Consider the following 57,530-nt stretch of genomic DNA (forward strand, 5'->3'; position numbering starts at 1 on the left):
AATGTCTACCGACCCGGCCGAAAATTCGACCGGGTCACAAAGGCAAAACCGCAACGTTACCCAGAACGCCGTCTTAGAAAACCACTAACTTAACGGCATTAGGGTCAGAGTCAAGTTTCGCGATAAAGCCTGCGAAAGTTGACTGACCCTATTTAACTAGTTGTCTTGTAGTGCGTAGCGTGCGCAGTATTCGTCCGTGATTAAGCCCGACCACCAACCCCCACGCAATACCGCCCGAATCGCTTCAGCCTTCTTGACACCACCGGCCATGCCAATCACCGGCCGTGTCGGCGGCGAAGTCAGCGGCAAACTGGTGACGCGTTCTTCCAGCGGCGATGCAATCAGGCGGCCGTCGCCGGCAATCGCATGCCCGATCATCTCCCCCACCGCCCCGTATCCCTGCAACTGCCTAACCTCATCAGCCGTAATAAAACCATCCTCATGCATCGGGCAACCAAGCGCAATCGTACCGACCCCGATAAAGGTCACATCCGCCTGCTGCGCCAGATCCGCAACGATCCGATACACCCGATGGTTACACCACTGCCGCATATCCTCAGCACTGTCAGCCACCAGCGGCGCCGGCAAGAAAAAGAAACGCGCCTGGATTTTATCGGCAGCCGTAAGCGCCACGTCATAACGGTTCGACGAACCATCGGCAGCAATCGCCCCCACCATCGAAACGATCCGATGCTGCGGCCGCTCCATTTCGGTAACCGCCTCCAGCACCGCCTTCAAGGTCCGCCCCGAACCGACATTCACCACCAGCGGCGTCTCCTGCTGCAGATAGCGTTCCATCACCTCGGCCCCGACCACCGCCAGCATCTGCTGCACCCCGGCCTCGTCGACCACGTTGCCGCCCGCGCCTTCGCTCGGCACCACATGGCATTGCTCGAGGCCGTAGCGCTGCTGCAATGCCGCCGCCAGTTCCAGGCAAGTCGACACCGGATGTTCAACCCGCACCTTGACCAGCCCGGATTCGCGCGCATAGGCCACCAGCCGCTGCGCCATCTGGCGCGAAATGCCAAGGTGATCGGCGATTTCGTTTTGCGTATTGCCAGCCACGTAATACATCCACGCCGCACGCGCGGCGAGATCCAGTTTTTCATTTCTTGATGCCATCTGATTTCCTTTTTTGCGGCATGGATCGCTCTGCACGCGCCTCCACAACATGCATCGCCAGCGTCGCAACTATCCTGTTTTTTTGGCATTCGACCCTAGAATTGTCCCAGATAGTGCAGCGCAGCAGAACAAAATCTTGACACGCATTGAATCATGGATGATTATTTGCTCAACTAAAAGTCTTTTGCTCAATATTTGAATCAAGCATACAAAAATACAAATCAAAAGACAACGTTAAATAATTTTCCCGATGGCAACCGAGCGTTAATTGCCATCTGTGAAAGCGATAACGCGAAGCCGCGCAAGTCGGCATGGCGTATTGATCATTCCAACCATGGAGACAAACATGAAACGTCGCAGCATTCGTGCCAGTTCGCTTTCAGCCGTCCTGGCGCCGTTCAGCCTTATCTCGATAGCGATGCTCTGCAGCAGCGCCTGGGCAGCACCGACTACCGTCAACATCGCAACGATCAACAATCCGGACATGATCGAACTGCAAAAACTCTCATCGAATTTCGAAGCAGCCAACCCCGACATCAAATTACGCTGGGTGGTACTGGAAGAAAACGTGCTGCGGCAGCGGGTTACCACCGACATCGCCACCGGCAGCGGCCAGTTCGACCTGATGACTATCGGCGCATATGAAGCGCCGATCTGGGCCAAGAAAGGCTGGCTGGCGCCGATGGAAGGCTTGCCTGCCAGCTACGACGAAGCCGACCTGATCAAGACAGTACGCGAAGGGCTGACCGAAGGCGGCAAGTTGTACGCGTTGCCGTTCTATGCCGAAAGCTCGATGACCTATTACCGCAAAGACCTGTTTGCGGAAAAGGGCTTGAAAATGCCTGAGCATCCGACGTTCCAGGATATCGCCGGTTTCGCTGAAAAGCTGACCGACAAGCAAAACGGCATCGCCGGTATCTGCTTGCGTGGCCGCGCCGGATGGGGCGAGAACATGGCGCTGGTCGGCACCATGGTGAACACTTTCGGCGCCCGCTGGTTCGATGAAAAATGGCAGCCGCAACTCAATTCTCCCGAGTGGAAAAATGCGGTCACCACCTATGTCGACCTGCTGCGCAAATACGGTCCCGCTGGCGCCACCTCCAACGGCTTCAACGAAAACCTAGTGCTGTTCTCCAGCGGAAAATGCAGCATGTGGATCGACGCTACGGTGGCAGCCGGCATGATCTACAGCAGCAAGGAATCGAAGGTAGTCGGCAAGGTCGCGTTTGCGCCATCACCGGTGGCAGTCACGCCTAAAGGCTCGCACTGGTTGTGGATCTGGTCGCTAGCGATTCCGAAATCGTCGAAATCGCAGGACGCCGCCAAGAAATTTGCCGCCTGGGCGACTTCCAAGGAATACGTGCAGCTGGTAGCCAAGGAAAAAGACTGGGGCCTGGTACCTCCTGGCACCCGCATGTCGACTTATGCCTCGCCCGAATACAAAAAGGCGGCGCCGTATTCCGACTTCGTGCTGAACGCGATCCAGTCGGCCGACACCAAAGATGCGACCTTGCAAAAAGTGCCTTACACCGGCATCCAGTTCGTGACGATTCCCGAGTTCCAATCGCTGGGCACGGTAGTCGGCCAGGCAATTGCCGGCGCACTGGCGGGCAAGTCGACCGTCGAAGCCGCATTGCAGACATCGCAGGCGCAAGCAGACCGGGTGATGCGTCAAGGACGCTACATCAAGTAATACGCTGTTGGTAATGCTCCGTAGGGTGGGCACCTTGTGTCCACCCTGGCCATCCGTCTATCGGCGCGCAAAACGTAAAAGGTAATTCATCATGTCGACTCCTTCCGCCCAGATCGCAAACGCGGCCGTACCGGTGCGGCCAAACGCCAGCAAATTCAAGCCGGTACGGCTGCTGCAAACGCCTTCGGTTTTCTTGTTGCTGCTGTGGATGATAGTGCCGCTGGCAATGACACTGTACTTCTCTGTCATCCGCTATAACTTGATGATGCCGGATGTAACCGGTTTTGTCGGGCTGGACAATTATGCCTTCCTGCTAAACGATCCGGCGTTCTGGCCGTCGATCCTGAATACAATGGTGCTGATCGGCTCGGTGCTGGTCATCAGCGTAGTCTCGGGCACGCTGCTGGCGGTACTGTTCGACCAGCCGTTTTTCGGCCGCGGCATCGCCCGCCTGCTGGTGATCGGGCCGTTCTTCGTGATGCCTACCGTTGCCGCCCTGATCTGGAAAAACATGATCCTGCACCCGGTGTACGGCCTGTTGGCGTGGGCCATGCGCCTGCTCGGCCTGGAGCCGATCGACTGGCTGGCCGAATATCCGATGCTGTCGGTGATCATGATCGTCGCCTGGCAATGGATTCCATTCGCCTTCCTGATCCTGCTGACGGCGCTGCAATCGCTGGATATGGAACAGAAAGAAGCGGCGCAACTGGATGGCGCCGGACCGATCCGGGTGTTCTGGTATGTGGTGCTGCCCCATCTCAAGCGGGCGATCACCGTTGTCATCATGATCGAAACCATTTTCCTGTTATCGATCTTCGCCGAAATTTTCACTACCACCGCCGGCGGTCCTGGCACTGCGACCACTAACCTGGCTTACCTGGTGTATTCGATCGGCTTGCAGCAGTTCGACATCGGCATCGCTTCGGCCGGCGGCATCATCGCCGTGATACTGGCCAATATTGTGTCGTTCTTCCTGGTACGGATGATGGCCAAGAACCTGAAAGGAGCGAACGAAAAATGAACGCCAAAAATAAAAACCGGCTGTGGCTGGGACTGGTAGCGTGGGCTTGCGCCATCATCCTGTTTTTTCCAATCTTCTGGGTTGCGATCACCGCCTTCAAGACCGAACACCAAGCCTACGTGCCGACCTTGATTTTCTGGCCGACGCTGGAAAGCTTCCATGAAGTGATGGCGCGCAGTAACTACATGGACTTTGTCGTGAATTCACTGATCGTCTCGCTGGGTTCTACCGCGCTGGCATTGCTGATCGCGGTGCCGGCGGCGTATGCGATGGCATTTTTCCCCACCGCCCGTACCCAGAAACTGTTGCTGTGGATGCTGTCGACCAAGATGATGCCTGCGGTTGGCGTGCTGATCCCGATTTATCTGCTAGCCAAGAATACCGGCCTGCTCGATACGGTAACCGGGTTGACCATCATCTACACTTTGATCAACTTGCCGATTGCGGTCTGGATGGCGTTCACCTACTTCAACGACGTACCAAAGGAAATCCTCGAAGCGGCACGAATCGATGGCGCCAACGCCTGGCAGGAAATGGCGTACCTGCTGCTGCCGACCTCCATGCCGGGACTGGTCTCGACTGGCCTGCTGCTGATTATCCTGTCATGGAACGAGGCATTCTGGAGCATCAACCTGACCAGCGTCAGCGGTGCGCCGCTTACCGTATTCATCGCCTCTTACTCGAATCCGGAGGGTCTGTTCTGGGCCAAGCTGTCAGCCGCTTCGCTGCTGGCGATCGCACCGATCATGGTGCTCGGCTGGCTGGCGCAAAAGCAACTGGTGCGCGGCCTTACCTTTGGCGCGGTGAAATGACGGATTCAATGGATAAAGCGATGACTACCCATATCAGCCACCTCATCTGCGATTGCGACGGCGTTTTGCTGGATAGCGAAAGCATCGCCCTCAGTGTGTTGCATCGCCAGCTGACGCCGTATTTGTCGTCTTCGCCATCAATGCAGCATGCCGGCCCCGCATTGCATAGCGCAATTGCAGAACGGCTGGGAATGATGACCGATCAGTTGCTGGATGAAGTCAATCGCGAGTTCAAGTTAGAGCTGGCGCCGGCGGACTATAGCGCGATCAACCTGTTTGTCAGCCGTGCGTGCAGCGAGGAAGTCAATCCTGTGCCCGGTGTCAGGCAGGCGCTGGCAGCAATCCCGTTGCCCAAGGCGGTGGCCAGCAACAGTAGCCTGGATCGTATCCGCGCGGGCTTGCATCACTGTGATTTGCTGGAGCAATTCGAAGGCCACATCCATAGCGGCCATGAAATCGGCAGTCCCAAACCGGCGCCCGATGTCTACCTGGCCGCAGCTGCCGGCTTTGGCGTATCGCCACAACAATGCATCGCGATTGACGACAGCGTCACCGGCGTCCGTTCCGCAGTAGCCGCCGGCATCCGCGTCATCGGTTTCATCGGTGTAGCGCACGATCGCAAACGCGCCGGCGCAAGATTGCTGGCAGCCGGCGCCGAACGGATATTCGACGACATGCAACAGCTGGCGGAACTGCTCGGCAGACAGACGGCGTAGTTCCACGCATTTACATTGAATCGCCGCCATCCGTAATCCAAGGCGGCGATCTACGAAGAAAACAGAAGGAGACCATCATGGCAGGCGTAACGATCAGAAATCTCATCAAGAGCTACGACGATAATGAAGTCATGCGCGACATCAATCTCGACATCGAAGACGGCGAATTCGTCGTCTTCGTCGGTCCCAGCGGCTGTGGTAAATCCACTTTACTGCGCATGATCGCCGGCCTGGAAGATATCAGCAGCGGCGACCTGTTCATCGGCGACGCCCGCATGAACGATGTGCCGCCAGCCAAGCGCGGCATTGCGATGGTGTTCCAGTCTTATGCCCTGTATCCGCACATGACGCTGTATGACAACATGGCTTTCGGCCTCAAGATCGCCGGCAAGTCGAAGCAAGAGATCGACACCGCAGTGCAACGTGCGGCCAAGACATTGCACATCGATCATTTGCTGGATCGCAAGCCGAAGGCTTTGTCAGGCGGCCAGCGCCAGCGGGTGGCAATCGGCCGCGCCATTACGCGCGAGCCGAGCGTGTTCTTGTTCGACGAGCCTTTGTCGAACCTGGATTCCGCCCTGCGGGTCAAGATGCGCCTTGAATTTTCACGGTTGCACGACCAGCTCAAGACCACCATGATCTACGTCACTCACGACCAGATCGAAGCCATGACGCTAGCCGACAAGATCGTAGTGCTGTCAGCTGGCCGGGTCGAGCAAGTCGGTTCGCCGCAGCAGCTCTATCATCATCCGGCGAATCGGTTTGTGGCAGGTTTCATCGGCTCGCCAAAAATGAATTTCATCGATGGCAAAGTAGCTGCCATCGCCAATAACGGTGTGCTGGTTGAACTGGCCAGCGGCGGCAGGCAATCGGTTGCGGTCGACGGCAGCAGCTTGCAGATCGGCGCCCCTGTCAGCATCGGCGTGCGCGCGGAGCACCTGATGCTTGATCCGCACAATCCGATGCTGAAGGCAAAATTCACGGTGCTGGAAGCACTCGGCGATTTTTCCTATCTGTACGCCGACTCCGCACTGTCCGAAGAACCACTGGTGCTGCGTGTGGCCGATACTGTGAGCATGCAGCGCGGCAGCGAAATCGGCGTGTCTGCCGATCCGCAGCGCTGCCACCTGTTCGATCAAAGCGGCCGCGCCCTGCGCCGGCTGGATTCGACGGTCTCCGCTCCGCACGCGGCGACGGACCAGGCACAACAAGCTGCTTCGCAGACGGCATAAAATTTTATTTATTCAGGACACACCATGCAAGTCACTTCCTCCGCTTCCGTTGCTGAGCCTTCCGACAACATCTGGCTGCACATCGGTGCAGGTTCTTTCCACCGCGCGCATCAGGCCGTCTATCTGCATCATCTGATGGAAGCCGGAGACACCGGCTGGTCACTCGCACTGGCCAATATCCGCGATGACATGACACCGTTGCTGGACGCACTGGAGCGCCAGGGCGGCGTATATACGCTAGAAACCGTGACGCCGGGCGGTGTCCGTAATTACGAAACGATCCGATCTATCAAGACCATCGTCCCCTGGGATGCAGCACTGCTTGAATTGACAAGCTGCGGCGCAAAAAGCGCCACCAGAATAATTTCATTCACCGTCACCGAAGGTGGCTATTATCTTGATCACCATCACCGCCTGGACAGCAGCAATCCCGATCTTGCCGCCGACCTGCAAGGCGAACTGAATACGATCTATGGCGCGCTGACGGCCATCCTGCGCGCGCGCGCCGCTGCCAACGGCGGTCCGGTCACCCTGCTCAACTGCGACAACCTGCGTCACAACGGCGAACGCTTTCACGACGGCTTGTTGCAATTTCTGGCATTACGCGGAGAGACCGCTCTGCAGCAATGGGTGGCAGAACACATCAGCAGCCCCAATTCCATGGTCGATCGCATCACGCCGCGCCCCACTGAAGAAGTCCGGACGCGCGTGGCGCAAGCCTGCGGCCAGGCCGACCCCTGCGCGCTGATGGCCGAGTCATTTATCCAATGGGTGATTGAAGACAATTTTGTCGCCGGACGTCCGCCTCTGGAAAAAGTCGGCGTCGAAATGGTGCAGTCGGTGCTGCCTTATGAAGAAGCCAAGATCCGCATACTCAACGCCACTCACAGTTGCATCGCGTGGGCCGGCACGTTGGTCGGACTAAACTATATCCATGAAGGTTGCGCGCGGGCTGACATCCGCAAAATGGCTTACGACTATGTCACGCAAGACGTCATTCCGTGCCTGACGCCGAGCCCGCTCAACCTGGCGGAGTATCGCGACGTTGTGCTGGAACGCTTTGGCAATCCGAATATCCAGGACAGTAATCAGCGGGTTGCCGCCGACGGCTTCTCGAAGATTCCCGGCTTCATCGTGCCGACTCTACAAGAATGTATTGAGCGTGGCGTCGTGCCGCATGCCACCCTCGTCCTGCCGGCGCTATTCTTCCTGTTCTTGCAACGCTGGGCCAAGGATGAATTACCCTATGTCTATCAGGATGGCGTCTTCGACGAAACAGCCACCCGCACCATGCTAAACAGCGCCGATCCGGTCCGCGCCTATTGCGCCGATCCCGCCTTATGGGGCACACTAGCTGGCAGCTTGCAACTTGAAGTGCCACTGCATGAAGCACTGGTCCATGTACAGAATTGGCTCGCCCTGCAGACCTGACGGCATGCCGGACTTGCAACATCTGTTACCGCAACAACCATGCATAAAAATACAATAGGATGGAGATATGTATCTCGGCATCGACTTGGGCACTTCGGAAGTCAAGATAGTTTTGATGGATCAGGCTGGCAATTTGCTGGCCGATGCCGGCACCGCATTAACCGTGTCCCGCCCGCAACCACGCTGGTCGGAACAAGACCCTGAACAATGGTGGCAGGCTACCTGTGAAGCCATCGCTAAACTACGCGCAAAAGCACCGGCGCAGTTTCGCGCTGTGCGCGCCATCGGCCTGTCTGGCCAGATGCACGGTGCTGTGCTGCTCGGCGCACAAGATCGCGTCTTGCGTCCGGCGATCCTTTGGAACGACTTGCGCAGCATCAGCGAATGCGCCGAACTGACCGAACTGGCGCCGCAATTGCATCAGATCGCCGGCAACCTGGCCATGCCAGGTTTTACCGCTCCCAAACTGCTATGGCTGGCGCGTCACGAACCGGAAATATTTGCCGCCATGCAGATGGTACTGCTGCCGAAAGACTGGCTGCGCCTGAAAATGACCGGCAACAAGGTATCCGAACCATCCGATGCCGCCGGCACCCTGTGGCTCGATGTCGCCAAACGCGACTGGTCGGATGCATTGCTGGCAGCGACCGGCATGCGCCGCTCGCACATGCCGCGCCTGGTGGAAGGTGGAGAATCATCCGGCACGTTGTTGCCTGAAGTGGCAGATGCCTGGGGCTTATCGCCAGAAGTCATCGTGGCCGGCGGTGGCGGCGACGGCGCCGCCAGTGCGGTAGGTATCGGCGCGGTGAACCCCGGCGATGGTTTTGTCTCGCTCGGCACCTCCGGCGTACTGTTCGTCGTCAATGACCGCTTCCGCCCCAATCCAGCCCAGGCCGTGCACGCCTTCTGCCACGCCCTGCCCGGCCGCTGGCACCAGATGAGCGTGATGCTGTCGGCCGCCAGCTGCCTGCGCTGGTTCTGCCGACTGGTCAGTGTCGACGAGGCCACATTGCTGAGCGAAATCACCGAGCTTGATTCAGCCGCGCTGGAAAACGCACCGCTATTCCTGCCCTACTTGTCCGGCGAACGCACGCCTCACAACGATCCCTATGCACAAGGCGTATTCCATGGCCTGTCGCACGCGCACGGCCGCGCCGCGCTCGGTTATGCCGTGATCGAAGGCGTCACCTTCGGCATGGCCGACGGCCTCGCCGCCCTGCACACTGCCGGCACTGAAGTCACCGAATTATCACTGGTTGGCGGCGGTTCACGTAGCCCGTACTGGGCGCAACTTATTGCTGATGCGCTGAATGTACGCATGGTGACCCACGTCGGCAGCGAAACCGGCGGTGCACTGGGCGCGGCTCGCCTGGCGTGGCTGGCCGCTAACGACCAGCCGGGCAAGGAAGCCGTCATCTGCGCAAAACCGCCATTACGGGAGGCATTTACTCCAAACCCGCAACGCCATGCAGCGCTGCAGCCGCGGCTGGCGGCGTTCCGTGAGATTTACCGGTGTCGTCCTGAACGGAGCGTAGATGCCAGCCATACTGGACATTGAATAGCTTTAATTTGTCGATTAATTGCTGCTAGAATCTATTCGTGTTCTTGTTTGTTTTTTTGCAAAAGCAATGCCGATGTAGCTCAGTTGGTAGAGCAACGCACTCGTAACGCGTAGGTCACCAGTTCGATTCCGGTCATCGGCACCAATTTAAGATAGCCTCCCTAGAGGGAGCTGCGACATTCGCTACGTGCGTTTTGGCTCTTCCTCTACCGCGGCATTGCTTTCATTGTCCGGGACAAAAGGACCTTGCATCCGCATCTTGGCATGCCTTTCCCCGTTTTCGCCGCCGTACGCTTTGATATAGAAGTAGATGCCGAGCGCCGGAGCGCCGATCACCACGATGAGAGTAACGATCGAGTGCCAGTCTTCCATTTTTATCTTCCTCGTTCAAGGCTTGCCAACTACAGTCAGATCCCTCGATATCAGTCGACTTTCTCCAGGCCACGAGGGAAATAGTACTCTTCCTGGCTGCCATATGCATTAGCAGGGCTCACAAGCCAATCCCGCACCTGTTCCGCCACCCAATGCCCCGCATCCAGTGTGAGGTCATGACCGGCGGTGGCGTTGGTCGCCAGGGATGCCTGCCATTGATGCGCCAGTTGCTGTGAGCAGCGTGGATCAATCAGCCGGTCTGCACCGCCGGCGAGAATCAACAGCGGCGGCTTCGGCGCCTGCGCGGGCGCGCGATAACGGATTGCCGCGCATAACTGCCGCAGGGCGTTCTGATATGTGACGGGATGGCCGTGTTGATAACTGATCCAGTCAGCCAGCACATCGGCTTGTTGCGCGTGCTGATTGCTGGTCAAGCGTAACAGGAGGCTTTCTTGTCGCTCCACATTGCGGTTAACCAGACTTGATAAGCCAAGAGCCAGCAGTGCCGGATAATTGCGTGGCCTCAGGCGCCGATAGAATGGATTGAGAGGGCGTAAGCTGGTATTGAGCAGAACACAGCCAGCTATTTCATCTGGATAACGCATAGCCCAATCGGTCGCGACCATTCCCCCCAAGGATAAGGCAAATAAATTATGGGGAGGTGCGATGTTCCTGCTTAAGAGCTGTCTCCGGCACGAGTCGGTCATCTCCTCTACTCGCATAGGGCTTCTGAGCGTATGCAGGCTGCCATTACCGGGTAAATCGAGAAGTGTGATGTCGGCCTCCGGCACCATCGAACGGAACAGGTCTGGAAATTCTCCCCAGTGCCGCGTCTCCCGCATCAGCCCCCGCAGAAACACCCATTTACTCATGATGCATCCCGTGTTCCTGTTGCGCTTGCTGCCCGAGACTGCCTGGCATCCAGTACTGATGAGCACCGGCGGCCCGGGTAAGGAAATCGAGCCACACCAGGTGACTACGCAGCACGCGATGCAAACGCCCGGGTGATTTGGGATTAAACATGCCCAAACGGGAAAATAACTGGCGCGGATTTTCTTTTACCCAACGCCAGGATCCCATCTCCAGCGTTAGCGGGAGAAACACACGGTCACTGCTGGCCGGCACCTGCAGGTAAAGGTAGTCCCACAAATCGCCATGGGTCAGATACTGGCAGTTTTGCGCCTCGAACAAATAATTGTGTTCACGATAGGTTTGATTAAACAGATCCTTGAGAGCCAGAACTTGCGGCAAGTGCCGGATTGGCGTCCTGCTGTGCGCGTAAGGAAACCAGATCCGGTCCTTCAATCCGAAGCCCGAGTGGCAATCCAGCGCGATACTGAATTCACGACTCAGCAGCTCTTGCTGCACAACGCCGCACAGTGCCTGGGCTTCGGCTTCCATCGGCGCGTCGCTTACCCCTCGGTACCAAGGCAAACGAGAGCTGATACGTTGCCCGCCGAGCAGGAAAAGGACTTTTTCGCTGGCATTTATGGGCGCATTGCGCATCAGGTCCACGCCTCTCGGATTGCAGCGGGTACTGTCCCACATCCCTGCAGGATTTACCAAAGGCATGAAAATCAAGCGTACCGACGCCAGCTGGTGATGCAATGCCGCATCCCATTTCAGGCGCGCCAGCAAGCTGCGCAAAAAGGCCAGGAGAACTCGGGTGCCGATGCGCTCAAGACCATGAACGCCGCCGAAGAAACCGACCGCCGGCGCCGCTGGATCTTTGCTGCCGATAGACAGGACATAAACCGGGAAATGATGGCCCTTCAATTCGATTTCACACACGGACCGGCCTTCCAGGTAAGGGTGCCCCTCCTGAATGATGCGTTCCAGTTCAGTCAATTCCGGTAAATTGAAGTCCATTTCCGCGCCTCCGCTGCCCCGCTTACAGGATGAATCGAAATCGGATCGGGGCAAGGAAACTTTTGCTCCTTGTTTGAGGCATTGTCAAGGGGATATCTAAAAACTGTGCCCTCATCGTGGCCAGTCTGGCGCAATCAATTTACCTGCTAAAATTTCCACCTTGTCAGAACAGCAGGTTTTCCATGTCCACTTACGCCTTCCGTATCCTCAACGTCTTTGCCGAATCCACTTTCGGCGGCAATCAGCTATGCGTGTTTGAAGACGCGCGTGGCATGGATGACGCCACCATGCAAGCCCTGGCGCTGCAGTTCAATCTGTCGGAAACCACATTCATCCTGCCCTCCGAGCGTGCCAACGCCCGTGTGCGCATCTTTACTCCTGGTTATGAAATGCGGTTTGCCGGCCACCCTACGTTGGGCACGGCGCATGTGGTGCGTGACCTTGCCAATACCGGCGACGCACTCTCGTTGAACGCACTTTCGTTAGAGTTTACGGCTGGGGTCGTTCCGGTATTAGCCGAAGGCGACGTCTGGACTTTCACTGCACCTCAGCCTGGCGGGCTAAAGACGGCCGCGGCAAATATGACGCGGGCCGGGATGGCTGCATTACTCAGCTTGAAGGAAGACAATTTGCTGGCCGCGCCTTTGTGGGTCGACACCGGCACCGATCAGTTGCTGGTCGCGCTGCGCAGCACAGACGCGGTGCGCCGCGCCCGTCCAGATAGCGCGCAGATCGATGTTTGGCCTGAAAGCAGCCTGGAACGCAAGACTGTGTATGTGTTTGCTTTCGATCCGGAGCGCCCCGGCCGGGTCCTGTCCCGCTACTTCTTTGCCAAGCAAGGCGGCGGTGTAGTTGAAGATCCCGGCACCGGATCGGCTTGCGCCAATCTTGGCGGCTGGCTGATCGCCAATGGCCATGCGCTGCCTGCCGAATATAACGTCGAACAAGGCGAGGCGGTGCAACGCCCTTGCCTGTTGCGACTCAAAGTGACGGCTGACTCCGCGATCCAGGTGGGCGGCAAGGTCATCGAAATCGGCCGCGGCAAGATCAGTCTGTAGCCCTAACCTGAACGATCAGGCACGCGCCTGCGACCAGCGCCGATAACGCCGCGTCAGGCGCCAGGTGCGCGTCTGGTCGATGATCAAGGTCAGCAGTGCTGAATGATTGCGGGTTGCTACACGGCTGGCGCCAAGCAAGCGCAAGCGGCGTTTGACCAGGGCCATGCGCGCCACTGCTGCCATGACCTGATCTTTCCACTCGACTTGTTGACTACGGGCAGTCTGGTCGCCGCCGGCCAGCCATTGTGCTGGCAAGTCAGGCACTATCGCCAGCGCCGTAGCCATGCCTGCCACCGCCACCCCGCTGGCCAGCACCTGCTCGGCCACTGCTTTGCGGCTGATGCCTCCGGTGGTCATTACTGGCATATGTGCAACGGCGGCCAGCTCCTTGGCAAACTCCAGGAAATACGCTTCGCGCGCCAGGGTACGGCCATCTGCGGTGCGCCCTTGCATCGCGGGACTTTCGTAGCTGCCGCCGGACAGCTCGACCAGATCCACTTGCAATTCGTTCAGCCACAGGATGACTTGCCTAGCGTCGGCCTCACTAAAACCGCCGCGCTGAAAATCGGCGGAGTTGAGTTTCACCGCAACGCAAAATCCTGCCGAGACCGTGTCCCGCACAGCGCGTACCACTTCCAACAGCAAGCGCGCCCGGTTTGGCAAACTGCCGCCCCAGTCGTCCTGGCGTTGATTGCTCAAAGGCGACAGGAATTGTGAAATCAGGTAACCGTGTGCGGCGTGGATTTCTACTCCGGTAAATCCTGCCCGCTCGGCAGCAGCGGCGCTGGCGGCGAAGCGCGCGATGATTTCCTGGATTTCAGCATCATTCATGGCTTTGGGCTGTACGAAGAGCTTGCTATGTTTACCCATGTCCAACGCCAGCGCTGACGGCGCCCAAGCGGTGCCGCCCATGGCGGCCATCACCTGGCGGCCAGGATGATTGAGCTGCATCCACACCTGTGCACCCTTGTGCTTTGCCGCCTCGGCCCATTGCGTAAAGGGCGCCAATGGCGTCTCGGCTTCCAGCACGATGCCGCCCGGGCCGGTCAGCGCCCGTCCGTCGATCATGACATTGCCGGTAATGATCAAACCCGCGCCACCGTCGGCCCAGGCGCGGTAAAGTCGACGAATGGCGGGGCCTGGCAACTGGCCGCTATCGGCCATGTTTTCCTCCATCGCGGCTTTGGCGAGGCGGTTGGGCAAGACGCTGCCGTTCGGCAGTTGCAAAGATGAAAACATGGTTGAAGTCATGGCGGGTCCGCTTGCAAAGGGTGGAAATACTGTATCCTAAGCTTGAAGTCAACTTGAAGGTCAAGCACTATGAAGATTGGTGAACTGGCGGACAAAACCGGCATGGCTTCCTCAGCCATCCGCTATTACGAGCAAAGCGGCTTGCTGCCTAAAGCTGAACGCGGCGCCAACGGCTATCGCGATTACTCCGAGGCGGCCGTGGAACGCCTGCGCCGGATCCAGATGGCGCAAAGCCTGGGGTTTTCGCTGGATGCTATCCGCAGCGTATTTGCCAGCCACGAGGAATTATCGAAAGACGATCTGCTGCGCAAGCTGGATGGGCGGCTGCAAGAGATAGAACAGCTCATGGATACGCTGCGCGAACAGCAACAACATTTGCGCGCCCTGCGCACCACGCTGCGCGAAACCTGGGCTGAAGGAGAATGTCTGAACACCGCGTCCTTGATCAATGGCAAGCTTGCGGTGAAAGAAAAGCACTAAGAGCTTGAGCGATTAGCGCGACGTAGTGATCTGGGGTCGGAGTCAACTTTCGCAGGCTTTATCGCGAAACTTGACTCCGACCCCAGATCACGGCCACGGAGTAAGGCAGTTCACTTATCCCCGGTTTGTTTGTTTCTGTTTTTACCACCTCTACTCCGTGGTCCACTAAGCGGGGTCAGAGTGAAGTTTCGGCGGTGAAACATGCCGAAAGTTCACTCTGACCCCGCTTAGTTCTGGCTTCCCGTTGCATTCGGATTCCAGTGGCTGCTGCTATTCGTCCTCATATTCCGAGTACTTGCGCGCATCGCCACGTACTTTATCTGCAGGATATTTAAGCCGGTTCAGGACCATTTTTTCTGATACGGCGGCGCTGAGATCGACATCGAGTTTGTCGGCCAGGCGAATCAGGTAGACCAGCACATCAGCCATTTCATGCCGGACCTGCTGCAACTTGGCTGGATTGAGCTCATCGCCGTTGCCGGTTGGCAGCCATTGAAAATGTTCAAGAAGCTCGGCCGCTTCGACGCACAGTGCTGAGGACAGGTTTTTAGGGGTATGAAATTGATCCCAATCGCGTTCGGCGACGAATTGGCGAATTTCTTCGCGTAAACGGGAGAATTCACCTTTTTCAGATTGATCGGCCATGACAACGCTCCGTTTTAAGTTTTCACCATCATATAGGCAGTCGGTGCTCTATATCCATATCACCGATCTGTTCCAGATAGCTCCACGGATAAATCCCACGGTTGTGGCCATCTTCAAAAAATAACCTTATCCCGTAACTGCCGACAGCTTCAACCGCCTGTACCTTGAATGCCGGCTCAGCGTCCACCGGCGGCAAATCCTGTTGACGATCGCTACTGCAATCCCCGCACCTGCATGCCATGCGCAGTTTCCTACCCTTGATCTGCAGGCAGCTGCCATCAAGCCAGATAATCTCAAGCAGATTGCTGTTGCGCAGATAACTTAGCGTGTCGACCTGTTTCATTAAATTGACGTAGTGTTAATCTGCTGTATTGCCAGGCGTACGGATTTTCTGACTTCCGGATCCGGATCGGCTTGATGTTTTTCCAATTCGTCCAGCGCCAAGCCGGAGCCGATTTCCCCCAGCGCCAGCGCTGCTTCCTTGCGCAAGTTGCTGATCTGGTGCGACAGCAGCGTTAGCAACGCAGCTACCGCTGATGGATTACGTAATCGTCCAAGGCTACGTGCGGCACGCAGGCGAACTTGCCAGTAGGAGTCCTGCAGGCTGTCGATCAGCGGGTCGATCGCCGCCGCCAGACGCAGCTTGCCTATCGTGGTTGCGGCTTCTTCGCGAACTTGCCATGCCTCGTCGTGCAATCCCTTCAATAACGCAGGCAAACCATTTTCATCGCTGGCGTAACCCAGTGCTCCCACTGCCGCTCGACGCACCTCGGCATCGCTGTCGCTGTATAACAAAGTCTGCAACGACGACAATGCCTGCGGATGTTTCAAATAACCGAGCACGGCTACCGCTTCACGCCGGACCATCGCGTCCTGATCCGACAGTGCGGCAATTGCAGGTTGATAGCTAGCCATCACTCGTAAAGGTTTGAGCGCACGCAGCGCGGATGCCCGCACCTGCGGCAACGGGTGCGAAACAGCAGGCAGAAGATATTTCGCGGACGAAGTCAGTTTCAAGTCGCTCAGGCTATCCGATGCGGTATTGTGGACTTGGGCATCTTCGTCGCCAAGCAGGTTCACCAAGGCGGCCACGCCCTGCTCGCATTCAAAGGCCTGCAGCGCAGCCGCAGCTTCACGACGCACCGGCGGCGATGCATCGTTCAGGGCGCTGACAAACAAGTAGACATGCTCGTCGCCGGCAAGATCGGTCAGATCGAGGATGGCGATGCGCCGGATTTCACTGTCCGGCGATTGCAGCCTTGCACTGATGACTTGCAGCTCAGGTGTTGCGTCGGCGGGATGGCTCAAAAGTAGTTCCTTCATGAATATGTGGCCGTGGTTCATATCGCGAATCGTAATTGCCTCGCGTGGATCACCCCGAGCGGACTGAGCCGTTCCAGGGACAGCATGTCGCGCTGCGGATGCAACAGTGCCAGGCAACGCGCCTTGAGCGCGACGAAATCGGCAGAGGTCACCAGCTGGTGGCTGCGCGGCCGCGCGAAATCGATATCAAGTTCTTCGATAATGCGACCGGGATGCGCACTCATCACGAATAGCCGGTCTGCCAGAAACAATGCCTCATCGATATCGTGGGTAATGAAAATGATCGAGGTGCGGATCGACGACCATACCTGCAACAACAGCTGCTGCATCATCAGCCGCGTTTGTGCGTCGAGTGCGCCAAACGGTTCATCCATCAGCAATACCTTGGGACGATTGATCAGCACCCGCGCAATTTCCACCTGCTGTTGCATGCCGCCCGACAGCTGCGCCGGATACGAACGCTCGAAACCCGCCAGGCCAACCAGTTCCAGCAAATCCTGCGCACGCCGGTTGCGCTCGGCACGCTTGACGCCTTGCATCTTGAGTCCGAAGGCGACGTTGTCGAGCACGTTCTTCCACGGGAACAACGTATGATGCTGGAATACCAGGCCGCGGTCCGGATGCGGTCCGTTGATCGTATCGCCATCCAGCCGGATGCTGCCGGCGGCGCTGCTCAGATGGCCTGCGATGGCACCCAGCAAAGTCGACTTTCCGCAACCGGACGGGCCCAGCAGGCACACCAGCTGGCCCGGCTCAACCGTGAACGAGATATCGCGGACGGCATCGAACGCACGTTCGCCGCGCCCCAGCCGGATATGCAGCTGGTCGATGGCTAGCTTGCCGCTTGTTACAGAATTCATTACCGGATTCACTGCAGGATTCGTCATTTTCTCTTCTTCTGCAGATACCAGGGCATCAAGGCCGTACCCAGCCGGCGGATCAGGGCGCTGCTGCCCATTCCCATCAAGCCGATGAATAACATGCCAACCACGATCTCCGGATAATTTTGTACGGTATAAGAGGCCCAGGTGAAATAGCCGATACCGTATTGGCCGGAAATCATTTCTGCAGTCACCAGGCAAAACCAGGCGGTCCCCATGCCGATCGACAAACCGGTGACGATGCTTGGCGCGGCCGCCGGAAAAATCACTTCTGAAAATATGGCGCGCTTGCCGCAACCCAAACTCTTGGCGGAAGCTATCAGCCGCGCATCGATCCCGTCCACGCCGTGGATCGTATTGAGCAGGATCGGAAACAACGCCCCGAGGAAAGTGATAAAAACCATCGACATTTCAGACGACGGAAACATCAGGATCGCCAGCGGAATCCACGCCACGGCGGGTATCGGCCGCAACACTTCCAGCGGCGGTAACAAGCTGTCTTCCAGCAGCAGCGAACGCCCGATCAACAGCCCGAGGGCTATACCGGCTACCGCAGCAATGCCGAATCCTGCAAACACGCGCAGCAGGCTGCTGCCCACATGCTGTAGCAGTTTCGGTGAATGCAGAAACTCCCACGCCGCCGCAGCTACTTCGAGCGGCGTCGGTACATTGCTGAAGGTGATCAGGCCCAGATCAAGGTGATGCCCGGCTGTCCATTGCCAGGCCAGCACGCAAACGATGAGCGACACCAGTTTCAACAACGGCCGCACGATAGCCAGACGTCCGATTGGCAATCGCCATGCGGAGCGCAAAATGAAGACAGTCATAGGATCGTCTTCAGACTGCGGCCCGGGCAGCGGCATAGTCGACGATCTTGCCGCCGTGCTGCTTGACCCACGCTTCGGCCGCCTCTTTCAACAGGAATGCATTGATCTCTTTTCCATTGACGACGTACCAGCCATCGCTGGCAAACAGCTTCAATCCATTGCTGCGATCCGTGCCGTAGATCACGCGAATTTTCTTGCCGCTCTGCTCCAGCCCGGAGAGATCGAGGAATGCCGACTCCGGCGACGCATAGTTGCGCACGCGTGCCTCTCCCTGGACCCAGATCTGGGCAGCGCGCTGTGTGTCCTCGATGGCCTTGCCGGTGCGCGCATCTTTTGCCGTCAATGGCTGTTTCGCATAGTTTTTCAGTTGCGTTTCGTAATTCAGGCTGGCTTGCTGAAAGGCGGTGCGCACGTAGCGATCATCGATAAAAGCATTAACGTCGAGGTCACTGTCGACGCGCTTAAGCAAACGCAAGGTTTCTATCGCCGTCTTCAGCGCCTGGCGATATTCCGGCTTCCAGCTCAGATCCCGGGTCTGCAAACCCTGCGGCCCGTGAAACAGGTAAATCACTTCGGCATCGATACCGGTATTCTTGGCCACCAGCTCGCTGTATTTTTCGGGCTCGGCCGCAAACAAGCGGTCGGCTTCGATCGCGGCACGTTCGAATGCGACGACAATTTCCGGATATTTACGCGCATATTCGGCATCCGCCAAAGTGCCGTGGAAAGTGGCGGCATTGGCTTGTGAGCCGTCGTAAATCTTACGTGCGTACCCGCGGTACGGGAACAGCTCGGCAAACGGCACAAAGTCGGCGTGGGCGTCGATCTTGTTGGCTTGCAATGCCGGCCCCGCAATTTCAGGCGCCTGGGTGACGATGGTGATGTCCTTTTCCGGATCCCAGCCTTGCGCCTTCGCCGCGCGCAACAGCAAACCGTGCGCGGTGGAGGCGAACGGCACGGAAATGGTCTTACCTTTCAAATCCGCCAGCGATTGCACCGACGATGTCTTGGGGACTACGATGCCGTTGCCGCTGCCGATGGTGCTGCCGGATAAGACGTTGATGAAAACACTCTTCCTGCCGGCTTTTTGAAACGTGGCGCCGTTCAATGCACCGGGAAAATCGGCCATCGATCCGATATCAAGTTTTCCGGCTACCATTTCACTGGTCAGCGGCGCACCGGAAGTAAAATTTTTCCATTCGATCTGATAATTTACATCCTTGTACTTGCCATCATGCGGCAGGTATTTTTCCAGCAATTTCAGTTCGCGTATCAATACGCCGCCGGTGGCGCAATTGATGGTTGTATCCTGGGTGCCGATTGCCACGCGAATGGTTTCCGCCCGGGCCGCTCCGGCTGCCAACACGAACAAGACCGACAGCGCGCTCATGGATCGATTCAAATGCATATTCGTTTCTCCCTATATGGCTTGGTGTAAAAATTCTAGACGGCAATGACTTGCGCTGGCATCAGCGCAACAGGTATGGAATATCGACATGCACGGCACCAGTCGGACAATCCTGTTCACATGGCATGCAGTACCAGCATTCGTCGAATTTCATGTAGGCCTTGCCCTTGATCATGTCGATGGCCAGCACATCGAGCGGGCAAACGTCGACGCAGACTGTGCAGCCTTTATGGGCGATGCATTTATCTGCATCGACCGTGACCGGTACGCTGGATGGGCTGAAAGCTAGCGGCATGGTTGTCTCCTAAATGACTATTGACGGTTCTGGCTTTGATTCGGCTTCGACCTTGACCCGCAGGTGCCGGTAGGCGTCTTTTTCCTGCTCGTCCAGTGCGACGATGTATGGCTCGATCGAACGTTTGAAGCAAGTCATGCGACCGTTTTCCAGCTTCACCTGGACATGGACAAACCAATCCTTGTCGTTGCGCTCCGGGTAATCGACCCGATCGTGATACAAACCCCACCGGCTTTCGGTGCGATACAGCGAGGCGCGCGCCGCCATCTCGGCGCAATCGCGGATCGCATGCACTTCCATCGCCCGCATCAGCTCATGCGGATTGCTGGCAGAAAGGCGTTCCAGATCCGCGCTGATGGCTTCGAAGCGGCTCAGCCCGATCTCCATCTTGCGCGTCACCTTCGGCGGTTGCAGGTAATCGTTGACCATGCGCCGCAGCTTGTATTCGACCTGCGCCGGCGGCAAGCCGTCAGTACGCGACAGCGGCGCCCAGACGCGATTTCTCTCTGTTTCGACCTGTTGCTCGTCGAGCTCGGCCAGCTCGTGCCCGGCGCAGCGCCGCGCCGCGCTTTCTCCGGCCAGCTTGCCGTAGACGAAGGCGCCTAGCATGTAGTTGTGCGGAACACATGCCAGGTCGCCGGCGGCATACAGGCCGGCTACCGTAGTTTCCGCATGTTCATTGACCCACACCCCGGATGCCGAATGGCCGCTGCACAGGCCGATTTCTGAAATATGCATTTCCACCATCTGTTCCCGATAGTCGGTTCCACGCCCGGCATGGAAGCGGCCGCGGCTCGGGCGTTCGTTGGTATGCAAGATGGTTTCTATGGTGCTGATGGTTTCTTCCGCCAGGTGATTCAACTTGAGGAATACCGGCCCGTTACCGCCTTGCAGTTCGCGATAGAACTCCATCATCATCTGGCCGCTCCAATAATCGCATTCGATGAAACGTTCGCCCTTGCTGTTGGTGGTATAGCCACCGAACGGCCCGGTGACATACGCGCACGCAGGACCGTTGTAATCCTTGATCAGGGGATTGATCTGGAAGCACTCAATACCGCTGAGCTCGGCGCCGGCGTGATAAGCCATGCTGTAGCCGTCGCCGGCATTGGTCGGATTTTCGTAGGTGCCGAACAAGTAGCCGGAGGAAGGCAAACCCAGGCGCCCTGCCGCACCGGTGCTGAGGACCACCGTCTTGGCGCGCACCACGTGAAAATCTGCGGTGCGGCAATCGAATGCCATCGCTCCGGCGATGCTGCCGTCCTGCGCCAGCAATAACCGGGTGACTACCAGCCGATTGGAAATCTCGACCCGGGTGCGCTTGAGGCGGCGATACAGCACTTTCTTGATGTCGTGGCCTTCCGGCATCGGCAGTACATAACTGCCCATGTGATGCACCTTGCGCATCGCATAGTCACCGGTTTCATCCTTTTCAAATTTGATGCCCCAGCGATCCAGTTCTTCTATCATCGAAAAACTGTTTTCGGCATACGCCATTACCGTCTTTTGATTGACGATGCCGTCGTTGGCGATCGTGATTTCCTTCACATATTGGGTTGGCGTAGCGTGGCCCGGAACCACTGCATTGTTCAAGCCATCCATCCCCATCGAAATCGCGCCGCTGCGTTTGACATTGGCCTTTTCAAGCAGCAGCACGCGCAGCGCGGGATTGGCTTCCTTGGCTTTGACTGCGGCCATCGGCCCGGCGGTGCCGCCGCCAATAACCAGCACGTCTACGGTTTGTATATGTGTTTGCATGGTGTTCCCGGTTATTCGGAGGCGGTGCTGCGCGTCTTGTTGTCAAGCTTGCGCGCAGGCGATGGTGAAGCTGTGGCATCAGCTGCTTTGCGCTCGATCTGTAAGCGGTATTGGAAGGCGTCGCCGCGGAAGTATAGGTATTCGAAGTCCAGCGGCGTGCGGTCGGCGCGATGCGTCAAGCGCTGTAGACGTAGCAACGCCGTACCTTCCGGCACGCGCAGCGCATGCGCCAGGGTGACATCGGCCAGCAAGGCGTCGATTTGCAAATCGGCATGGCCCAGTGCGATGCCGTAGTCATTCTCCAGGATCAGAAAGATATCCCGTGTCGCCAAGTCTTCCTTGCGCAAACGTTCACCGATTTCCTGCGGCAAATAAGTAATCTCAAGGGAAACCGGCTCGCGATTCAGAAAACGGATGCGCTTGATTTCGGTGATCGGTACGCCTGCGCTCAACCCGAATTGCTGCGCCACCTTGGGCGGCGCATTGATGATTTTGTGGCTGATTACCTGATTGTAGATTTCATAACCCATGCGCGACATCGCTTCTGCAAAACCTTCCAGCTGCGTCAATTGCTGGAAAGCTTTCGGCTTCGATACGAAGCTGCCCTTACCGGGAATCTTGAAGATCACGCCTTCCTTCTGGAGATCGCTCAATGCCTGGCGGATAGTGATGCGACTAACGCCGAAAATCGCGCTCATCTCACTTTCCGCAGGCAGTTGGGCATGCGGCGCATAACTGCCGTCCAGTATGCGTTCCCGCAAATTCTCCTTGACCTGGGTATACAAGGGAACCGGCGACAGCTCCAGCGTACGAAAATTTTTCATGATGCATTCCCGCCTGTTATGACAGGTTATGTCGATAGCACTGGATGCTACGGAGAATGCCGTATGGCGTGAACGAATCTATTTACAGATGCTTATGCGAAATTCCAGCTACAGCTACTTATGCGCGGAGCGATAGCAGAATTTGTCACGGGCTGAAAAGATGCCAATCTTGCAAGCACTTTCATCGCCACGACCTACGTGATATAAGTTAATTGCTGCCTTGCTTGCCGGAATTTGTTTTCGACTGTAAATTTATGAACTGATGTGTCGCCGCTAACTAACGGAGACGACCGAACCATCATCACGGTTGAGGATGCATATGGACATGAGCGCAACAATCGGCGTGCGGCCAGAGCCAATCCGCCGGGTGACCAAAATTTATACGGCTTTCTTGCTTGCCGTCTTCGCACTATCTCCCGCTGCCTTGATTGCCTACCTGTATTTCTTCCAGGATCCGACGCTTAAGTTCGACAATCACCTCTTCCATGAAATTGCCATTGCTGCGGCCACCCTTGAAGGTCTTTTTATTACCTATGTGAGTTGGCGCTGCTATCGGTCGTCCGGCGAACCGATGCTGCGCTGGCTGACCTTGGGTTTTCTCGGTTTTACCCTGATCTATGCCCCGCACGGCGTGTTTACCGGCATGGCGCATCACAATATCTGGCTATTCCTGCTGTATGGTCCGGCATCCCGTTTTGCAATGGCGATATTGCTGCTGATTGGTTTGTTGTCATTCAACCTGGAACCAGATACGCCAGAACAGCGCGTCAATCCACGCTCATGGCTGCTATGGGTAGCAGTGTTCTTGCTGATCGACATCGCGGTTGCGATTGTCGCTTACTCGCCAATTGCCGGAAGTCCGGCGGTGCGCCTGACGATGGAAGGCGGTGCGCTGTTCTTTTCCGCCCTCAACATCACTATCATGTTGGCCGGCCGCATCCGCTCGCCGCTGATGACGATTTTCGGCATTTCGATCGCTTTGTTCGGCTTGTCATCGTTAGCCTTCATTCTTGGCCGCCCGTGGAATCACATGTGGTGGCTGGCGCATGCCATTTTTGCCGGCGGCTTTTTCTTCCTCAGCTACGGCATCATCCAGGCATTCCACACTACCCGTTCATTCTCCAATATCTACAATCAGGAAGAAATGGTGAATTGCCTGGCGATGTCGATGGTGAGGACTGAAAACGCATTGCAAGAATTGAAGCATAGCAACCAGATGCTGGAGCACCTGGCATCCACCGATCCGTTGACCGGCGCTTCCAACCGGCGTCATTTTATTGAACTTGTAGACGCTGAAATCGCCAGGGCAAAACGGGACAATCTATCGTTTTCCCTGTTGGCTCTCGACCTGGATAATTTCAAGGCCATCAACGACCATTACGGCCATCAGGTAGGCGACGAAGTGTTACAGGGGTTCGTGCAGAAATGCATGGAAGAGATCCGCCCTTATGACGGTGTGGCGCGCATGGGTGGCGAGGAGTTCATGATCTTACTGCCGCTGGCAACGCTCGAAGTGGCAATGGCGATTGGCGAACGCATCCGGTCGGCCACGGAAAGCACCGCGTTTACCAGCGTCGCTGTGCCGAAAGTGATACTCACGGTGAGTATTGGCGTTTCGCAGTTCGGCCACGATGGCAATACCATCGATACGATTTTCCGTGCCGCGGACGAGCGGCTTTACCGTGCAAAAAATCATGGCCGTAACTGCGTGGTTACGACATGAGATGTTACTAGTTCAGGCTTGACCTGATATTTGCTGTATGTGGTTTTGCCACTGATGAAAACCCGGAAAGCCTCAGACCAGTCGAGATAGGAGGCTTCCAACGTATTCATTTTTTTTGCACTGCCCAGTTTCCCTCAGCCGTCTTGCAAGCAGGTATCGACAAAGTCTGATCCTGGCCTTTTGCATGAAGCGCAATATGTATTCTGCGACAGATCCTGGCATCTGTCTTGACTGTGTCCGCAGCACTCAACTCAGCCTGAATAGCCACAGAATTACCCAGACCGTCATTGGTCCATTGCTGCGTCTCGCCATCCCCTTTATTGGTCAGAACACTATCGACAGCTGCGACGAGCGATGTCTTGTCTTTCGGTTTCAGATAGGTCATCGGCGTGTCATTCAAAAACCGCAGGTTTGCCGCATGAGAGGCGGTAATTAAACAACTAACCAAAACGACACTCACTAAAAACGGCAGTTGCTTACGCATTTGAGTTTCTCCATATAGCATATTTAACAATGAATTATTACATATAATTCATCATGGCGATAACAATCAAAAATTTGCCTGCACCCGCAATCCTGAGTTCTTCCGTGTGACGCTCGTCGCTCATGACACTGCCTATAAATCGTAATTTATCGGCCCAAAAGTGCCTGGTAAAGGCAGAGCGATTCAGTAGTGACTGAACTTGTACAGATCAACCGGCTCCGGTGTTGCGATATTTGCCTATGCCTATTCCGAAAATGCTGGTTTGATGAGTCTTGCTCTTCACTACCCGCAGCTTTTTGCTGGGATCCAATAACGTAAACCGCTCTCTGATGTCAGCTTCGCTTGGCAGTGAATTTGCGCGCCACCTGATGATATCGATGCCGGCCTTTTTCAGCGCTTTGTACTTTTGCTCATCCTCTTTGCTGAGGGTCTTGTTGTTATGATTCTTGGTATCGATTTCAATTACCGCAACCACGTCACTGGCTTTGTCGCAAATCACGAAATCCAGATTCTTCGATGTCAGGGTATCCAGGCCGCCGCTATCTTTAGTGCCAAGGCAACGGCTCAAACCGACTTGCGCCAGCACCATGTAATCAGGCAGCGCACCGACCAGTCGCCAGTACATGACTTGCTCGTTGTTCGACAAAGGCTTTTTCTTGATGTATTCACGGCGCTTCTGCTGGATCGCCTGCTTCTCCCGAGTTAGCACGGCGATAACTGCCATGACAATGATCGTGAGCACCGTCAGTGCAATGATTGCTTTCATTATTATGTCCCCCTGGTTGAACGCAGCGGCCATTATATTTCCTTATGGAAATATAATGAAGCCAAAAATGCGGTGTTACCGACAGGTTTGCTCTAGTCGCAGACACAAGCCTGGTATTGACGTGCCGGATCAGAAGGGAGAACTTAAAGGAATCGCAAGTGGCTGCAGGACGCAAGCACGAGTGGACACGAACGGGCATGCCTTGGGGACAGGCGGAGGAAGGGAAAGCGGAAGGTGTCGACCTCCCCCCTTTTAACCCTGTCAGCCCGCTGAACCGAGCTGACAGTATCAGGCTGAACTGTTACTCGCTTAAACCGAAAATCGCGTCGTAGCCGTTCTTGGCGCGATCGGCTTCGTCCAACTCATTGCTCAAGCCCAGGTCTTCCAGCTCTTCCGATGCATTGATGAACTGCTTGCTGCTGGAAGCGCCGATAACGCGGTAGATTTCTTGCTTTGCATTGCGGATGCCGAGCAATATCTGCTCTTGCCGGACAACGTTCAACTCTACCGTCTTGATCAGCAGGTTGGTCATGATATCGTGATCGAATTCGGGGATATCCTTATCTCCGACTAGTGCTGTTTTCAATCTGTTCCTCTTGTATTCATTGATTAATATTTCTGCAAATGCGATTGCTGCAGGTGTGCGATTTTACTAGGTCTGGCGTTTTGCCGTCATCGCACTCCGCGAAGCGCCTGATCTACTTCTGACCAGGCCTCGCAGAGAGGGTTCCTGCTTTTTCCGGCCTATTCCTGATGGTAGCGCGTCACCAGTTCGACTTCGCTCCTGGAACCGAGAAACACCGGCACACGCTGGTGTAATTTCTCAGGCTGGATATCCAGGATCGCCTGCTTGCCGTCAGTGGCTGCGCCGCCGGCTTGCTCGACGATGAAGGCCATCGGGTTGGCTTCGTACATCAGGCGCAGCTTGCCTGGCTTGTCCGGTTCACGCGCATCAGCCGGGTACATGAAGATGCCGCCGCGGTTCAGGATACGGTGGACGTCAGCGACCATCGATGCAATCCAGCGCATGTTGAAGTCTTTTTGACGCGGACCGGTGCTGCCGGCCAGCATTTCGTTGACGTAACGCGTGACCGGCGGATGCCAGTGGCGAGCGTTAGACGCGTTAATTGCAAATTCCTTGGTCTCTGCCGGGATCTGCATGTCGCGCTGGGTCAATACCCACGAACCCATCTCACGATCCAGGGTAAAGCAGTGCACGCCGTTACCGGTAGTCAGCACCAGCATGGTTTGCGGGCCGTACACAGCGTAGCCGGCAGCAACCTGCTTGCGGCCTGACTGCATGAAATCCTGTTCGGTCGGCGAACTCATGCCATCCGGTGCTTTCAGCACCGAGAAAATAGTGCCGATGGAAACATTGACGTCGATATTGCTGGAGCCGTCGAGCGGGTCGAACAAAAGCAAGTATTCGCCTTGCGGATAGCGGTTTGGAATCGGATGGATGGATTCCATTTCTTCCGAAGCCATGGCGGCCAGGTGACCACCCCACTCATTGGCTTCCAGCAGGATTTCATTGGAAATGATATCCAGTTTTTTCTGAACTTCGCCTTGCACGTTCTCGCTACCGGCGCTGCCCAGCACTTCACCCAGCGCACCTTTGCCGACAGCGTGGCTGATGGTTTTGCAGGCGCGGCCGACTACTTCGATCAGCAGGCGCAGTTCTGCCGGAATGCTGTTGTGCAGACGTTGCTGCTCTATCAAATGCTGGGTAAGACTGATACGTTTCATATTACTCTTTCTTTATTGTGGCTCTTCACTGTCTTGTCACTGTCAGCCGCGGGAAAACCCGCGACTAAAAATAAAACTTGCAGTGAAATCAAAAACTAATTGGCTAGCGCTTTGCCGATGACTTCAAGTACATCCTTCGATAAGTTCGGTGCTGCTGCGACGCGTTGCAAAGCGGTGCGCATTTTTTCCTGCAGCGCCGGCGCGTATTTGCGCCAGCGATCCAGGCTGCGCGCCAGCCGTGCCGCAACTTGCGGGTTAACACCGTTGAGTGCGATCACCTGGTCTGCCCAGAATTCATAACCGCTGCCGTCGACCGCATGGAAATTGACCGGATTGCCGCTGCAGAAACTAAAAATCAAGCTGCGCGCACGGTTCGGGTTTTTCAGCGTGAAGGCTGGATGTTCCGACAAAGTGCGGATAGCCGCAACATCGGCAGTGTAAGCCGTAGCTTGCAAGGCGAACCACTTGTCGATGACCAGCGCTTCCTGTTCGAAATCCTTATAGAATTTTTCCAGGGCAGCGGCCTTCCCTGGCGCGCTGCTGTTGGTCAGCGCGACCAGTGCGGCCAGGCGGTCGGTCATGTTGTTGGCGTTATCGTATTGTTGCTGTGCCAGCGTATGCGCATCGGCATCGTCGGCCTGGATCAGATACGCCAGCGCTACGTTCTTCAACGCGCGCTTGCCGGAAGCTTCTGCATCAGGGCTGTAAGCGCCTGGTGTCTGGTTGGCGTGATAAGCGGTCAACAGATCATCCTTGAGCGCCAGGCCTAGCTTGCCGCGCAGGTATTGACGCGACCGGTGGATCGCTTGCGGGTCGATCACTTCGGTCTGCTCTGCCAGCAGCGCTTCCGACGGCAGCGTCAAGGCTAGCTCGCGGAAAGCAGCGTCAAGCGTTGCATCGTTAAGTATCAAGCCGAATGCCGTCCCCAAGGCGCCGCTATTCGAGGCTGCGTTGTTCAAGACGTCTTGCAGCGCAACTACATGGCCGGCTAACGAGGCCCCCTGGACTGCTGCGGTCAACGCCAGCAAGCTACGTGTAGCCAGGCGCTGGCCGGCTTCCCAGCGATTGAATGGATCGCTGTCGTGCGCCAACAGGAAGGCCAGCTCGGCATCGCTGTATTCGACATCCAGCACCACCGGCGCGGAAAAATTACGCAAGATCGACGGCACCGGTGCTTCGGCCACATCGACGAAACGGAAAATCTGCTGCGCTTTGGTCAGCTCAAGCACGCGCGTGGTTTCATCGGCGGCGCTACCTTTGCCGTCTGTGCTCAGGCGCAACGCCATGTCCTTGCCGTTAGCGTCGAGCAGGCCGACCGCAACCGGAATATGGAATGGCAATTTCTTGGACTGGCCAGGAGTCGCGGCGCAGGTCTGCGACAGTGTCAGCTCGTAGGTTTTCTTGGCGGCGTCGTACTTGCTTTGCACCTGCACCCGCGGTGTGCCGGCCTGGCTGTACCAGCGTTCGAACTGGCTCAGATCGCGGCCGTTGGCATCTACCATCGCGGCACGGAAATCGTCGCACTCTACTGCCTGGCCGTCGTGGCGTTCGAAGTACAGGTCCATACCCTTGCGGAAGCCGTCGCGGCCAAACAAAGTCTGGTACATGCGCACTACTTCGGCGCCCTTTTCATAAATCGTGACAGTGTAGAAATTATTGATCTCAACGTAGGAGTCAGGCCGCACCGAGTGCGCCATCGGGCCTGCGTCTTCAGGGAACTGCGCCTGGCGCAAGACGCGCACATCATCGATCCGCTTGACGGCGCGGCCGCTGTCGGTGCCGACCATGTCCGCTGAAAATTCCTGGTCGCGGAATACGGTCAAGCCTTCTTTCAAGGACAGCTGGAACCAGTCGCGGCAAGTGACGCGGTTACCAGTCCAGTTATGGAAATATTCATGGCCGACTACGGCTTCGATATTAGCGTAGTCGACATCGGTGGCGATACGCGAATTGGCCAGAACATATTTGGTATTGAAAATGTTCAGGCCCTTGTTTTCCATCGCGCCCATGTTGAAGTCGCCGACGGCAACGATCATGAAGCGATCGAGGTCAAGCTCCAGGCCGAAGCGCTCTTCATCCCAGCGAATGCTATTGATCAGCGAATCCATTGCGTGCTGGGTCTTGTCGAGGTTGCCGTCTTCTACCCAGACCTGCAGCAAGACTTCGCGGCCGGATTTCAATGTGTATTTTTGCTCCTGGCAAACCAGGTTGCCGGCCACCAGCGCAAACAGATAGGACGGTTTCTTGAACGGGTCTTCCCATTTGGCGTAGTGACGGCCATCGGCCAGGTCGCCCTCTTCGATCAGATTGCCGTTCGACAGCAGCACCGGATATTTCTTCTTGTCTGCGCGCAGCATGACGGTGTACTTGGCCATCACATCGGGACGGTCCGGAAAATAGGTAATCTTGCGGAAGCCTTCAGCTTCGCACTGGGTGAAGAAATTGCCGTTGGACACATACAAACCCATCAACGACGTATTCTTTTCCGGGCTGGTCAGCGTTTCAATTTCCAGCACGACCTTGGCCGGCGCCGATGCGATACGCAATTTTCCGGCTTCCAGCTGGTACTGGCCAGGTTTCAATTGCTTGCCGTTGAGGCGCAATTGCACCAGTTCCAGTTCTTCGCCGAATAGGACGATTTCCTTGCTGCTGCTGGCCGGATTGCGGCGCATCGTGATGCGGGTGGCAATACGGGTCGCTGCGGGATCGAGATCGAAACCCATGTCGACGGTGTCGACCAGGAAGGCGGGAACGGTGTAATCCTTACGAAGGATAGTGAGTGGTGTAGCGGAAGTATCTGTGCGCATGGGAAGTAGTCTGGTTACGGTTAATTTTGATAACTGCGATTGATAACTACGGTTGATAACTATGGCTGGTAACTACAGTCGGCAACTAAGTGGGTCAGCTAAGGATCGCTCAGTGACTTGCTCAGTAACTAGGTTAATAACGTGGCCGATAAGGTGGCCGGTTAGTCTCAATAATTCGGGCAGACTGTGATTCTACCAATCAAAACGTAAAGCTTCATGTGATTTGCGACGAGTTTGCAACCCTATCGGCGATCTGACGCTATCAAACTGCAAATATGGCCTTGGCGTGCAAATTCATTAAAATTGTCATAAAATCATTTATTTGTTTCTATCAAGTTGTGAGCTGGTCGCTCAGGTTACAGAGCGTGACAAAGCGATAGAGCAACACTATGAGGACTTGGCTAAAATACGCATAGTCCGGCCATCTCCGCCAGCCCGACGGAATTGACGCTGCCAACACCAGAGCCGCCTATCAGGCAAGCCATGGAACGGGTCTGCACATCCCCCACGAAGAGGAAATACATGAAACGCATCATTAGTCTCGGTTTAGCTGCACTTACCCTGCTGCTGAGCGGCTGTGCCACCGTCATCAGCAGCGACGTTACCGCCTTTAACGAATGGCCCGCCGATTTGCCGAATAAATCCTATGTATTCGCGCATACGCCGGCACAGGACAACGACCTGGAATACCGGAATTACGAAAATCTGGTGGCTGCAGAACTACAACGCCTGGGATTCGTGCCTGCCGGCAACTCCACTCCAGAATTGAAAGTCGCCCTTCACTACGACATCGCCGGGCGCGAGGTCCGCGTGGTGGAGCCGGTCGTGGCCGACCCGATGTGGTACGGCCCTTACGGACCTTACGGCTGGGGACGACCTGGGATCTACAGCCCGTTTTACGACCCGTTCTGGTACGCACCACAAGTGGTGGGGCAACGCGAATACAACTATCAATTATTCCAACGTCGCCTGAATATCACGATCACGCGCGCCGGCAATGGTCAAAAACTGTATGACGTCACCGTCACCAGCGAAGGCAAGATGAATTCGCTGCCGGCTGTGATGCCGTATCTGATACGCAGTGCATTTACCGATTTCCCGGGGAAAAGCGGTGTCCCGCATCAGGTGAAGTTAAAGGTTGAAGATCAAAAATAGAAATCCCGTAGAAATCTCCCATACGACAAAACGGCCTGTGCTCTCATTTCGATGAGACCACAGGCCGTTTTTGTATTGCACGGGAGTGTTTTCAGCTATAAAACCATTCGCTGGCAAACGTGATGAAACCGATCAGTATCACCGACAGCACCAGCACGATCAGCAAGCGGCCAAACTTGGGCGAACCGTCGCTGCCGGTTGCCGGCTCTTCCGGATGATTCATCGGGTTGTCCAGATGTGCATCCGGTTGCTGCGACTGTTTCAGGGGGTCATTCATAGCTGTCTCAGGGAATCAAAATAGTGGAGCCGGTGGTTTTACGCGACTCCAGATCGATATGCGCTTGCGCCACATCTTTCAAGGCATAGCGCTGATTGATTTCAATCGTGATTTTCTTACTGTCCACCATCTGGAACAGGTCTGCTGCCGCCGCATCCAGGTCGGCCCGACTGGAAATATAGCTAGGCAGCGAAGGCCGGGTGATAGTCAGCGAACCGCGCGAAGCCAGCTCATTCAGGCTGAACGGTGGCACCGCGCCGGAAGCGTTGCCGAAACTGACCATGGTGCCCAGTGGCGCCAGGCTATCCAGCGAGCCGATGAAGGTATCCTTGCCGATCGAGTCATAGACCACCGGCACGCCTTTGCCGCCGGTAATTTCCCGCACCCGTTCGACGAAATTTTCGGTTTTGTAATTGATCACATGGGTGCAACCGGCTGCTGTCGCCAGCGCCGCTTTTTCAGCTGAGCTGACCGTGCCGATCATGGTTACGCCCAGCGCTTTGGCCCATTGGCAGGCAATCAGGCCGACGCCGCCGGCAGCCGCGTGAAACAGGATGGTTTCGCCACCGCGTAAAGGGAAGGTACGGCGAAACAGGTATTGCACAGTCAGGCCTTGCAACGTCATCGCTGCGGCTGTATCGAAACTGATGGAGTCCGGTAATTTGACCAGGAACGCGGCAGGCATCACACGTGCTTCGGAATACGCGCCATTTGGACGCGCGGCATACGATACCCGATCCCCCACTTTGACATGCTGCACGCCAGCGCCAACCGCCTCGATCACGCCGGCAGCTTCCTGCCCCAGGCCGCCTGGCAATGGCTGCGGATACAAGCCGGTGCGAAAGTAGACATCGATGAAATTCAGACCGCAAGCGACATGCCGTATCCGCACTTCGCCCAACCCTGGCTCGCCGACCTCCACGTCGACATACTCCATCACTTCCGGGCCACCGGTCCTCGACATCCTGATTGCTTTTACCATGATTGTTATCACCTCCAAATAGTGCGTCTAACTTCCTCAAATCCCCGTTTTTTGCTCTTTTTTTGCTCTTGTTTTTGTTTTTTTTGTTTTTTCTTACTTTTTCTACGATTTCTTTTTTGAAATCAGATAAATACCAACCAACACCAGACCGGTACCGGTCAATTGAATCGCGGTAATCGGTTCCGCCAAAATCAATGCCCCCAAAAACAGAGTGGAGACCGGCCCCACCATGCCGGCCTGCGCCGCAGTCGCCGGACCGATGCGCGCCACTGCGATCATCGTCATGAATACCGGCAATACAGTGCAAAACACCGCATTAATGATGGACAAGCCATACACCGCCGGCGGCTGTTGCCACAGGATCGGCAACGGCCGTAACAGCACGAATTGCAAAATACAAGCGGCACAAGACACGCACATCGCGTAGGCCACCAGACGCATCGCACCGACCCGGCTCACCAATTCACCCGAGAGCATCAGGTACAGCGCATAACTGATTGCCGCGCCTAGCACCAGCGCGCTACCCAGGCCGATATTCGATCCGCCCAGACGTACATCGTGCAGGAACACCAGCACCGTTCCCAAATAGGAAATCAGTAAAGCAATCCATTCCAGCCAACTCACCCGGCGCCGATAAAACAAGAACGACATCAACAGCACGAACGAAGGCGTCAAGAACAGGATCAAGCGCTCCAACCCGGCAGAAATATACTGCAAACCGAGAAAATCGAGAAAACTCGACAGGTAGTACCCGATCAGTCCCAGCACCACAATCCGCACCCAGTCGCCATTCGACAGCGGCGCTTCGCTACGCGCCTTCCACAAGGCCACAGCAGCAAACAAGGGCAACGCAAACAACATGCGAAACGTAATCAGCAACACCGCATCAACCTGATAACGATATATCAGCTTGGCGACGATCGCCTTGGCGGAAAACAGAATGGCGCCGGCGACCGCGATTGCCAAGCCGCCAAGAAAAATCTGGCGACTACCAGGGTGTAACTTGCTGCTCATTGCTTGCCCGTGATGGAATTGTAATAGGTATGTGGAAATCGCGTTGCTAAGGGAGCGGATAGGAACGAACAGAAAAAATTCGCTCCCCTCCCCGCCGGGAAAACGCAATCACGGAAGACAGACAATCTCACTTCTTTTTCAGCAAGGATCCCAATACGCCGCGTATCAATTCACGGCCGACTTGCGAGCCGATAGTGCGTGCAGCGGATTTGACTACCGCTTGCACCACGCTGTCCTTGCGCCCCGAACCACCGCCGAGCAGCCCTCCCAATACGCTGCCCCACGAAGTGCTTGAACCGCTGCTGGAATCACTTGAAGAATCTGCACCCGCTTCAGCGCCACCTTTGGCAGATGGCGCCGAGGCAGCAGCGGCACGTCCTTTCAGTTTTTCATACGCGGACTCACGGTCGACCGCAGCTTCATACACGCCGGCGACGATCGAGGTTGCCATCAACTGTTTGCGCTCGTCATCTGTGAGCGGGCCGATTTGCGATGCCGGCGGCAGGATGAAGGCGCGCTCGACGATATTCGGACGGCCTTTCTCATCCAGGAAAGACACCAGCGCCTCGCCGACGCCGAGCTCGCTGATGATTTGCGCAGTATTCAATGCCGGGTTGGCGCGGAAGGTATCGGCGGCGGCTTGCACTGCCTTCTGGTCGCGTGGCGTATAGGCGCGCAACGCATGTTGCACGCGGTTGCCCAACTGGCCCAGCACGGTATCGGGAATATCCAGCGGATTTTGCGTGACGAAGAATACGCCTACGCCTTTGGAGCGGATCAGGCGCACCACCTGTTCGATTTTTTGCAGCAAAGGTTTAGGCGCTTCACTGAACAGCAAATGAGCTTCATCGAAGAAGAACACCAGCTTCGGCTTGTCCAGATCGCCGACTTCCGGCAGATGCTCGAACAGCTCCGACAGCATCCACAGCAAAAAGGTGGAATACAGGCGCGGTGCGTTCATCAGTTTGTCGGCAGCCAGGATATTCACCACGCCCTTACCGTTGCCGTCGGTCTGGATCAGGTCGTCGATGTTCAGCATCGGCTCGCCGAAGAATTGCTCCCCGCCCTGCTCGCCGATGCCGATCAGGCCGCGCTGGATAGCGCCGATGCTGGCGGCGGAAATATTGCCGTATTCGGTCTGGAAGCTGGCGGCGTTATCGCCGACGTGCTGCAGCATCGCCCGCAGGTCCTTCAGATCCAGCAACAGCAAGCCGTTATCGTCGGCAATCTTGAAAACCAGCTGCAGCACCCCCTGTTGCGTGTCGTTCAGATTGAGCATGCGCGCCAGCAGCAACGGCCCCATGTCGGAAATGGTGGCCCGCACCGGATGTCCCTGCGCGCCGTACACATCCCAGAAAGTCACAGGCGTCGCCGCCCATTTCGGTTCATCGATTCCGAGTGTTGCGAGGCGCTGCTTGAGCTTGTCCGACGCCGCTCCAGCCTTGCCGAGACCGCCCAGGTCGCCCTTGACGTCCGCCATGAATACCGGCACGCCACTGTCCGACAGTGCTTGGGCGATGACCTGCAAAGTCACAGTTTTACCGGTACCGGTGGCGCCGGTGATGCAGCCGTGGCGGTTCACCAATGCAGGCAGAAGCGTCAGGTCTTGCTGGGCGTTTTTGGCAATCAGGAGGGGATTTGACATGTTTTGGCAGGCTTGGCTGGTAGGTAAATAAGTGGATAAGCAGTGGATTTCAGTCGATTTCAGGAAAGTGCAATATGGTAAAATTGCGCTTTGATTATAGCTAACTCAAGCAAGAAAGAACCATCATGGCTGGACACAGCAAATGGGCCAACATTAAGCATAAGAAGGCCGCCACCGATGCCAAACGCGGCAAAATCTGGACCCGACTGATCAAGGAAATCACTGTGGCAGCCCGTATGGGCGGCGGCGATGTCGATGCCAACCCGCGTTTGCGGCTGGCAATCGACAAGGCATCCGATGCCAATATGCCAAAGGATAACGTAACCCGGGCAATCCAGCGCGGCAGCGGCGGCCTGGATGGCGTCAACTATGAAGAAGTGCGTTACGAAGGCTACGGCATCAACGGCGCCGCCATCATTGTCGATTGCATGACTGACAACAGAATCCGCACCGTGGCTGAAGTCCGCCATGCGTTTTCCAAGTTCGGCGGCAACATGGGCACCGAAGGCTCGGTAGCCTTCATGTTCAAGCATTGCGGCCAGTTGCTGTTCGCGCCTGGCACCAATGAGGACGCCTTGATGGAAGCCGCGCTGGAAGCCGGCGCCGAGGATGTCGTTACCGATGACGAAGGCGGGATTGAAGTTATTTCCGCACCACATGATTTTGCAGCACTCAAAGAGGCATTGGAAAAAGCCGGTTTCAAGGCTGAAATGGCGGAAATAATCATGAAGCCGGCGACCGAAACTGTGTTTTCGGGCGACGATGCGATCAAGATGCAAAAGCTGCTCGACGCCCTGGAAAACCTGGACGACGTGCAAGAAATTTACAGTAACGCAATAATCGAAGACTGAATCAGGTTCTTATGAAAATTCTGGTAGTGGGCTCTGGCGGCCGTGAGCATGCCCTGGCGTGGAAAATCGCCCAATCACCGCGCATACAAACTGTCTACGTCGCGCCTGGCAATGGCGGTACGGCGCTGGATCAGCGGCTGGAAAACATCAACATTACCGATCCTGCGGAGCTCGCGGATTTCGTCGTGCGGGAACATGTCGCGCTGACCGTAGTCGGCCCGGAAACCCCGCTGGCTGCCGGTATCGTGAATATCTTCCGCGACCGCGGTTTGAAGATTTTCGGACCGACGCGTGAAGCGGCGCAGCTGGAAAGCTCGAAAGACTTCGCCAAGTCGTTCATGCAACGGCATCACATCCCGACTGCCGAATATCAAACTTTCTCCGACGTCGACGCTGCCCATCAATACATCGACCAAAAAGGCGCCCCGATCGTCATCAAGGCCGATGGCCTGGCTGCCGGCAAAGGCGTAGTGGTCGCCATGACGCTCGAAGAAGCGCATGGCGCAGTCGACATGATGCTGTCCGACAATCGCCTTGGCGATGCCGGTGCACGCGTGGTGATCGAAGAATTCCTGGCGGGCGAGGAAGCCAGCTTCATCGTCATGGTCGACGGCAAGAACATCTTGCCGCTGGCAACCAGCCAGGACCATAAACGCCTCAAGGATGACGACCAGGGCCCGAACACCGGCGGCATGGGCGCTTATTCACCGGCGCCGATCGTCACCCCGGCATTGCACGCGCGCGTCATGCGGGAAATCATTACTCCCACCGTGCAAGGCATGGCCAAGGACGGCATTCCATTCAGCGGCTTTTTGTATGCCGGCCTGATGATCGACGACAAAGGCAACCCGAAGACACTGGAGTTCAATTGCCGCATGGGCGATCCGGAAACCCAGCCGATCATGGCGCGCCTGAAAACCGATCTGCTGACGGTGATGGAACATGCTGTCAGCGGCACACTGGACACGATTGAACTGGAGTGGGATCGCCGTACCGCGCTGGGCGTGGTGATGGCCGCAGCCGGTTACCCCGACGCTCCGCGCAAGGATGACCTGATTTCCGGGATTCCCGCCGAGACTGCCGACACAGTCACATTCCATGCCGGCACCACCCTCAACGGCGAGCGCCTGACCACTTCCGGTGGCCGGGTTCTCTGCGTAGTCGGCCTGGGCGACAGTGTCAAAGTGGCACAGAAGCAAGCTTATAGCGTGATCGACTCGATTCATTTCAGCGGTGCGCAATTCCGCCGCGATATCGGTTGGCGGGCACTCAAGAAGCATGCCTGATCGGGCACATTTAACACGTAGGGTGGGCTCCCGCGCCCACGCGGGATGCCACGCCGACTTAGTGCCGCAGTGCATTGCAGCGTGGGCAAAAGAACTTGCCCACCCTACTTCTTTTAGCGCAAGCACTACCTCTATCTCTCGATGAGCTTAAACATCACTCCCGACAATCCGGCCGAGGCCGTCAAATTCTACTTGCTCGACCTGCAAGCGCGTATCGTCGCGGCGCTGGAACAGATTGACGGCAAGCCGTTCGGCAGCGATCAATGGCAGCGCGCAGAAGGTGGCGGCGGCATTTCGCGCATCATCGAAGAAGGCAACGTACTGGAACGCGGCGGCGTCGGCTTTTCGCACGTGATGGGAAAAAGCCTGCCGCCGTCGGCAGCCGCCAACCGTCCCGAGCTTGCAGGCCGGCACTGGGAAGCCATGGGCGTGTCGCTGGTCATGCATCCGCGCAACCCGTTTGCACCCACCGTGCACATGAACGTGCGCTTCTTTATCGCCAGCGCAGAAGGCCAGGAGCCGGTATGGTGGTTTGGCGGTGGCATCGATCTGACGCCGTATTACGGCTTTACGGAAGACGTCGAGCATTTTCACCGTAGCTGCCGCGACGCCTTGACGCCGTTTGACGACGCTGGCAGCCAGGATACCGCGCTTTACCCGCGCTTCAAAAAATGGTGTGACGACTACTTCTATCTGAAGCACCGCAAGGAACCGCGCGGCGTCGGCGGCATTTTCTTCGATGATTTCAACCAGTTGGGATTCGAACAGAGCTTTGCGATGATGCAGAGCGTCGGCAATGCTTTCATCCCGGCATATATCCCGATCCTGGCGCGCCGCAAGGATATTCCCTACGGTGAAACCGAGCGCGATTTCCAGGCATATCGTCGCGGCCGCTATGTTGAATTCAATTTAGTGTATGATCGCGGCACTTTGTTCGGTCTGCAATCCGGGGGACGTACCGAGTCCATCCTGATGTCGATGCCACCTGTGGTCAAGTGGCGTTACGACTGGCAACCGGCGGCTGGAAGCCCGGAAGCCAAGCTATATACCGATTTTCTGATCCATCGCGAGTGGGTTTGATGGGCAGTTCTCCTATGACATCCAATCAAACCTCCGGGCCTGGGCCCAGGCCATGTATCGCAGTCCTCGGCGGTAGTTTCGATCCGGTCCATAATGGTCATGTGGCGCTGGCGAAATACTTTGTGACCTTGTTGGCGCCAGACGAGTTGCGGGTGATTCCTACCGGCAACCCCTGGCAAAAGCATGGTCTGCAAGCCACTCCGGAGCAACGGGTGGAGATGGTCAGGCGTGCATTTAGCCAGCAAAGCGTAGCGGTCGTCATCGACCAGCAGGAAATCCAGCGGCAGACCGCGACGTATACGATAGATACGTTGCAAGCATTGCGGGCCGAACTTGGGCCGCAGGCGTCTATCGTGTTCCTGATGGGTGCAGACCAGTTGCAGCACTTGAACAGCTGGCAGGGTTGGAATCGCTTGTTTGACTATGCCCATCTGGGCGTGGCCTCGCGGCCCGGTTTTGCCATGGACGAATCACGGGTTCCAGCCGAGGTTACGCGCGAATTTACACGCCGCGCCGCCACCCCGGAGCAGATTCGCCAGAGCGCGCACGGTTTGACCTACCTGGCGAAAAATTTAGCTGTAGACATTTCGGCAACAGAAATTCGTTCCGCGCTGCACAATGCAAAAAGACCCGATACGCTGGTCCCGGCGGCAGTACTGGACTATATTGAACAACACCATCTCTATAAGAATTAAATGGATATCAAAAAACTACAAAGTCTCGTCATCGATGCACTCGAAGACGTCAAAGCCCAAGACATTCGCGTCTACGACACGGTCCACCTGACCGGTTTGTTCGATCGTATCGCGATTGCTTCCGGTACCTCCAATCGCCAAACCAAAGCGCTGGCCTCCTCGGTACGCGATAAGGTCAAGGAAAACGGCGGCACGATTCTCAGCGTCGAAGGCGAAGATACTGGCGAATGGGTACTGGTCGACATGGGCGACATGGTGGTGCACATCATGCAACCGGCGATCCGCGCTTACTACCGCCTGGAAGAAATCTGGGGCGACAAGGAAGTCAAGTTCGGCGCCGCCAAACGGCTTTCCACCCAGACTGCAGCTGAAGAAGCAGCGCCGAAGAAGGTTTCGCGCCACCTGACTACTTCGCAAGCATTGAAGGCAGAAGAAGAAACGCCGAAGAAAGCGCCAGCGCGCAAGAAGCCGGTCAAGACTGACGGCACCAAGAAGGCAGTCGGCAAAACCATCAAGGTCGCACCATCGAAGAGCTCGGTGCCCCCCAAAAAGGCTGCCGCGCCAAAGAAAGCGCCTGCCAAGAAACCTGCTGTCAAGCGTGCTCCGGCAAAAACCAAAGCAGCTGAATAAGCTGCTGCATCCATAGCATCCTCATGCAGCTCATCATCGCTGCGGTCGGCCACAAGATGCCGGCATGGATAGAAAACGGCTTCGGCGAGTATGCGAAACGCATGCCGCCGGATTGCCGCATCGTCCTCAAGGAAATCAAGCCAGTCGAGCGCTCCGGCAGCAAGACCGCGGAAACAGCCATGGCGCTGGAACGCAGCCGGATCGAGGCAGTACTGCCGAAAGGCGTGCGTATCATCGCCCTCGATGAGCGCGGCAAAGACCTTACCAGTGTCCAGTTATCGCAACAGCTGACCCAATGGCAGCGCGACGGGCGTGATGTCGCCTTCATCATTGGCGGCGCCGATGGCCTGGATCCCGAATTCAAGGCCGGTGCCGATAGCTTGCTGCGCATCTCCAGCCTGACTCTACCGCACGGCATGGTCAGGGTGCTGCTGGCCGAACAGCTTTACCGGGCCTGGTCGATTACACAGAACCATCCTTATCACCGAGTCTGAACCCTTTGCCCCCTGTGATACCCTTGGACGCGCCAATAAGCCACCCAATACCTATGTAACTCTGTAATAATCGCTGGAATTATCAGACGACGCGTCGCCGTAACCGCCAGCAATGAAAAATCCTTTCCAGAAAATCTACCTTGCCTCGAAAAGCCCGCGCCGGCGGGAGTTGCTGCGACAGATCGACGTCGCGTTTGAATTGCTGCTGCTGCGTGACCAGACGCCGCGCGGCCCCGATGTCAGCGAAGAAGTCTTGCCGGACGAATCGCCGCAGGATTATGTCGCCAGGGTGACCATGGAAAAGGCCCAGGCTGCACGCCAGATGATGATCTGGCGCAGTTTGCCGGCACGCCCTATCCTGGCTGCCGATACCACGGTGACAATCGATGGCCGGATTCTCGGCAAACCTTCCGGCAAGGCCGAGGCGATCGCCATGTTGCGACTCTTGTCGGGCCGCACCCATCAGGTCCTCACCAGCGTTGCTGTCATCAACCGTGAAGAATCCTGGCAACTCACCCAAGTTTCCGATGTCTTATTCCAAGAGCTGCCAGAGGCCATGATCGAAGCCTACTGCAATACCAGCGAGCCTTACGATAAGGCCGGTGCTTATGGCATCCAGGGGCCGGCAGCGATTTTCATCGAAAGCATACGCGGCAGCCATTCAGGCATCATGGGCTTACCTCTTTTCGAAACCGCGCAACTACTACAACAGGCAGGCATCCGCATTTTATGAGCGAAGACATCCTCGTCAATATCACCCCCCAGGAAACGCGCGTTGCGCTGATTTTCCAGGGAGCGGTACAGGAATTGCATATCGAACGCACGCTGTCGCGCGGCCTGGCCGGCAATATCTATCTGGGTAAAGTGGTTCGTGTGCTACCCGGCATGCAATCGGCATTTATCGATATCGGACTCGAGCGCGCAGCCTTTCTGCACGTCGCCGACATATGGGAAACCCGTGCCCACGATGGCCAGGCGGCGCAGCAGACCCCGATTGAAAAACTGCTGTTCGACGGCCAGTCGCTGACGGTGCAAGTGGTGAAAGACCCTATCGGCACCAAAGGCGCCAGGCTGTCGACCCAGATTTCCATCGCCGGCCGGATGCTGGTGTATCTGCCGCAAGACCGGCATATCGGCATTTCGCAACGGATTGAAAATGAAGCCGAGCGCGAACTGCTGAAGAACAAAGTACAAAAGCTGCTGCCGCCTGAGGAAAAAGGCGGTTTCATCATCCGCACCATGGCCGAAGACGCTTCGGATGCCGATCTGCAGATGGACATCGAGTATTTGCGCAAAACCTGGTCGTCCATCACGCTGCTGGCAAAAAGCAAACCGGCGCCGACCTTGCTGCATCAGGACTTGAGTCTGGCACAGCGCGTGCTGCGTGATTTTGTCAACGACGAGACCACCACCATCCAGGTCGACTCGCGCGAGAATTTCCAGAAGCTGCAAGAATTCGCCGCCAGCTACACGCCGTCGGTCACAGCACGGCTGATGCATTACACCGGTGAGCGTCCCTTGTTCGACCTGTACGGCGTAGAAGAAGAAATCCAGGAAGCATTGAGCCGCCGCGTGCCGCTCAAGTCGGGCGGCTACCTGATCGTCGACCAGACTGAAGCGATGACTACCATCGACGTCAACACCGGCAGTTTCGTCAACGGCCGCAATTTCGACGACACCATTTTCAAAACCAATCTGGAAGCGGCCCACGCCATCGCGCGCCAGCTCAGGTTGCGTAACCTGGGCGGCATCATCATTCTCGACTTCATCGATATGGAGAATAGCGAGCACAAGCTTGCGGTGCTGGCCGAATTGCACAAAGCCCTGCTGCGCGACCGTACCAAGAAATCGGTATCGGAATTTTCCGCGCTGGGCCTGGTGGAAATGACCCGCAAACGCACGCGCGAATCGCTGGCGCATATCTTGTGCGAGCCCTGCCCCGCCTGTAACGGCAAGGGCCAGGTCAAGACTGCGCGCACCATTTGCTACGAAATCCTGCGCGAAGTACTGCGCGAAGCCAAACAGTTCAATCCACGCGAATTCCGCATCCTGGCATCGCAGGTGGTGGTCGACATGTTCCTCGAAGAAGAATCGCAGCATCTGGCCATGCTGGGCGATTTCATTCATAAACCGATTTCCCTGCAAGTGGAAACGGTTTATCCGCAGGAGCAATACGACATCATCCTTATGTAAGGTTTACATGAATAGTTCTTTACCGACTGCTGCTGCCGCTCCTGACGCTCTTAACGCTTCCGGCGAAGCTGACAATTCTTTCCACATCGCCTTCTGTGTCGACGACCACTATTGCCGCAGCATGGGAGCGACGATCGCCTCCATCATCGCCAACAGCCCGGGCGTGACTTTCACTTTCCATGTGTTCGCCTTTTCACTTTCAGAGGATAACCGCAGGCGCTTCAAAGAGCTGGAACAGATGTACGAGCTCAAGACGCATGTGCACATCATCGATCCGGCGGTTTTCCAGCCGTTCGCGCACATCTCGCAGTTCTCTTACTATTCACCGACCATCTTTACACGCCTGCTGATCCCCACCACTTTGCGTGGAATGTGCGACAAGGTTCTCTACCTGGACGCGGATATCCTGTGCGTCGGCAGCATGGCTGAGTTGCTGCAAATGGATTTCGGCGATAGCGCGGCGATCGTCGTGCCGGATGCCGATGAAACCACCCGGAGGCGCTGCGCAGCCTTGCAATTGTCATCGCAAAAATATTTCAATTCCGGTGTGATGTACATGCACGTGGATAACTGGATGGCGCAGGAAATCACTGAAAAGACCATCCTTGCCATTCTCGAAAACGGCAAGGACTACAGGTTCCCGGATCAGGACGCGCTCAACGTGGTGCTGGAAGGAAAAATCAAGTACATCGACCGGAAATGGAATTTCCTCTATGACCTGATCCATGACCTGCAAAAAGACAAGCGCCAGATGCGCGATATCGGCAAGGTGGTCTTCATTCACTTCGCTGGCGCGGTAAAACCGTGGAATGACTGGTGTTTGCATGCATCCCGGGACTTATTCGTCAAATACCAGGCGCTTTCGCCCTGGGCTGACCTTGCGCTTGATCCGGTGCCAAGAAACTATAAAGAGATGCGGATGTATTCCCGTTTCCTGATGAAACGGGGTCAGGTGCTTGATAGCTTCAGGTGGTATATGAAATATCTTTCCGCAAGGTAAATATTTGCAATAAGTAACAAATAGTGAGAACCTCACCGGCCGTCCTGACGGCCGGATATAATTTCAGCAACTCACCACTCATAGCTCGTTTTCACCGATCCAATAATGGCAATAACCAGTTCTCACGTCTTAATATGCCGCACTGACAATATCGGCGACGTTATCCTGACATTACCTATTGCTGCTTTTCTAAAGCAGCATTATCCAACGCTGAAAATAAGTTTTCTGTGCCGGGCCTATGCCGCGCCGGTAGTCAAGCAATGCCGCAGCATTGATGATGTGGTGGAGCTTGAGGGTTTCTTGCAGGATCCCGCTGCATATTTTGCAGATGCCAATGTCGACACCATCATCCTGGCGCAACCGAATAAACGCATGGCGATCGAAGCGTTCAAGGCACGCATCCCTAACCGTATCGGCAACGCGCGTCATAAGTTGTATCAAATGCTGTATTGCAATCGTCGGGTACGATTCAAGAAAGGGAACTCGGCGTACCATGAGGCGCAATTCAATTTCGAATTTTTGCGCCCTTTCGGCCTAACCAACATTCCGGAACTTGCAGAAATTTCGGCACTCTATGATTTCGATGTCCCAAAGAATCCGGAAATAAACCAGTTGTTCCAGGCACATCCGTTCAATCTCATTCTTCATACAAAATCTAATGGGCATGGGCGGGAATGGCCAATCAAGCATTACATCGCACTTGCCAGGCAACTGAGTGAATATCCGGATATCAAACTATGGCTAACAGGAAGTCCGGCCGAAGGACAATGGCTCGCTGAAAATGCTTCGGAATTATTGCAATTGCAAAATGTGGGTAATGTCTGCGGCAAGTTCACACTTGACCAGCTGAGTTCATTGATTAAAGCAGCAGATGGCTTGATCGCAAGCGGTACTGGCCCACTTCATGTTTCCGCCGCACTGGGCCAGCGTACGCTCGGCTTGTTCCCGCCGACTCGCCCAATGCATCCGGGCCGGTGGGCTCCACTGGGAAGACAGGCGCAAGCGTTGTGCATGCCAGTCAGCTGTAACGGCTGCGAAGACAGCAAGGCTCCGAGTTGCGACTGCATGGAGAAGATCACTCCGGAAAGTGTTGCTGAAATCGTGCTGCAATGGCGACGGGAGGCACAAGCAACACAAGCAGCGAAACTCTCCGACGCTGTTATTTCCGATTCAATACAGTCATAACTTGCGCTACCGTAATCGCCTTCACCCAATCTCGACGATTGGTGGCGGTGATTACAATACTATTCTCCTTATCGATCGGCGCCCATTCAGGATTTTTCTGACGCATCAACGCGATCACCGGCACCTGCACGGCATTCGCCAAATGCATTACCGCAGTTTCAACAGAGATAATCAGATCGCATTCACGCAACATTGCCGGCAACTGAAAAAAATTGTCCTGAGCGCTAAATAACTGCACTCTATCGAGAGTGTGGCCGTCGAAAAATGCTTTAGCCCGGGCCATTTCCTCAGGCACCACATTCACGACAAAGCGTGTATCTTTCCAGCCAACCTGCGCGCGCATCGCAGCAACCAGTTCGACTACCCGTTCCAGCGGCCAGCAACGTTTGGGAGTCTTGGCATAGGGATTGATGAAAACCAGCTTGGCCGGATTGGCAGATTGCCGTCTATCCCGCTCAAAATCCCAGCTCTTCAGCTGTTCCTGTGCGTACCGGCTCCATTGTTCGGGAATCCGTACGAAAGGCTGCCTTGAAGACGGTGTGCTCTGCATTCCGAACAAACGATTGAACCAGGCCGCATAGACCGCGCTGATATGCACTCCCCGCTCGGCCACACCGTCCGGATCAAACCCGGCATCCAGCTGACGATATGCAAGACGCTTATGCAGGGCAAAAATTCCGGCAGGTTTCTTCATCCCCACAACAAAGCCACGCGGACTGATTTGGCGCGCCAGCTTCGCATACATCGGCGGCCTCAGCGTCGCCAATGATACTACCAAGGGATAGTCCTGTTGCTGTGCCTCGGCGATCGACTGTTCAAACAAGGCCGGACTGTAAGTCTGCTGATAAATCCTGGCAACGAACGGGCACTCAGCCAGCCAGTCGTATAGGGCATATTTCTTCAGATACGGCCATGCCTCGGTTTTATTGGTGCGTCGCACCTCATCTACCCAGACGTGGATTTTGATATGGGGAAAGGCCTGTGCAAAAGCCTGGAAGCAGTTTTGCAGATAAGTGAAATCGCCAAGGGCAAGATGGGCGATGAACAGGATCTTATCTGTTTTTTTTAAAATTTCGACTGGAACCAGTTGTGCTGTCATGAGATTTTCTTTTTGATTTTCTTGCGGACGATATTTTCAGATGAGGCAGGTCGGAGATCTCAGGTACGCGCTCTGAGATCCCATTACTACACCTCTACATCTCAACATTCACCGCGTCCTTGGAAAACTGAAGGTGATATAGATTTGCGTATGCACCGTGCTTGCTCAGCAATTCATCATGGGTGCCCACTTCAACAATGCTGCCCTTCGAGAGCACGACGATCCGGCTGGCGCGCTCGATAGTCGATAACCGGTGCGCGATCACGAAAGTGGTGCGGCCCTGCATCAGCTGGTCGAGCGCAGACTGCACAGCCCGTTCCGACTCGGTATCAAGCGCCGATGTTGCCTCGTCCAGAATCAGGATCGGTGCATCCTTGTAGATAGCGCGCGCCATCGCCAGCCGTTGGCGCTGGCCGCCGGATAAGCGTGAACCGTTGTCGCCGATTTGCGTTTCGTAACCCTCGGGCAAAGCGGCGATCATTTCGGTCAGATGCGCTGCCTTGGCTGCAGCTTCAATCCGCGGGCGGTCAGGTGCGCTGTCGCCATAGGCGATATTTGCCGCGATCGTATCGTTGAACAGTACGACACTCTGGCTGACCATGGCTATCTGTGCCCTCAGGCTGTTTAAAGATATGTCCTCGATAGGCACGTCATCCAGAAGAATGCGCCCTTCAGTCGCCGAATAAAATCCGGGAATCAAATTCACCAGTGTCGACTTCCCACCGCCCGACATCCCCACAAAGGCGACGGTTTCACCAGGCATCACGGTCAGGTTAATGCCGGTTAACGCAGGTTTATCCTGACCCGGATATGAAAAGCCCACATTGGAAAATGCGACTTTCCCTTTGGTACGTTTGTCCAACTGTATGCCGCCGGTGCGCTCGACTGGGCTATCGATCAGTTTAAACACTGCCTCTGCTGCAGCCATACCCCGTTGCAGCGGGCCATTCACTTCAGCCAACTGTTTGAGAGGCACTTGCAAAGCGATCATCGCCGCCAAAAATGACACGAAATCGCCGGCGGTAAGCTGTCCATGACCGGCTTGCACCAACCCCATCGTAATCATCGCCGACATCGCGCAAGCCATCATGATCTGCGTGACCGGCACGGTGGCGGCAAAGGTGCTGGTCATGCGCATGCTGTAGTGACGGATATGTTCGGCTGATTCTGCGAATCGCTTCCTCTCATAAGTCTCGCCGCCAAACACTTTGACGACCTGCTGTGCACGCGTGGTTTCTTCTATTACCTGGGTCAATTGGGCATTGACGTCGAGAGAGTCCTTGTTCAGCTTTTTCAAGCGCTTGGCGGTAGTGCGCACCACCAGGATCATCAGAGGCATCAGCACCAAAGCCACAATCGTCAATTTCCAGCTGATAAACAGCATGTAGCCCAGCAAACCCGCAACCGTCAGCACACAACGCACAATCGATGTAAACAGCTTGCTGATCATTTCTATGATTTGCTGCACTTCAAACATGATCGAATTGATTACGCGCCCGACCGTATGGGTGGCATGGAAATCAATCGACACGCCCAAGATGCGATTGAACATTTGCTGCCGCAATGTCGTCAACACACGGGTAGACACCCAGTTAGTCATGTAGGTTGTCAAAAAAGTCGAGGCGCCACGGGCGACAAATGCACCAATCACGGCTACCGGCACCAGCCATAGCGGAAACGTAGGTTTTGCCACAAAGCCGTTATCCAGCAGAATCTTGAAAATGTAAGCTACCAGCGGTTCCGTCGCTGCAGTCACAACCATGCCAAGAAGACCCAGGATCAATCGCTTTTTGTATGGCCGATGCAATACCGCAAGGCGCTTGAAAATTGTTGTATAGGAAAATGCGCTCATAAGTCAGTCTGCTTTAAATTCTTTTTTTACACTTTACTATCAAGGAAAATTTCTTCTCCGAAAGTAGAGCTAAGTGATATGGGACGTCAGAGCCAATCGGCAAATCAAGGGACAGCACAGCGCAGCAAGTTGCACCTTAGTACTCCACGGCGACAGCTTCCTTCCCTATTTTTTCCACCAGGGCCTGCTGCAAGCCATCACTGGGGGATACTCGCCATTCGTCGCCGAGCAATATTTCGCAAGCCACCCCATCGCCGGTGTAGCGTAGCGTCATCGGCAAGCCGCTGCCGGAGCGGTGCGACGACAACATTTCCCTAAGCTGTACTGCATCAATTTTTTGTGACGGCGACGACAGCGACAACACAATTTGGCGCCCGTAATGAATCCGCGCAGTCGCGATATCCATCACCTTTTCTGCCGAGACCCGCAAACCGCCATTAAAGCGATCTTCCGAGACCTTACCCTGCACCACCAAAAATTCGTCTTCTTTGAAGAACACCTTGTTCGGCTCGAACTGTTCGTTGTAAACCGTGACATCAACTGTCGCACTACCATCGTCCAACGTGACAATCATCATCTTCCCGCGCTGGGTCATTTGCGTCCGCAAGCCTGAGATGATACCGGCCAGGGTACGCGGTTCGCGCGAAGGTTCCAGGCTACCCAGCGGCGTGCGCGCAAAACGACGCGCCTCCGCAACGTAGGCATGGAACAAATGTCCTGACAGATAGAAACCGAGCGCGATCTTCTCTTCGGTCAATTTCTGCTTGTCAGTCCACGGCGCCGCCTGCACGTATTCGATCGGCGCTTCAAGATCGCTGTCGTCGCCGCCAAACAGGCTGACCTGGTTTGCGGATGCCAGTTTCTGATCTGCAGCTTCCATCGCACGCGGCACCGAAGCCAGCAGAATCCCGCGGTCCACCTTGAAACAATCGAATGCACCGGCGCGTATCAGTGATTCGATGGTGCGGCGATTGATCTGGCGCTTATCCACGCGCAGGCAAAAATCGAACAAATCGACGAAAGGTTTTTCCTTGCGCGCGGCGATGATGGCTTCAATCGCGTTTTGCCCCGATCCTTTTACCGCACCCAGGCCGTAACGGATGAAAGTGGCTTTTTTACCCGGCTCGCCTTCAGGGGTAAAACGATAATCCGACAGATTGATGTCCGGCGGCAGCAAGGTCAGCTTGCACACGACCAGCGAATCCTCCACCAGGATCTTGACCTTCTCCGTGTCATCCATCGCCAGCGACAAGTTGGCGGCCATGAACGCGGCGGGGTGATGTGCTTTCAGGTAAGCCGTGTGGTACGACAGTAGCGCATAGGCGGCAGCGTGCGACTTGTTAAAACCGTAGCCCGCAAACTTTTCCATCAAGTCGAAAATCTCGTCAGCCTTGGCTTCGCTCAAGCCATCCTTGGCTGCTCCGTCGCGGAAAATCTGGCGGTGCTCTGCCATTTCTTCCGCTTTCTTTTTACCCATCGCCCGCCGCAGCAAATCCGCGCCGCCGAGCGAGTAGCCGCCGACCACCTGCGCCATCTGCATCACCTGCTCCTGATACACCATGATGCCGTAAGTTTCAGACAAGATGCCTTCAGTGCGTGGGTCCGGATAGTCGAAGCGTTCACCGTGCTTACGTTTGCAGAAATCCGGAATCAGATCCATCGGACCCGGACGATACAACGCCACCAGCGCGATAATGTCCTCAAAGCGGTCGGGACGCGCATCTTTCAGCATGCCTTGCATGCCGCGGCTTTCCAGCTGGAACACGGCCACCGTTCTGGCTGCGGTCAGCAATTCATAGGATGCCCGGTCGTTGAGCGGCAGCTTTTCCAGGCTGAAATCGGCCATGGCCGGATCGAGCTGCTTGATGTAGCGCACTGCGCGATCAAGAATCGTCAGCGTGGTCAACCCCAAAAAGTCGAACTTGACCAGGCCGACTGCTTCGACGTCATCCTTGTCGTACTGCGAAACAACGCCGGCATCGCCGCCCTGCGTATACAGCGGGCAGAAATCGGTCAGTTTTCCAGGAGCGATCAGCACGCCACCGGCATGCATACCGATATTGCGCGCGATGCCTTCGACTTGCTGCGCCAGGTTGAGCAGCTGCTTGACCTCTTCCTCATTCTCCAGGCGCTCGGCCAGCATCGGCTCTTCCTGGATGGCATCGGCAATCGTCACATGTTTGCCCGGCTTGAACGGGATCAGCTTGGAGATGCCGTCGCAAAAATTGTAGCCGAAATCGAGCACCCGGCCGACGTCACGGATGGCGCCCTTGGCTGCCATCGTACCGAAGGTGGCAATCTGCGACACCGCATCCTTACCATACAGATCCTTGACGTGCTGGATGACGCGATCACGGCCTTCCTGGCAAAAGTCGATATCGAAGTCTGGCATCGATACCCGTTCAGGATTCAGGAAACGTTCGAACAGCAAATTGTATTTGAGCGGATCGAGGTCGGTAATCTGCAGCGAATACGCCACCAGCGAACCTGCCCCCGAACCCCGCCCCGGTCCGACCGGTACGCCGTTCTGTTTGGCCCAACGGATAAATTCGGCAACGATCAGGAAGTAACCGGGGAAACCCATCTTGATGATGGTGTCGGTTTCAAATTTCAACCTATCCTGATAACGCTGACGCTGTTGTTCGCGCTTGGTTTCATCAGGAAACAGGTGCACCAGGCGCAGCTCCAGTCCTTCCTGCGATTGCTGTATCAGGAATTCGCCGATCGTCATGCCGTCCGGCGTCGGAAAATCCGGCAATTGAGGCTTGCCCAGTTGCAGTATCAGGTTACAACGCTTGGCAATTTCGATCGAATTCTGCAAAGCAGCCGGCATATCGGCGAACAGCTCGGCCATTTCCGCTTGTGTCTTGAACGATTGCTGGTCATTGAAGCGACGCACGCGGCGCGCATTGGCCAGCATTTCCCCTTCAGCGATACAGGTCCGCGCTTCATGCGCGATGAATTCCTCTTTATCCAGAAACTGGATAGGATGGGTGGCCACTACCGGCACGTTGAATTTCGCCGCCAGCGCCACTGCCTGACGCACATGCGCTTCCATATTGGGCTGATCGGCGCGCTGGATTTCGACGTAGAAATTGTCGGGGAAAATAGTCGCCCAGCGTTCAATGCAACGCTCCGCCAGCCCCACGTTACCATTATCGATTGCAATGCCGATGTCGCCGAAGTGCGCACCAGACAATGCAATCAGGCCGTTGCCGCCGCCCTGATTCTTCAGGTCGGCCAGCCATTCAGCGCGAATTTCAGCGCGGCCGCGGTGCAGGTTTTCCAGCCAGGCACGGGACAGCAGTTCACACAATTGCAAATAGCCGCCGCGGTTCTTGACTAGCAATAGCAAGCGCGATGGCTTATCGCGATCGTCGTCATTGGTGATCCAGACGTCGCAGCCGATAATCGGCTTGATGCCTTTACCGCGTGCAGCCTTGTAGAATTTGACCATGCCAAACAAATTGGCGAGGTCGGAAATACCAAGCGCTGCCTGGTTATCTTTGGCTGCGGCTTTCACTACGTCGTCGATGCGTACCAAGCCGTCAACGATGGAGTACTCAGAGTGGAGGCGGAGATGAATAAATTGCGGTGTCGTCATGGACGGTATTTTACCCCGAGGCCTAGCTGACTATCGGCAAAATTGGGCAATCCTGCTGTCGGCGTTTATAATACTGATAAATCAACGACTTACCGAGAAATAAGCCATGCAGTCCAGTCATCCTTACGTCAATATCGCCGCCTATAAATTCATCACTTTCATAGACACAGAGCAGAAACGCCCCGAATTTGTTGCAATTTGCAAGCAATTGCAGCTAAAAGGCACGATCTTACTCACCCCGGAAGGAATTAACCTGTTTCTGGCCGGCATGCGTGAGCAAATCGATCAGTTTTTGGCATGGTTACGCGCTGACGAACGTTTTTCAGACCTGGAAGTGAAAGAAAGTTACTCCGAAAAACAGCCTTTCACTCGCATGCTGGTCAAGCTGAAAGCTGAAATCATTACGATGAAGCACCCTTTGATCAAGCCGGAACTGGGCCGCGCTCCAGCGGTACAAGCCCAGACGCTGAAGCGCTGGCTCGACCAGGGTCATGACGATAACGGCCGGCCGGTGGTCATGCTCGACACGCGCAATGCGTTTGAAGTCGATGTCGGCACCTTTGAAAACACCATTGATTACCGCATCGAAAAATTCAGCGAATTTCCGGCCGTGATCGCCGAGCATAAGGATGAATTGGCGGACAAGACGGTGGTCACGTTCTGCACCGGCGGCATCCGCTGCGAAAAAGCCGCGATCCACATGCAAAATATCGGCTACGACAGCGTCTATCAGCTGGAAGGCGGAATTCTCAAATATTTCGAAGAATGCGGCGGCGCCCATTATGACGGCGATTGTTTTGTATTCGACTATCGCACCGCGCTCAATCCGCAACTGCAGGAAACCGCAACGGTGCAATGCTACGCTTGCCGTGCGGTGGTGACGCCTCGTCAGCAACTGTCGCCGCAATTCGTGGCGGGCAAGTCTTGCCCGCATTGCCAGCCGGAAGCGGTCACCGCGCTGTAAACGTAAGGACGACGTAACGGCAACATAACCGCGAAGACCAACAAAAAGCCCGCTGGCATTACGCAGCGGGCTTTTTACTTTTTTCGGCAGATCATGATATCAGGCGAACGAAAGGCGAAAATGTTGGTCAAGCCAAGCATGGCCAGATCCGAACTGAATCTGCGCCTTTACGTAATTGGACCACGATATATCCGAAAATTTATTTTGCTATAGAAATACGTTATACGAATCCACCGCATTATTTGGCACCATAGACTTACGGAACGGCTTAAGACAGAAGCTAAATTCCGATATATCATTCGATTCATCTGAATGAAATTTTCACAACATTTTTGCAACGCTTTTGCAACGTTTTTGTAACCTTCTTACTCGCCAAGCATCAATGAATCCGACGCTAGAAGCACCGCAAGTTCTCGATACGATACCCGCAAAGGCAGTTTTGCTACCGCCATATCATCACGAATCGACGAACAATGTCTAATCAAGCAAGCTACATCGGCCGCTTCGCCCCCTCGCCCACCGGACCGTTGCATGCCGGCTCGCTGGTCGCGGCGATGGCCAGCTACCTGGATGCCAAGGCCAATCGCGGCCGCTGGTTGTTGCGGATGGAAGATGTCGATGAAGCCCGCACCGCAGCAGGTGCCGCGGAATCGATCTTGGCCGATCTGGACAAGCTAGGCATGCATTGGGATGGCGAAGTAGTGCTCCAAAGCCAGCGTACAGGATTGTATGAAGCGGCATTCGATCGGCTCGGGCGATTAGCCTATCCATGCGGTTGCACACGCCGTGAGATTGTCGACTCCCGCATCTGTGTGGCGGCCGACGGTGCGGCGGTCTATCCGGGCACCTGCCGCGACGGTTTACCGGTTGGCAAGCCGGCACGCGCTTACCGCCTGCGGGTACCAGATCCAGGGCATGTCGATGAATTGATTATTTTTGACGATCGCTGGCTTGGTCGCGTGCAGCAACACCTGGCGATAGAAGTGGGAGATTTCGTTCTGAAACGCGCAGATGGTTTTTGGGCGTACCAGCTAGCGGTGGTTGTCGACGATGCCGACCAAGGCATTACACATGTGGTGCGCGGCGCAGATTTGCTGGATTCGACCGCGCGCCAGATTTACCTGCAGCGCCAATTGAAACTGGCAACGCCGCAATACTTGCACGTACCGGTGATCACCAATGCCGACGGCGAAAAACTATCCAAACAGAACGGTGCGCAAGCTATCGACATCAAGCAACCGCTGCTTGCGCTGAGCAAGGCTGCCTGGTTCCTGGGGCTGGATATCGGTCAGGTAGACAGCATCGCCGCGTTCTGGCCGCTGGCGACGACAGCGTGGGCGAATCTCGAAATGACTCGCCAGAGCTGAGTTGATCTGATCTGAAAAGCTTACTGGCGCTTCGGCAAGCCACCCAGCAAGGCTGCCAATTTCACTTTTGGCGGTTTAATCGCGCCACCTGTCGGCGCTACGTTGGATGCCGCCGCTTCAGGCTCGAGCGCCGGCTCGTAAGGCTTGAGGAACCAGGGATCGATTTTTTCCCTGCGCGAAGGCGAAGTCGGGGTCGAAGTATAGGCGCTGCGTGTGTGCTGCAAGCTGCGGCCAGACGGTGCACCGCGGCCTTCGCCACCACGATCACCGCCGCTGCGATCACTGCCACGATCGCTACGGCCCTCGGCGCCGCGCCCCGAACGCTCGCGCTCGCCGCTTGACGGCTTTGCCACAAATCCGGTCAGCTCGGCGCGGACGAACTTGTGCTTGATCATCTTTTCGATATCAACCAGCAAGCGCTCGTCCTTGTCGGCATACAAGGAAATAGCATCGCCTGACGCGCCGGCACGGCCGGTACGGCCAATCCGGTGCACATAATCTTCGGCGTTATAAGGCAAATCAAAATTGATCACGCATGGCAGTTCGGCGATATCCAGACCGCGCGCGGCGACATCGGTCGCCACCAGCACTTCGATCTCGCCTTGCTTGAATGCTTCGAGCGCAGCCATCCGTTCATTCTGCGTTTTGTCGCCATGAATGGCCGAAGCCTTGACGCCTTCATTTTCCAGATGACGGGCCAGTTTCGATGCGCCGATTTTGGTATTTGAAAAAACGATTACCTGCTTGAGATTGCGCTCGCGAATTATGTACGACACCGCCTCTGCCTTGGCTTGCTCGTTGACGTGGTACATGGTTTGCGTCACGTTATCGGCAGTCGCGTTGCTGCGCGCCACTTCGATCGTCACGGGATTTCTGAGGAAAGTCGACGCCAGCTTTTTGATTTCGCCCGAGAACGTGGCAGAGAACATCAGATTCTGCCGCTCTTTCGGCAACAGGTTGATGATGCGCTGCAAATCAGGCAGGAAACCCATGTCCAGCATCCGGTCGGCTTCATCCATCACCAGGATTTGCGTTTGCGACAGGTTCAGCGTCTTTTGCTGGACATGGTCCAGCAAGCGTCCTGGCGTAGCAATCACGATTTCGATGCCTGAGCGCAAAGCGGCAGTTTGCGGCGCGATATCGACACCGCCAAACACCACGGTCGACCTCAACGGAGTATGGCGGCAATAGGCCTTGACGTTCTCAGCCACCTGATCGGCCAGTTCACGTGTAGGGGTCAGGATCAAGGCGCGTACCGGATGTCGCGCCGGCGAAGCACTGTTGTTGGCATGCGCCAGCAACAATTGAATGATAGGTAAGGAAAAACCGGCAGTCTTGCCGGTTCCTGTCTGTGCCGCGCCCATGACATCGCGCCCTTGCAATACCACCGGAATCGCTTCCGCCTGGATCGGGGTTGGATGGACATAGCCCTGATCGCTCAACGCGCGCAGGATATCCGGGGACAACCCGAAGTCCGCAAAACGGACGGCGGGCGTGGTTGGCACTGCTGGATCAGCTTGCTTCTCAGACTGTATCTCGGACTGTATCTCGGACATGGTAGTTGGCGGCCTTCGGTGCACTATGCACTCCAACAAAGGCACTATTTGCTCTCAATTGAATTCGTGAATTTCGTGTTGGCTCATTGACGACCAGTCCTTGCCAGGACAAACAACAGCGTCGCCATTCGAGCCAAATGATTGTGGGTGTGCCATAACAGGCACTACAAGTCGGATTATTACTTTGACATCATTGCCGACATGTTTTATACCACAGTCGCGCATTATACGCCTAGCTGGGAAATTGCTCAGGTTCAGATACTAGGGCCTATTGACCCATGATTTGGGAGATGCGTTCAAACCAAAACGTGCGCTGGCAAGGCGCGTGGTGTAGCAGGGGCCGAGGCCCCTGCAAGCCATGCAACGCGGCCAGCGCACGTTTTGGTTTGAACCCTCCGGGAACGGCTGCAGGCGTCGCATGCCGTTGTTGCAACTCCTTGCCGTAGCACCGCTACGTCGCGTCGCTGCGCCTAGGCACGCAACGCCTGCCGCACGTTCGCACTCCCAAATCATGGGTCAATAGGCCCTAAGCTCATCGAGCGGCCAGCGCGGCCGCACATTGAATCCATATGTACGTTGCGCCGCCTGCGGATTGATTTGTAGTCGCATCGCGCCGGCGAAGGCGATCATCGCCCCGTTGTCAGTACAAAACTCTAGTTCCGGGTAGTACACCCGGAAGCGCCGCTTTTCAGCCGCCGCATTAAGAGCGCTGCGCAATTGCTGGTTGGCGCCCACTCCGCCCGCAATTATCAGGCGTTTGAGACCGGTCTGCTTGAGGGCAGCCAGGCATTTGGCCAGCAACACCTCAACCAGCGCGTCCACAAAGGCACGTGCGATATTGGCTTTGTCCTGGTCGCAAATATTGGTCGTATGATTTTTGACTAGTGTCAGTACCGCTGTTTTGAGGCCGGAAAAACTGAAATCCAGATTTTTCGAATGTAGCATCGGCCGTGGCAGCTGATACACCGATGGGTCGCCGAATTCAGCCAAACGTGAAATCGCGGGGCCACCGGGATAACCAAGACCTAACAGCTTGGCCGATTTATCGAACGCTTCGCCGGCGGCATCGTCCAGTGTTTCCCCCAGCAAACTATATTGTCCGACGCCGTCGACCCGCATCAATTGCGTGTGACCACCGGACACCAGCAAGGCAACGAACGGAAATTTTGGCGGATCGCTAGCCAACAGGGGCGATAACAAATGCCCTTCCAGGTGATGCACGCCCAGCATGGGCTTATCCAGCGCCAGTCCGAGGCCGCAAGCAACCGATGCGCCAACCAGCAGCGCACCGGCCAGGCCCGGTCCCTGGGTATAGGCGATGGCATCGATGTCGTGCCGCGCGATGCCGCTTTCGGCCAGCACTTGTTGCAACAGAGGGATCGCGCGCCGAATGTGGTCGCGCGAAGCCAGTTCCGGCACCACGCCGCCGTACTGCTCATGCATCGCTACTTGCGAATACAAGGCATGCGACAGCAAGCCGCGCTCGGTATCGTAGAGCGCGAGGCCGGTTTCGTCACAGGAAGATTCAACGCCGAGAACAATCATGGGTGGGGCAAAATTTATACAATGCCGCATTGTAAAGGAAAGCGCGGCCGACGCGCGATGCCATGCAAAGGCGTCGATTAATCCTTGCCCAGTTGCTCCATCGCCTTGCGCATGAAAGCCAGTTGTTGCGAAAATCGGGTGCAAGCGGTGCAAGTCCACAGATGTATGCGGACCCGAATCCGGGTTAATGGCGACAAATTGCTATCCTGCGCCTGGGAAAGCAGGAATTGCGTATCGCGGCAGTGTGGGATCAAACGCTTATACGACATAAATTAGATATGACATAAAAATAAACTAACTGGCTTGGCAAACTTTTCGGTATCCATGAATAGTCGCGCCACGGATGCAATCCTTACAATGAAATTCGCACTATCTTATATTGCTCACGAAGTCAGGCGGTTCAAGATTGCGTGCCGAACCAGTTCAATTGCAAGCATTCCCGCAGCCGGGCGCGTGCCCGGTACAGCAATACCCATGCATTCGCAGCGGTGATATCCAACTCTTTGCAAATCGCCTCGGTATCCAGTTCCAGCCATTCCCGCATCATGAAAATGCGTCCGGTTTTGGCAGGCAATTTGTCGATGCACAGCTGCAAAATATCAAAAAACTCCTTGCGTTCCAGCGTCTGGTCTGGATTTCCCCAGCTGGGCGCTGCTTCCACGGCATGACCTGTCGATGTAAATAAAGCATCGATCATCTCAGCATCGCTACGTTCTCCGTCATCGTCGATATTCAGTAGTTGTACCTCGCGCTTGCCCCGTCGCAGCTGGTCCAGCAATTTGTGCTTAAGGATGCCAATGACATAGGTTTTGAATGAGGACTGCTGTTGAAAACGGTCCGGATGCTCAAGCACCGCGAGGATGGTTTCCGAGACGGCATCTTCGGCCAGTGCGTCATTGCGCAACTGCAGCGCGGCAAACCGCACTAGTTGCGGCCGCAATGTTTCAAGCT

54 protein-coding genes and 1 tRNA gene (1 of these 55 running past the window's edge) are annotated in these 57,530 nt (G+C 55.9%); 24 read left to right on the forward strand and 31 right to left on the reverse strand.

What is annotated here, in order from left to right; translation table 11 throughout:
• Positions 1-156: 156 nt before the first annotated feature.
• Complete coding sequence (locus BM029_RS15890) at positions 157-1,122, reverse strand: sugar-binding transcriptional regulator (RefSeq protein WP_092437637.1); 966 nt, start codon at positions 1,120-1,122, stop codon at positions 157-159.
• 418 nt (positions 1,123-1,540) lie between these two features.
• Here BM029_RS15890 and BM029_RS15895 point away from each other — a divergent pair, with 418 nt between their 5' ends.
• The 8 genes from BM029_RS15895 to BM029_RS15930 all read left to right on the forward strand — a co-directional run bounded on the left by BM029_RS15895 (position 1,541) and on the right by BM029_RS15930 (position 9,733).
• Complete coding sequence (locus BM029_RS15895; RefSeq protein ID WP_170851107.1) at positions 1,541-2,815, forward strand: ABC transporter substrate-binding protein; 1,275 nt, start codon at positions 1,541-1,543, stop codon at positions 2,813-2,815.
• A gap of 91 nt (positions 2,816-2,906) precedes the next feature.
• On the forward strand, positions 2,907-3,836 hold the full coding sequence (locus BM029_RS15900; RefSeq protein ID WP_092437640.1) for a carbohydrate ABC transporter permease: 930 nt from the start codon (positions 2,907-2,909) through the stop codon (positions 3,834-3,836).
• Positions 3,833-4,648, forward strand: coding sequence for a carbohydrate ABC transporter permease (locus BM029_RS15905; RefSeq protein ID WP_092437642.1), 816 nt, complete (start codon positions 3,833-3,835; stop codon positions 4,646-4,648). The genes BM029_RS15900 and BM029_RS15905 overlap by 4 nt, the downstream gene beginning before the upstream one ends.
• A 20-nt stretch (positions 4,649-4,668) precedes the next feature.
• A complete protein-coding gene (locus tag BM029_RS15910; RefSeq protein WP_092437748.1) occupies positions 4,669-5,364 on the forward strand; it encodes an HAD family hydrolase in 696 nt (231 codons plus the stop codon).
• Positions 5,365-5,441: 77 nt separating this feature from the next.
• A complete protein-coding gene (locus BM029_RS15915; RefSeq protein ID WP_092437644.1) occupies positions 5,442-6,596 on the forward strand; it encodes an ABC transporter ATP-binding protein in 1,155 nt (384 codons plus the stop codon).
• 24 nt (positions 6,597-6,620) lie between these two features.
• Positions 6,621-8,027 carry a D-arabinitol 4-dehydrogenase gene (dalD, locus tag BM029_RS15920; RefSeq protein WP_092437645.1) on the forward strand — a complete coding sequence of 469 codons (1,407 nt, stop codon included), beginning with the start codon at positions 6,621-6,623 and terminating at the stop codon, positions 8,025-8,027.
• A gap of 67 nt (positions 8,028-8,094) precedes the next feature.
• Positions 8,095-9,585 (forward strand): xylulokinase, encoded by a 1,491-nt coding sequence (gene xylB, locus BM029_RS15925; protein ID WP_092437647.1) that lies wholly within the window; start codon positions 8,095-8,097, stop codon positions 9,583-9,585.
• A gap of 72 nt (positions 9,586-9,657) precedes the next feature.
• Positions 9,658-9,733: transfer RNA gene (locus tag BM029_RS15930), tRNA-Thr, on the forward strand.
• A gap of 38 nt (positions 9,734-9,771) precedes the next feature.
• On the opposite strand, the gene BM029_RS15935 is transcribed toward BM029_RS15930, so the two are convergent.
• From BM029_RS15935 to BM029_RS15945, 3 genes are read right to left on the reverse strand one after another with little or no spacing between them, the layout of a single operon-like run.
• Positions 9,772-9,960: a hypothetical protein gene (locus tag BM029_RS15935; RefSeq protein WP_092437648.1), complete on the reverse strand. Its 189-nt coding sequence runs from the start codon at positions 9,958-9,960 to the stop codon at positions 9,772-9,774.
• Positions 9,961-10,010: 50 nt separating this feature from the next.
• On the reverse strand, positions 10,011-10,832 hold the full coding sequence (locus BM029_RS15940; RefSeq protein WP_092437650.1) for an alpha/beta fold hydrolase: 822 nt from the start codon (positions 10,830-10,832) through the stop codon (positions 10,011-10,013).
• Complete coding sequence (locus BM029_RS15945) at positions 10,825-11,829, reverse strand: M14 family zinc carboxypeptidase (protein ID WP_092437651.1); 1,005 nt, start codon at positions 11,827-11,829, stop codon at positions 10,825-10,827. The genes BM029_RS15940 and BM029_RS15945 overlap by 8 nt, the downstream gene beginning before the upstream one ends.
• A gap of 182 nt (positions 11,830-12,011) precedes the next feature.
• Between BM029_RS15945 and BM029_RS15950 the strand changes: the two genes are divergently transcribed.
• Complete coding sequence (locus BM029_RS15950; RefSeq protein ID WP_092437653.1) at positions 12,012-12,887, forward strand: PhzF family phenazine biosynthesis protein; 876 nt, start codon at positions 12,012-12,014, stop codon at positions 12,885-12,887.
• Between the two features lie 15 nt (positions 12,888-12,902).
• Here BM029_RS15950 and BM029_RS15955 read toward each other — a convergent pair whose 3' ends face one another.
• A complete protein-coding gene (locus tag BM029_RS15955; RefSeq protein ID WP_211482489.1) occupies positions 12,903-14,138 on the reverse strand; it encodes an NADH:flavin oxidoreductase/NADH oxidase family protein in 1,236 nt (411 codons plus the stop codon).
• Positions 14,139-14,207: 69 nt separating this feature from the next.
• On the opposite strand from BM029_RS15955, the gene BM029_RS15960 reads away from it, so the two are divergent.
• Positions 14,208-14,618, forward strand: coding sequence for a MerR family transcriptional regulator (locus tag BM029_RS15960; RefSeq protein ID WP_092437655.1), 411 nt, complete (start codon positions 14,208-14,210; stop codon positions 14,616-14,618).
• A 270-nt stretch (positions 14,619-14,888) separates the two neighbouring features.
• Here the strand turns inward: BM029_RS15960 and BM029_RS15965 are convergent, their stop codons facing one another.
• From BM029_RS15965 to BM029_RS16005, 9 genes are all read right to left on the reverse strand, one after another.
• Positions 14,889-15,263 carry a nucleotide pyrophosphohydrolase gene (locus BM029_RS15965; protein WP_092437657.1) on the reverse strand — a complete coding sequence of 125 codons (375 nt, stop codon included), beginning with the start codon at positions 15,261-15,263 and terminating at the stop codon, positions 14,889-14,891.
• 28 nt (positions 15,264-15,291) lie between these two features.
• Positions 15,292-15,606, reverse strand: coding sequence for a DUF971 domain-containing protein (locus tag BM029_RS15970; RefSeq protein ID WP_092437658.1), 315 nt, complete (start codon positions 15,604-15,606; stop codon positions 15,292-15,294).
• Positions 15,606-16,586, reverse strand: a complete 981-nt coding sequence (locus BM029_RS15975; protein WP_092437752.1) for a HEAT repeat domain-containing protein — start codon at positions 16,584-16,586, stop codon at positions 15,606-15,608. Before BM029_RS15975 ends, BM029_RS15970 begins: the two co-directional genes overlap by 1 nt.
• Positions 16,587-16,603: 17 nt before the next feature.
• Positions 16,604-17,473: an ABC transporter ATP-binding protein gene (locus BM029_RS15980; RefSeq protein WP_244545086.1), complete on the reverse strand. Its 870-nt coding sequence runs from the start codon at positions 17,471-17,473 to the stop codon at positions 16,604-16,606.
• Positions 17,470-18,294, reverse strand: a complete 825-nt coding sequence (locus tag BM029_RS15985; RefSeq protein WP_092437756.1) for an ABC transporter permease — start codon at positions 18,292-18,294, stop codon at positions 17,470-17,472. The genes BM029_RS15980 and BM029_RS15985 overlap by 4 nt, the downstream gene beginning before the upstream one ends.
• A gap of 10 nt (positions 18,295-18,304) precedes the next feature.
• Entirely contained in the window at positions 18,305-19,702 is a 1,398-nt protein-coding gene (locus BM029_RS15990; RefSeq protein ID WP_092437660.1) for an ABC transporter substrate-binding protein, read from the reverse strand.
• Between the two features lie 61 nt (positions 19,703-19,763).
• Complete coding sequence (locus BM029_RS15995) at positions 19,764-19,997, reverse strand: 4Fe-4S dicluster domain-containing protein (protein ID WP_092413697.1); 234 nt, start codon at positions 19,995-19,997, stop codon at positions 19,764-19,766.
• A gap of 9 nt (positions 19,998-20,006) precedes the next feature.
• Positions 20,007-21,755: a fumarate reductase/succinate dehydrogenase flavoprotein subunit gene (locus BM029_RS16000; RefSeq protein ID WP_092437661.1), complete on the reverse strand. Its 1,749-nt coding sequence runs from the start codon at positions 21,753-21,755 to the stop codon at positions 20,007-20,009.
• An 11-nt stretch (positions 21,756-21,766) separates the two neighbouring features.
• Entirely contained in the window at positions 21,767-22,579 is an 813-nt protein-coding gene (locus BM029_RS16005) for a GntR family transcriptional regulator (RefSeq protein WP_092437663.1), read from the reverse strand.
• 319 nt (positions 22,580-22,898) lie between these two features.
• Here BM029_RS16005 and BM029_RS16010 point away from each other — a divergent pair, with 319 nt between their 5' ends.
• On the forward strand, positions 22,899-24,302 hold the full coding sequence (locus BM029_RS16010) for a GGDEF domain-containing protein (protein ID WP_371329128.1): 1,404 nt from the start codon (positions 22,899-22,901) through the stop codon (positions 24,300-24,302).
• Between the two features lie 106 nt (positions 24,303-24,408).
• Here the strand turns inward: BM029_RS16010 and BM029_RS16015 are convergent, their stop codons facing one another.
• The 6 genes from BM029_RS16015 to BM029_RS26465 form a co-directional block, all read right to left on the reverse strand.
• Entirely contained in the window at positions 24,409-24,786 is a 378-nt protein-coding gene (locus BM029_RS16015) for an RT0821/Lpp0805 family surface protein (RefSeq protein ID WP_092437666.1), read from the reverse strand.
• A gap of 208 nt (positions 24,787-24,994) precedes the next feature.
• Entirely contained in the window at positions 24,995-25,552 is a 558-nt protein-coding gene (locus tag BM029_RS16020; protein WP_170851103.1) for a DUF2726 domain-containing protein, read from the reverse strand.
• A gap of 301 nt (positions 25,553-25,853) precedes the next feature.
• Positions 25,854-26,138, reverse strand: a complete 285-nt coding sequence (locus BM029_RS16025; protein WP_092437670.1) for a hypothetical protein — start codon at positions 26,136-26,138, stop codon at positions 25,854-25,856.
• A gap of 158 nt (positions 26,139-26,296) precedes the next feature.
• Positions 26,297-27,298, reverse strand: a complete 1,002-nt coding sequence (locus BM029_RS16030) for a class 1 fructose-bisphosphatase (protein ID WP_092437672.1) — start codon at positions 27,296-27,298, stop codon at positions 26,297-26,299.
• A gap of 95 nt (positions 27,299-27,393) precedes the next feature.
• Positions 27,394-30,105 (reverse strand): aminopeptidase N, encoded by a 2,712-nt coding sequence (gene pepN / locus BM029_RS16035; protein WP_092437674.1) that lies wholly within the window; start codon positions 30,103-30,105, stop codon positions 27,394-27,396.
• 401 nt (positions 30,106-30,506) lie between these two features.
• Entirely contained in the window at positions 30,507-30,629 is a 123-nt protein-coding gene (locus tag BM029_RS26465) for a hypothetical protein (protein ID WP_256381611.1), read from the reverse strand.
• On the opposite strand from BM029_RS26465, the gene BM029_RS16040 reads away from it, so the two are divergent.
• Complete coding sequence (locus BM029_RS16040) at positions 30,628-31,260, forward strand: DUF4136 domain-containing protein (RefSeq protein WP_092437675.1); 633 nt, start codon at positions 30,628-30,630, stop codon at positions 31,258-31,260. The genes BM029_RS26465 and BM029_RS16040 overlap by 2 nt on opposite strands.
• 91 nt (positions 31,261-31,351) lie before the next feature.
• On the opposite strand, the gene BM029_RS16045 is transcribed toward BM029_RS16040, so the two are convergent.
• The 4 genes from BM029_RS16045 to BM029_RS16060 all read right to left on the reverse strand — a co-directional run bounded on the left by BM029_RS16045 (position 31,352) and on the right by BM029_RS16060 (position 35,178).
• The gene (locus BM029_RS16045; RefSeq protein ID WP_092437677.1) at positions 31,352-31,537 is read right to left on the reverse strand and encodes a hypothetical protein; all 186 of its coding nucleotides are present in this window, start codon (positions 31,535-31,537) and stop codon (positions 31,352-31,354) included.
• A gap of 7 nt (positions 31,538-31,544) precedes the next feature.
• On the reverse strand, positions 31,545-32,519 hold the full coding sequence (locus tag BM029_RS16050) for a quinone oxidoreductase family protein (RefSeq protein WP_092437679.1): 975 nt from the start codon (positions 32,517-32,519) through the stop codon (positions 31,545-31,547).
• Positions 32,520-32,621: 102 nt separating this feature from the next.
• The gene (locus BM029_RS16055; RefSeq protein ID WP_092437681.1) at positions 32,622-33,533 is read right to left on the reverse strand and encodes a DMT family transporter; all 912 of its coding nucleotides are present in this window, start codon (positions 33,531-33,533) and stop codon (positions 32,622-32,624) included.
• A gap of 127 nt (positions 33,534-33,660) precedes the next feature.
• Positions 33,661-35,178: a helicase HerA-like C-terminal domain-containing protein gene (locus tag BM029_RS16060; RefSeq protein ID WP_092437683.1), complete on the reverse strand. Its 1,518-nt coding sequence runs from the start codon at positions 35,176-35,178 to the stop codon at positions 33,661-33,663.
• Positions 35,179-35,303: 125 nt separating this feature from the next.
• Here BM029_RS16060 and BM029_RS16065 point away from each other — a divergent pair, with 125 nt between their 5' ends.
• From BM029_RS16065 to BM029_RS16110, 10 genes are all read left to right on the forward strand, one after another.
• Positions 35,304-36,029 carry a YebC/PmpR family DNA-binding transcriptional regulator gene (locus BM029_RS16065; RefSeq protein ID WP_092413724.1) on the forward strand — a complete coding sequence of 242 codons (726 nt, stop codon included), beginning with the start codon at positions 35,304-35,306 and terminating at the stop codon, positions 36,027-36,029.
• A gap of 11 nt (positions 36,030-36,040) precedes the next feature.
• The gene (gene purD, locus BM029_RS16070) at positions 36,041-37,315 is read left to right on the forward strand and encodes a phosphoribosylamine--glycine ligase (RefSeq protein WP_092437685.1); all 1,275 of its coding nucleotides are present in this window, start codon (positions 36,041-36,043) and stop codon (positions 37,313-37,315) included.
• A 141-nt stretch (positions 37,316-37,456) separates the two neighbouring features.
• Positions 37,457-38,395: an oxygen-dependent coproporphyrinogen oxidase gene (gene hemF / locus BM029_RS16075; protein WP_092437687.1), complete on the forward strand. Its 939-nt coding sequence runs from the start codon at positions 37,457-37,459 to the stop codon at positions 38,393-38,395.
• A gap of 14 nt (positions 38,396-38,409) precedes the next feature.
• Positions 38,410-39,090, forward strand: coding sequence for a nicotinate-nucleotide adenylyltransferase (locus tag BM029_RS16080; protein WP_092437689.1), 681 nt, complete (start codon positions 38,410-38,412; stop codon positions 39,088-39,090).
• The gene (gene rsfS, locus BM029_RS16085; RefSeq protein ID WP_092437691.1) at positions 39,091-39,720 is read left to right on the forward strand and encodes a ribosome silencing factor; all 630 of its coding nucleotides are present in this window, start codon (positions 39,091-39,093) and stop codon (positions 39,718-39,720) included.
• Positions 39,721-39,743: 23 nt separating this feature from the next.
• Complete coding sequence (gene rlmH / locus BM029_RS16090) at positions 39,744-40,214, forward strand: 23S rRNA (pseudouridine(1915)-N(3))-methyltransferase RlmH (protein WP_092413734.1); 471 nt, start codon at positions 39,744-39,746, stop codon at positions 40,212-40,214.
• A 112-nt stretch (positions 40,215-40,326) separates the two neighbouring features.
• The gene (locus tag BM029_RS16095) at positions 40,327-40,947 is read left to right on the forward strand and encodes a Maf family protein (protein ID WP_092437693.1); all 621 of its coding nucleotides are present in this window, start codon (positions 40,327-40,329) and stop codon (positions 40,945-40,947) included.
• Positions 40,944-42,407, forward strand: coding sequence for a ribonuclease G (gene rng / locus BM029_RS16100; RefSeq protein WP_092437694.1), 1,464 nt, complete (start codon positions 40,944-40,946; stop codon positions 42,405-42,407). The genes BM029_RS16095 and rng overlap by 4 nt, the downstream gene beginning before the upstream one ends.
• Before the next feature lie 7 nt (positions 42,408-42,414).
• Positions 42,415-43,407, forward strand: coding sequence for a glycosyltransferase family 8 protein (locus tag BM029_RS16105; protein WP_092437696.1), 993 nt, complete (start codon positions 42,415-42,417; stop codon positions 43,405-43,407).
• A gap of 105 nt (positions 43,408-43,512) precedes the next feature.
• The gene (locus tag BM029_RS16110; protein ID WP_092437698.1) at positions 43,513-44,592 is read left to right on the forward strand and encodes a glycosyltransferase family 9 protein; all 1,080 of its coding nucleotides are present in this window, start codon (positions 43,513-43,515) and stop codon (positions 44,590-44,592) included.
• Here BM029_RS16110 and BM029_RS16115 read toward each other — a convergent pair.
• The 3 genes from BM029_RS16115 to dnaE all read right to left on the reverse strand — a co-directional run bounded on the left by BM029_RS16115 (position 44,567) and on the right by dnaE (position 51,147).
• Complete coding sequence (locus BM029_RS16115) at positions 44,567-45,691, reverse strand: glycosyltransferase family 9 protein (protein ID WP_092437700.1); 1,125 nt, start codon at positions 45,689-45,691, stop codon at positions 44,567-44,569. The two genes, BM029_RS16110 and BM029_RS16115, sit on opposite strands and share 26 nt — an antisense overlap.
• Positions 45,692-45,785: 94 nt before the next feature.
• The gene (msbA, locus tag BM029_RS16120; protein ID WP_092437702.1) at positions 45,786-47,543 is read right to left on the reverse strand and encodes a lipid A export permease/ATP-binding protein MsbA; all 1,758 of its coding nucleotides are present in this window, start codon (positions 47,541-47,543) and stop codon (positions 45,786-45,788) included.
• Between the two features lie 136 nt (positions 47,544-47,679).
• Positions 47,680-51,147, reverse strand: a complete 3,468-nt coding sequence (dnaE, locus tag BM029_RS16125; RefSeq protein WP_092437704.1) for a DNA polymerase III subunit alpha — start codon at positions 51,145-51,147, stop codon at positions 47,680-47,682.
• A 106-nt stretch (positions 51,148-51,253) separates the two neighbouring features.
• Between dnaE and BM029_RS16130 the strand changes: the two genes are divergently transcribed.
• Both BM029_RS16130 and gluQRS read left to right on the forward strand, forming a co-directional pair.
• Positions 51,254-52,111: a sulfurtransferase gene (locus tag BM029_RS16130; protein WP_092437706.1), complete on the forward strand. Its 858-nt coding sequence runs from the start codon at positions 51,254-51,256 to the stop codon at positions 52,109-52,111.
• Between the two features lie 473 nt (positions 52,112-52,584).
• Positions 52,585-53,478, forward strand: coding sequence for a tRNA glutamyl-Q(34) synthetase GluQRS (gene gluQRS / locus BM029_RS16135; protein WP_092437708.1), 894 nt, complete (start codon positions 52,585-52,587; stop codon positions 53,476-53,478).
• A gap of 20 nt (positions 53,479-53,498) precedes the next feature.
• On the opposite strand, the gene BM029_RS16140 is transcribed toward gluQRS, so the two are convergent.
• From BM029_RS16140 to BM029_RS16155, 4 genes are all read right to left on the reverse strand, one after another.
• Complete coding sequence (locus tag BM029_RS16140) at positions 53,499-55,034, reverse strand: DEAD/DEAH box helicase (RefSeq protein ID WP_170851104.1); 1,536 nt, start codon at positions 55,032-55,034, stop codon at positions 53,499-53,501.
• A 516-nt stretch (positions 55,035-55,550) separates the two neighbouring features.
• A complete protein-coding gene (gene tsaD, locus BM029_RS16145) occupies positions 55,551-56,579 on the reverse strand; it encodes a tRNA (adenosine(37)-N6)-threonylcarbamoyltransferase complex transferase subunit TsaD (protein WP_092437710.1) in 1,029 nt (342 codons plus the stop codon).
• A 77-nt stretch (positions 56,580-56,656) separates the two neighbouring features.
• Complete coding sequence (locus tag BM029_RS16150; RefSeq protein WP_170851105.1) at positions 56,657-56,833, reverse strand: zf-HC2 domain-containing protein; 177 nt, start codon at positions 56,831-56,833, stop codon at positions 56,657-56,659.
• Positions 56,834-56,979: 146 nt separating this feature from the next.
• Positions 56,980-57,530 carry the 3' portion of a sigma-70 family RNA polymerase sigma factor gene (locus BM029_RS16155; protein WP_092413751.1) on the reverse strand. Its footprint extends 19 nt past the window's final position, so only the last 551 of its 570 coding nucleotides appear in the window; its start codon lies beyond the right edge, outside the window; the stop codon is at positions 56,980-56,982.

Origin of the sequence: Collimonas sp. OK607 (genome assembly GCF_900111995.1) — a bacterium.
Lineage (GTDB): Bacteria > Pseudomonadota > Gammaproteobacteria > Burkholderiales > Burkholderiaceae_D > Collimonas.

Bases quoted from the DNA above. Each gene is read 5' to 3' on its own strand.
- BM029_RS16130 (WP_092437706.1), top strand. From the start codon at position 51,254: ATGCAGTCCAGTCATCCTTACGTCAATATCGCCGCCTATAAATTCATC.
- BM029_RS15955 (WP_211482489.1), bottom strand. From the start codon at position 14,138: ATGACTTCAACCATGTTTTCATCTTTGCAACTGCCGAACGGCAGCGTC.
- rsfS (WP_092437691.1), top strand. From the start codon at position 39,091: ATGGATATCAAAAAACTACAAAGTCTCGTCATCGATGCACTCGAAGAC.
- BM029_RS26465 (WP_256381611.1), bottom strand. From the start codon at position 30,629: ATGTATTTCCTCTTCGTGGGGGATGTGCAGACCCGTTCCATGGCTTGC.
- BM029_RS15960 (WP_092437655.1), top strand. From the start codon at position 14,208: ATGAAGATTGGTGAACTGGCGGACAAAACCGGCATGGCTTCCTCAGCC.
- BM029_RS16040 (WP_092437675.1), top strand. From the start codon at position 30,628: ATGAAACGCATCATTAGTCTCGGTTTAGCTGCACTTACCCTGCTGCTG.
- BM029_RS16080 (WP_092437689.1), top strand. From the start codon at position 38,410: ATGACATCCAATCAAACCTCCGGGCCTGGGCCCAGGCCATGTATCGCA.
- BM029_RS15995 (WP_092413697.1), bottom strand. From the start codon at position 19,997: ATGCCGCTAGCTTTCAGCCCATCCAGCGTACCGGTCACGGTCGATGCA.
- BM029_RS16055 (WP_092437681.1), bottom strand. From the start codon at position 33,533: ATGAGCAGCAAGTTACACCCTGGTAGTCGCCAGATTTTTCTTGGCGGC.
- BM029_RS16050 (WP_092437679.1), bottom strand. From the start codon at position 32,519: ATGGTAAAAGCAATCAGGATGTCGAGGACCGGTGGCCCGGAAGTGATG.
- BM029_RS16010 (WP_371329128.1), top strand. From the start codon at position 22,899: ATGGACATGAGCGCAACAATCGGCGTGCGGCCAGAGCCAATCCGCCGG.
- hemF (WP_092437687.1), top strand. From the start codon at position 37,457: ATGAGCTTAAACATCACTCCCGACAATCCGGCCGAGGCCGTCAAATTC.
- BM029_RS16110 (WP_092437698.1), top strand. From the start codon at position 43,513: ATGGCAATAACCAGTTCTCACGTCTTAATATGCCGCACTGACAATATC.
- BM029_RS15895 (WP_170851107.1), top strand. From the start codon at position 1,541: ATGCTCTGCAGCAGCGCCTGGGCAGCACCGACTACCGTCAACATCGCA.
- BM029_RS15900 (WP_092437640.1), top strand. From the start codon at position 2,907: ATGTCGACTCCTTCCGCCCAGATCGCAAACGCGGCCGTACCGGTGCGG.
- BM029_RS16000 (WP_092437661.1), bottom strand. From the start codon at position 21,755: ATGCAAACACATATACAAACCGTAGACGTGCTGGTTATTGGCGGCGGC.
- BM029_RS15940 (WP_092437650.1), bottom strand. From the start codon at position 10,832: ATGAGTAAATGGGTGTTTCTGCGGGGGCTGATGCGGGAGACGCGGCAC.
- BM029_RS15915 (WP_092437644.1), top strand. From the start codon at position 5,442: ATGGCAGGCGTAACGATCAGAAATCTCATCAAGAGCTACGACGATAAT.
- BM029_RS15945 (WP_092437651.1), bottom strand. From the start codon at position 11,829: ATGGACTTCAATTTACCGGAATTGACTGAACTGGAACGCATCATTCAG.
- BM029_RS15890 (WP_092437637.1), bottom strand. From the start codon at position 1,122: ATGGCATCAAGAAATGAAAAACTGGATCTCGCCGCGCGTGCGGCGTGG.
- BM029_RS15935 (WP_092437648.1), bottom strand. From the start codon at position 9,960: ATGGAAGACTGGCACTCGATCGTTACTCTCATCGTGGTGATCGGCGCT.
- BM029_RS16030 (WP_092437672.1), bottom strand. From the start codon at position 27,298: ATGAAACGTATCAGTCTTACCCAGCATTTGATAGAGCAGCAACGTCTG.
- BM029_RS15975 (WP_092437752.1), bottom strand. From the start codon at position 16,586: ATGAAGGAACTACTTTTGAGCCATCCCGCCGACGCAACACCTGAGCTG.
- xylB (WP_092437647.1), top strand. From the start codon at position 8,095: ATGTATCTCGGCATCGACTTGGGCACTTCGGAAGTCAAGATAGTTTTG.
- BM029_RS16115 (WP_092437700.1), bottom strand. From the start codon at position 45,691: ATGACAGCACAACTGGTTCCAGTCGAAATTTTAAAAAAAACAGATAAG.
- BM029_RS16140 (WP_170851104.1), bottom strand. From the start codon at position 55,034: ATGTCCGAGATACAGTCCGAGATACAGTCTGAGAAGCAAGCTGATCCA.
- BM029_RS15985 (WP_092437756.1), bottom strand. From the start codon at position 18,294: ATGACTGTCTTCATTTTGCGCTCCGCATGGCGATTGCCAATCGGACGT.
- dnaE (WP_092437704.1), bottom strand. From the start codon at position 51,147: ATGACGACACCGCAATTTATTCATCTCCGCCTCCACTCTGAGTACTCC.
- BM029_RS15980 (WP_244545086.1), bottom strand. From the start codon at position 17,473: ATGACGAATCCTGCAGTGAATCCGGTAATGAATTCTGTAACAAGCGGC.
- BM029_RS16020 (WP_170851103.1), bottom strand. From the start codon at position 25,552: ATGAAAGCAATCATTGCACTGACGGTGCTCACGATCATTGTCATGGCA.
- BM029_RS15990 (WP_092437660.1), bottom strand. From the start codon at position 19,702: ATGCATTTGAATCGATCCATGAGCGCGCTGTCGGTCTTGTTCGTGTTG.
- BM029_RS16015 (WP_092437666.1), bottom strand. From the start codon at position 24,786: ATGCGTAAGCAACTGCCGTTTTTAGTGAGTGTCGTTTTGGTTAGTTGT.
- tsaD (WP_092437710.1), bottom strand. From the start codon at position 56,579: ATGATTGTTCTCGGCGTTGAATCTTCCTGTGACGAAACCGGCCTCGCG.
- BM029_RS16005 (WP_092437663.1), bottom strand. From the start codon at position 22,579: ATGAAAAATTTTCGTACGCTGGAGCTGTCGCCGGTTCCCTTGTATACC.
- rlmH (WP_092413734.1), top strand. From the start codon at position 39,744: ATGCAGCTCATCATCGCTGCGGTCGGCCACAAGATGCCGGCATGGATA.
- BM029_RS15905 (WP_092437642.1), top strand. From the start codon at position 3,833: ATGAACGCCAAAAATAAAAACCGGCTGTGGCTGGGACTGGTAGCGTGG.
- BM029_RS15910 (WP_092437748.1), top strand. From the start codon at position 4,669: ATGACTACCCATATCAGCCACCTCATCTGCGATTGCGACGGCGTTTTG.
- BM029_RS16065 (WP_092413724.1), top strand. From the start codon at position 35,304: ATGGCTGGACACAGCAAATGGGCCAACATTAAGCATAAGAAGGCCGCC.
- BM029_RS16095 (WP_092437693.1), top strand. From the start codon at position 40,327: ATGAAAAATCCTTTCCAGAAAATCTACCTTGCCTCGAAAAGCCCGCGC.
- BM029_RS16060 (WP_092437683.1), bottom strand. From the start codon at position 35,178: ATGTCAAATCCCCTCCTGATTGCCAAAAACGCCCAGCAAGACCTGACG.
- purD (WP_092437685.1), top strand. From the start codon at position 36,041: ATGAAAATTCTGGTAGTGGGCTCTGGCGGCCGTGAGCATGCCCTGGCG.
- BM029_RS16045 (WP_092437677.1), bottom strand. From the start codon at position 31,537: ATGAATGACCCCCTGAAACAGTCGCAGCAACCGGATGCACATCTGGAC.
- rng (WP_092437694.1), top strand. From the start codon at position 40,944: ATGAGCGAAGACATCCTCGTCAATATCACCCCCCAGGAAACGCGCGTT.
- msbA (WP_092437702.1), bottom strand. From the start codon at position 47,543: ATGAGCGCATTTTCCTATACAACAATTTTCAAGCGCCTTGCGGTATTG.
- dalD (WP_092437645.1), top strand. From the start codon at position 6,621: ATGCAAGTCACTTCCTCCGCTTCCGTTGCTGAGCCTTCCGACAACATC.
- BM029_RS16105 (WP_092437696.1), top strand. From the start codon at position 42,415: ATGAATAGTTCTTTACCGACTGCTGCTGCCGCTCCTGACGCTCTTAAC.
- gluQRS (WP_092437708.1), top strand. From the start codon at position 52,585: ATGTCTAATCAAGCAAGCTACATCGGCCGCTTCGCCCCCTCGCCCACC.
- BM029_RS15965 (WP_092437657.1), bottom strand. From the start codon at position 15,263: ATGGCCGATCAATCTGAAAAAGGTGAATTCTCCCGTTTACGCGAAGAA.
- BM029_RS15950 (WP_092437653.1), top strand. From the start codon at position 12,012: ATGTCCACTTACGCCTTCCGTATCCTCAACGTCTTTGCCGAATCCACT.
- BM029_RS15970 (WP_092437658.1), bottom strand. From the start codon at position 15,606: ATGAAACAGGTCGACACGCTAAGTTATCTGCGCAACAGCAATCTGCTT.
- pepN (WP_092437674.1), bottom strand. From the start codon at position 30,105: ATGCGCACAGATACTTCCGCTACACCACTCACTATCCTTCGTAAGGAT.